The sequence below is a fragment of the Streptomyces sp. NPDC088910 genome, assembly GCF_044749865.1.
Classification (GTDB): Bacteria; Actinomycetota; Actinomycetes; order Streptomycetales; family Streptomycetaceae; genus Actinacidiphila.
Genome location: NZ_JBIVIV010000009.1, coordinates 285,554 through 341,085 on the forward strand (window position 1 = coordinate 285,554; position 55,532 = coordinate 341,085).

Here is a 55,532-nt window from a genome sequence, read left to right on the forward strand (position 1 = left end):
CGGCGTACATCGTGCTCTGCGACTGGACGGGGAGTTGCATGCCGTAGGAGAGCCGCCCTGGCGGCAGCACGCGCGGGACGCCCATGGCCTACGCCCCCGCGCCGGGTCCCGGGACCGGCCCGCTCGAACCGGGCCCGGGCCACAGGCCGTCGGGGGTCAGGCCGAGCAGGTCGATGGCGTTGCCGCGCACGATCCGCTCCACCACGTCCTGGGAGAGGTGGCCCATCTGCGCCTCGCCGACCTCGCGCGACGTGGGCCACGTGGAGTCCGAGTGCGGGTAGTCCGTCTCGTAGAGGACGTTGCCGACGCCGACCGCGTCGAGATTGCGCAGGCCGACCGCGTCGTCGAAGAAGCAGCCGTAGACGTGCGAGGCGAAGGTCTCGGACGGCGGGCGCCGCACCTTGTCGGCGACCCCGCCCCAGCCGCGGTTCTCCTCCCAGACGACGTCGGCGCGCTCCAGGATGTACGGGATCCAGCCGATCTGCCCCTCGGCGTACATGATCTTGAGGTTCGGGAAGCGTTCGAGGGCGCCGGACATCAGCCAGTCGACCATCGAGAAGCAGCAGTTGGCGAAGGTGATGGTGGAGCCGACCGCGGGCGGCGCGTCGGCGGAGGTGGACGGCATCCGGCTGGAGGAGCCGATGTGCATGGCGATGACGGTGCCGGTCTCGTCGCAGGCACGGAAGAAGGGGTCCCAGTAGTCGGTGTGCACCGACGGCAGTCCGAGGTGCGGCGGGATCTCGGAGAAGCAGACCGCGCGTACGCCGCGCGCCGCGTTGCGCCGTACCTCGGCGGCGGCCAACTCGGCGTCCCACAGCGGTATCAGGGTCAGCGGTATCAGCCGCCCGCCCGCCTGCGGGCCGCACCACTCCTCGACCATCCAGTCGTTGTACGCGCGCACGCACAGCAGCCCGAGGTCGTGGTCCTCGGCCTCGGTGAAGGTCTGGCCGCAAAAGCGCGGGAAGGTGGGGAAGCAGAGCGCGGACTGCACATGGTTGACGTCCATGTCGGCCAGCCGCTCGGGCACCGAGTACGAGCCCGGCCGCATCTGCTCGTACGTGATCGCTTCGAGCCTGATCTCGTCGCGCGAGTAGCCGACGGCGGTGTCGAGCCGGGTCAGCGGGCGGCGCAGGCCCTCGTACAGCCACCAGTCGGCGAGCGGTCCCTCGTCCCCCGGCTCGCCCATCGTGGGCGCGAACCGGCCGCCGAGGAAGGTCATTTCCTTCAGGGGCGCGCGCACGATGCGCGGCGCGGTGTCGTGGTGTTTCGACGGGAGCCGGTCCCGCCAGACGTTGCCGGGCTCCACGGTGTGGTCATCCACCGAGATGATCTTCGGGAAGGTCTCCATGGGCACAACGGTAGCGCCGATCTGACGATCCGTCAGCTAACGTGTCGTCACATCGTTGGCGCTACGGGCCTCCGGGGCTCCCCGGCTGCGGCGGACGTCAGTCGGTCACCCGCACCGGCAGCAGAATCCGCCACACCGCGTCCTCCACGCCGTGCACGGCCGCGATCCAGCCGACGTTCTCCTCGTCGGTGCCCAGCCGTACCGCCTGCGCCAACTCCCCCATCACCTCGGTGAGATCGGCGTGCGCCATCGCGGGCTCCAGCCGCCCGCCGACCACGCCGTCGTCGTAGTAGCGGTGGTACGCGGGCGCGCTGCGCAGGACGCCGACCGGCCGCCAGTTCTGCGCCAGCCGCCACACGGGCTCGCCCGCGACGCGGACGCCGTCCGCCTCCATCACCTGGGTACGGGTGCGGTCGACGGCCAGCGCGGACCAGCCGTCGGAGCCGGTCAGCACCAGGTCGGGGTCGCAGCGGCGGACCGCGCGGGAGACCGCGTCGTTGGCGCCCGGTCCCGGCAGCACCAGCGGCACCGCGGCCATCCCCGCGTACAGGCAGCCGAAGAAGGCGCCCGCGAGGTCCGGGCCCTGCGGATAGGCGAGCAGCACGCGCGCGCCGGGAGCCAGCAGGCTGCCGAGCCGGGCGGCCACCGCGCGGGCCCGCCGGTCGAGTTCGGCGAAGCTGCACCCCGCGGTGCCGCTGACGGTCGTCCGCGGATACGGCAGCGCGGGCACGGCCTGCGGGGCGCGCTCGGCGCGGCGGCGCAGCAGTTCGCCGGGCAGCCGTCCGGCGTCCCCGAGCCGCCGCGTGCCGCCGTTGCCGCCGCCCCCGCCGCCGGGCCGCTCGCGGCCCTCGCCGCTCATCGCGGGCCCCGCGGCCGGGGCCGGCATCCGTCGTACGGATCCGGCCGGGCGCACCGGGCGCACCTCGCGTACCGGAGCCCGGAACAGCTCGGAACCGGCGGCCGACGGTAGTTGCCTCGGCCTGACAGGCAGTGACCCGATCGGCCCGTCCGGCTCACCGGCACCTGCCGCATGACTCGTGCACTCAGCACACATGAAACGCCCGCTACCTGTTCTTTCGCAGGACACACACCGGCATGGACCAGTCCCACACAGCACAACCTCCGCGCACGCACAGACGGAACCTCAAATTCCAGCCCAACTTTTGCTGCAAGTCCGGTTCGGGTCCTTGCACGGGGTGACCCCGGCGGCCCGACACGGCAAACTGGCACGGACGGTGCCGAACCCTCGGTCCCGTGCGCCATGCGGACAACTGTTCCGTCCGGCGATGAACGATTGATATACGTGCGGGCGACGGGCCGCGGGGGCGCCCGGCTTCGCGAATAATCGGGTCACGCACCATTCAGCGCCCGGCGGCCGACCACCGCCGGAGGCTGGCACAAGCAGTGCGCCGCTCCAGGCGCGGGTACACAATGAGCAGGTCCACGTTCAGGGGGCAGAGATGGAAAGCAGGACGGAACCGGGCAACAGCCTGCGGTTCGCGGTCCTCGGTCCGGTGCGCGCCTGGCGAGACGACGAGCCGATCGTCACCGGCGCACCACAGCAGCGCGCCTTGCTGGCCGCGCTGCTGCTGCGCGGCGGGCGCACGGCGACCGCGTCGGAACTGCTCGACGCCGTCTGGGGAGAGTCACCGCCCAACACCGCGCTCGCCGCGCTGCGGTCGTACGCCTTCCGGCTGCGCAAGGCGCTCGGCCCCGAGGCCCTGGTCACCGACTCCGGCGGCTACTCGCTGCGGGTCGCCGACGACGCGCTGGACTGCGCCGTCGTGGAGCGGCTGGCCGCCGAGGCCGACAAGCAGCGCGCCGTCGACCCGGTCCGCGCCCGCGAACTGCTGGGCACCGCCCTGGAGATGTGGCACGGCGAGCCACTGGCCGGCCTTCCGGGGCCGCACGCCGAGACGCAGCGCAACCGGCTCGCCGAATGGCACCTCGGCCTGATCGAGACCCGTCTCGAACTGGACCTGGAGCTGGGCGCGCACGCCGAGGCCGTCTCCGAACTCACCGCGGTCTCGGCCGAACACCCGCTGCGCGAGCGGCTGCGCGCCCTGCTGATGCTGGCCCTCTACCGCAGCGGCCGGCAGGCCGAGGCGCTCGGCGTCTACGCCGACACCCGCCGTCTGCTCGCCGAGGAGCTGGGCATCGACCCGTCGGCCGAACTGAAGGACCTGCACCAGAAGATCCTGGAGGCCGACCCCTCGCTCGCCGCCCCGGCCGGTTCCGCCGCCGGACCAGCCGAGATCGTACGGCCCGCGCAACTGCCTGCGACCGTCGCGGACTTCACCGGCCGCCGCAATGTGGTCAGGGAACTGAGCGAGCAACTGGCCCAGGCGTCGCAGGGCAGCGGGGTGATGGCGGTCTCCGCCGTCGCGGGCATCGGCGGCGTCGGCAAGACCACGCTCGCCGTCCATGTCGCCCACGCGGCCCGCGACTCCTTCCCCGACGGGCAGTTGTACGTCGACCTCCAGGGCACCGACCCGCGCCCGGCGGAACCCGAGGCCGTACTCGGCTCGTTCCTGCGCGCGCTCGGCACCCCGGACTCCGCGATCCCCGAGTCGCTGGCCGACCGCGCCGCGCTCTACCGCTCCACCCTCGACGGCCGCCGCGTGCTCGCGCTGCTCGACAACGCCTACGACGCCGCGCAGATCCGCCAGTTGCTGCCGGGCACCCCCGGCTGCGCCGCCCTGGTCACCAGCCGGGTGCGGATGGTCGACCTGGCGGGCGCGCATCTGGTCGACCTCGACGTGATGTCGCCGGAGGAGGCGCTCCAGCTCTTCACCCGGATCGTCGGCGAGGAGCGCGTCACCAGCGAACGCCAGGCCGCCCTCGACGTCGTCGCGGCCTGCGGCTTCCTGCCGCTGGCCATCCGGATCGCCGCGTCCCGGCTGGCCGCCCGCCGCACCTGGACCGTCTCCGTACTCGCCCACAAACTGGCCGACCAGCGGCGCAGGCTGGACGAACTGCGGGCCGGGGACCTCGCGGTGAAGGCCACCTTCGCCCTCGGCTACGGCCACCTGTCGGCGCCGCAGGCCCGCGCCTTCCGGCTGCTCTCGCTCGCCGACGGCCCGGACATCTCGCTGCACGCGGCGGCGGCCACCCTCGACCTGGACCCGTACGAGGCCGAGGAGTTGCTGGAGGCGCTGGTCGACATCAGCCTCATCGAGTCCGCCGCGCCCGCCCGTTACCGCTTCCACGACCTGCTGCGCCTGTACGCCCGCGAGTGCGCGGAGCGCGACGAGACACCGCGGGAGCGCTGCGCGGCGCTGTCGCGGGTGCTGGACTTCTACCTCGCCTCGGCCTCCTGCGCCTACGAGTTGGAGAACCCCGGCGACCGCGTCCTGGACCACCTCGCCCTCACCGCGCACTCCGGCCTGACCTTCGGCGCCCCGGACGAGGCCCTGGAATGGCTCTTCTCCGAGGCGCAGAATCTGCTGGCGGCCGTCCAGCAGGCCGCGGACGGCGGCTGCGAGGGCCCGATGCGCCGCGCCGTCGACCTGCTGCTGGTCGCCCAGGACCTGATGGAGTCCGGTGTCTACGCGCGGCAATACGAGCAGGCGACGCGGACACTGGTGACGACGGCGCACGACTGCGGGGACACGCTGGTGGAGGGGCGCGGGCGGATCTGGCTCGGCCAACTCCTGCGGATGTCGGGCCGGTTCGAGGAGGCCGAGACCGAGGCCAAGCGCGCCCTGGTGCTCGGCCTGGCCGCCGAGGACCCGATGACGTCGAGCTACGCGCCCAATCTGCGCGGCAGCATCGCCCACCAGGGCCAGCGCTTCGAGGCGTGCGCGGAGTACCACACCACCGCCCTTGAGGCTTTCCGCGCCGACGGCAACAAGCACGGCGAGGCGGCGGCGCTCAGCAATCTCTCCCGCGCGCAGATCGAACTGGGCGACATCGCCGCCGCGGTGGCGGCGACCGAACGGGTCGTCGCGATCTACCGCGAGCTGGGCGCCGGCTTCCGGCTCGGCAACGGCCTGTACGCGATGGGCATCGCGCTCACCGCGGAGGGCCGCCTCGACGACGCGTTGAGCTGCCTCACCGAGGCACTGGGCATCTTCCGGGAGGCGCGGCAGCAGTTCTGGGAGGGCATGACGCTCTTCCGGCTCTCCAAGGTTCACCTCGCGGGCGGCAGTTGGCGGCAGGCCGCCGCCCACACCGAGCAGTCGCTCGTCATCCTCCGCGAGGTCGGCGGCGAGTGGCGCACCGCCAACGCCCTGACCGTACTCGGCAGCGCGCTCGACGGCATGGGCCAGCCGGTCCGTGCCCACGCCTGCTGGCACGACGCCCTGGCCGTCTTCACCGCGCTCGGTTCGCCCGAAGCGGCCGATGTACGGCGCCTGTTGGGGGACGAATCATCCCCCTCTGTCGCGGTATAAGCCCAGGTCGATTCGCTCAACGCGCCCGTTTATCAGTTGATTATCGGTGGATGCCACGATTCCATCACTGCACGAGCTGCCCGCTCGGTGGTGTACGGGGGTCGCCACCGGGCGGGCTTTCACGACAGCACGTCCCCAAGCACACAGGGAGAGCACCATGAGCACCGAAGTTCCGAAGCTTCCGAAGACGGACCCGCCGGTCGACCCGGACAACTTCCACACCGACGGCACCGAGCAGACGGCTCCGGACGGGCTCCTCACGCCGAAGAAGCCCGTCGTCAAGCCGGACAACTTCCACACGGACGGCACCACCAAGTAGCTTCCGTACCCCGCTCTGGGGAGGGCGGGGCCGCGGAGGACCCCAAGGGGACCGCAGGGGGACTCACGGGGTTGATCAGGGGAAAACAGCACGGGGCAACAGGGGAACACGGGGGATCGGGGGACCGGGGAACCTCGGTGGGGGCCGAGGGGGACCGGTGAAAGCCGCCCAAGGGGGGGCCGGGTGACTGCGGGGGGTTCCACAGCACGCACCCGGGGGCGCACCAAAGACTGACCGCGGCGCGGAGGGGGCGCCGCGGTCAGTCCGCGTCCGGGTCCGGTGCCGGGCGCAGGTCAGTCCGCTTCCGCGGGCCGGGGCCGCTCGCAAATCAAGCCTCGTCAGGGGCCGGGCCGCGCGCAGGTCAGTCCGCGGCCGTACGCAGCTCGTTCTTCTTGACCTTCCCGCCCGCGTTGCGCGGGAGTTCGGGGACGAAGCGGACGCCGCGCGGGACCTTGTAGTTGGCCATTTCGCGGCGCGACCACGCGATGAGGTCGTCGGCGGTGAGGGTGGAGCCGGGGCGGCGGACGACGTAGGCGCGGCCGACCTCGCCGAGGCGGGGGTCGGGGACACCGATGACGGCGGCGTCGCGGATGTCGGGGTGGCGCAGCAGCAGTTGCTCGATCTCCGCCGGGTAGGCGTTGAAGCCGCCGACGATGTACATGTCCTTGAGGCGGTCGGTGATCCGCAGATTCCCCTCGGGGTCCAGGACGCCGATGTCGCCGGTGTGCAGCCAGCCGTCGGGGTCGACGGCGCGGGCGGTGCCCTCGGGGTCCTCGAAGTAGCAGGACATGACGTGGTAGCCGCGGACCAGGACTTCACCGGGCGCGCCGGGCGCGGCGTCGACCCGTACCTCCGTGTCGGGGATGGCGCGCCCCGAGGTGACGGCGACGGTCGCGGCCGGGTCGCCCCTGCGGCACATGGTGACGGTGCCGGACGCCTCGGTGAGGCCGTACGCGGTCAGGACGGTGGCGATCCGCAGTTCGGCGCGCAGCCGTTCGACGAGTTCCAGCGGGATGACGGCGGCCCCGGTGACGACGAGCCGCAGCGCGGACAGGTCGTGGGCGGCGCGCGCCGGATGGTCGAGCAGCGACTGGTGCAGGGTGGGCGGGCCCGGCAGTACGGAGATCCGCTCGGCGGCGATGTTGGCGAGGACGGTGTCCACGTCGAAGACGGGCTGCGGCACGATCACGGCGCCGCGCATCAGGCAGGCGATCGCGCCCGCCTTGTAGCCGAAGGTGTGGAAGAAGGGGTTGACCACCAAGTAGCGGTCCCCCGCGGTCAGTCCGGCCAGCGCGCTCCAGACGCCGTACACGCGCAGCGTCTGGGCGTGCGTGATGACGGCGCCCTTGGGGTGTCCGGTCGTGCCCGAGGTGAAGATGATGTCGGAGGGGTCGCCGGGCACCACGGCGTCGGCGCGGGCGCGTACGGTCGCGGCGGGTACGTCGGCGCCGGCCGCTACGTAGCCGTGCCAGGACAGGAATCCGGTGGGCGGCGCGTCGTCCCCGAGGACGACGACGTCACGCAGGTGCGGCAGGCCGGGCAACGGTCCCTCGCCGTCGCCCTCTCCCGCGGCGCGGCGCAGCGCGGCCACGTACGACGTGCCGAGGAAGGTGCCGGTGACGAACAGCAGCCTGGCGCGGGTGCGTTGGAGTATCCAGGCCGCTTCGGCGCCTTTGAAGCGGGTGTTGAGCGGGACGAGGACGCCGCCCGCGCTGACCGCGCCGAGCGCGGCGACGATCCAGTTCAGCGAGTTGGGCGCCCAGATCGCGACCCGGTCGCCGGGGCGCAGTCCCGAGGCGACGGCCGCGGCGGCGGCGCTTTCCACGCGGGCGCCGAGTTCGGCGTAGCTGACGCGGGTGCGGCCGTCCACGACGGCCTCGTGCTCGCCGTGGGCGCGGGCGGCGGCGCGCACCAGGCGGGGCAGGGTGCCCCAGCGGAGGTCGGCGCGGGGGTCGTCGGCGGGTGAACCGGCCGTGGATGAACCGTCGTTGGAGGCACCGCCCTCGGATGAGGCGTCGCCGTACGAGGTGTCGCCGTACGAGGTGTCGCGCGGATCGTCGTCCCGCAGGTCCACATCCATGACGTCCTCTCCCGTAGCTGACTACCCGTCAGATTAACGGTAGCCTGACGACCTGTCAGCAGTTCGTCAGTGCATCCGGGGACCCGCGGAGGTGTGTGCCCATGGGCGGCGCTGCCCTGAAAGACGCGACGGCCATCGTCGGGATAGGCCAGACACCGTTCGCCAAGTCGCTCCCGGAGTCGGAGAAGACGCTGGCGTGCCGGGCGGTGCTCGCCGCGCTCGACGACGCGGGCATCGACCCCGGCGAGGTCGACGGCTTCGCCTCGTACACGATGGAGGACACCGACGAGGTCGAGCTGGCCAAGGCGATCGGCGCGGGCGATGTCACCTTCTTCGCCAAGTCCGGTTACGGCGGCGGCGGTTCGTGCGCGACCGTCGCGCACCTCGCGGCGGCCGTCGCCACCGGTCAGGCGTCGGTCGGCGTCGCCTGGCGGTCGCGCAAACGCGGCTCGGGGCCGCGCCCGTGGAGCAGCACCACCGTCCAGCTCCCCACCCCGGCGCAGTGGTCCCGGCCGTACGGTCTGCTCCGCCCGGCCGACGAGATCGGCATGCTCGCCCGCCGCTACATGCACGAATACGGCGCCACCCGCGACCACTTGTTCAATGTGGCGCTCGCCTGCCGCAACCGCGCCAACCAGAATCCGGCCGCCCTGATGTACGAGCGCCCGCTGACCCGCGAGATGTACATGACCGCGCGCTGGATCAGCGAACCGCTCTGCCTGTTCGACAACTGCATGGAGACCGACGGGGCCCTGGCCTGCGTCGTGGTCTCCGCCGAACGCGCCCGCGACTGCCGCCGCAAGCCCGTCTACGTGCACTCCGCCGCGCAGGGCCTGCCCGCCCAGCACCACGGCATGGTCAACTACTGGACCGACGACCCGCTCACCGGACCGTCCTGGACCGCCGCCCGACACCTGTGGAAACAGGCCGACTTCGGCCCGCAGGACGTCGATGTCGCCCAGATATACGACGCCTTCACCCCGCTGATCCCGCTCTCCCTCGAGGGCTACGGCTTCTGCGGACGCGGCGAGGGCGCCGCCTTCACCGAGGGCGGCGCCCTGGAGACTGGTGGACGGCTGCCGATCAACACCGGCGGCGGCGGCCTGTCCGAGGCGTACGTCCACGGCTTCAACCTCATCACCGAGGGCGTCAGGCAACTGCGCGGCACCTCCACCGCCCAAGTCCCCGACGCCGCCACCTGCCTGGTCACGGCGGGCGAGTGCGTCCCCACATCCGCTCTGCTGCTGAGGAGTTGACAGCCGCGATGCTGCTGCCGGTCATCGACGAGGACGGCGCGCCCTTCTGGGAGTACGCGCGCCAGGGCGAGTTGCGCGTCCAGGCGTGCGCCGACTGCGGACGGCTCCGCTTCCCGCCGCGCCCCTGCTGCCCGTACTGCCGGTCCTTCGGGTCCCGCTGGGAGCGGATGAGCGGACGCGGCCGGATCTGGTCGTACGTCGTCGCCCACCCCCCGCTGCTGCCCGATTACGCCGAGCAGGCCCCGTACAACGTGATCGTGGTGGAACTGGCCGAGGAGGCCACCCCCGAGGGCGGCCGGATCCGGCTGGTCGGCAACCTCGTCGCCCGCGCCGACGCGCGCCTCGACTCCGTGGACCCGGCGCGGCTGCGGATCGGCGCCGCCGTGAAGGTGGCCTTCCCCGACCCGGCCGCCACGGACGGCGTCGTCGTACCGCGCTGGCTGCTGGAGCGGCCATGAGCGTCCGGCGCACGGAGGCCGGTGACGGGGTCGCGCTCGTCACCCTCGACCGGCCCGAGCGGCACAACGCCCTGGACGGCGCGACCGTGGACGGGCTGCGCGAGGTGTGGCGCGACCTGCGCTTCAACGACGCGGTACGGGCGGTGGTCCTCACCGGCGCGGGCGACCGGGCGTTCTGCACCGGCGTCGACCGCGGCCTCGACGTACCGCAGCCGTCGTCCCCGTACTGCGTCGACGACCCCCTGCTCACCGCGGGCCCCAAGGCCAACGACCTGTGGAAGCCGGTCGTCGCCGCCGTCAACGGCATGGCCTGCGGCGGCGCCTTCTACCTCCTGGGCGAGGCCGAATTCCTCATCGCCGCCGAAGACGCCACCTTCTTCGACCCGCACACCGCCTACGGCATGGTCAGCGCCTACGAGTCCGTCCTCATGGCGCAGCGCATGCCCTACGGCGAGGCCACGCGCATGTCCCTCATGGGCACCGCCGAACGGGTGAGCGCGCGACGGGCCTACGAGACCGGTCTCGTCTCCGAGGTCGTGCCCGGCCCCGACCTCCTCGCCACCGCCCTGCGCGCCGCCGCCGTCCTCTCCTCTTACCCGACCGAGGCCGTCCAGGGCACCGTGCGCGCCGTGTGGTCGGCCCGGGAGGCGGCCCGCGCGCACGCCACCGCGCTCGCGCCGCACCTCATCGCCCTCGGCAATCTGCCGCCGGAGCGGCAGGCGGAGCTGTTCACCGGGCGCGCCCGGGGGCCCGCCGCCTTCCGGTTGAGGTGAGCGCGGCTCACGTGGCGGGTGCGACGGTCGCGGCGTAGCGTCGGCCCCGAGGGGGCTGAGCGAGCGAAGCGAGGCGACCACGAGATGTTCCGCACCGTCGTCGGGTCGCTTCTCGCCCTCATCGGAGCGGCGGGCGCCGTCTGGAGCCCCTTCCGTGCCTGGTACGGCGGCCGCCACGGCTCCGGCATCCGGGTCGACGACCTCTTCACCGGGGTCGGCGTGACGCCTGACAAGGCGGCCCTCCTCGGCTCCCTCTTCCTCCCCATGGCCTTCGCCGCCCTCCTCACCCTCCTGGGCGTCCTCCTCCGCTCCCGCCTCACCCTCGCCCTCGCCGCCCTCCTCGTCCTCGGCATCACCATCCTCTGGATGGTCCGCCAAGGCCAAGCCTCCGGCTCCCTCACCGCCGGCGGCAACGGCCTCGACTACGGCGTCGCCACCGCCTTCGCCTCCGGCCTCCTGCTCCTCCTCGCCGCCGCCGTCCTCCCCGGCCGCCACCGGCTGCGCCGCGCCACGCCGGTTTTCGAGGAGCCCCGGTACGACGAGCCGACGTACGGCCGGTACGACGAACCCCGCTACGAGGAGGAGGAGACGGGGCGGGGTGCCCCCGCAGAACTGCGTCGACAAGTGGACGACGCCTACGACACGACCAGGCAGACGCAGTTCGAGGAGGTGCCCCGGCCCGGCACCGACGACCTGCCCAGCGGCGCGCAACCCCCGCCCACCAGCCCGCCCGGCGCCTGAGGGCATCAGCCCGCCCGGCGTTTGAGGGCCCACGGGCTCACGCCCGACGCGACGTCGCCCCGGTCCCCTTCGTCGCGTCGAGCGCGTACACGCACCGGTCCTTCGAGCACGCGTACACCACCCCCTCCGACGTCACCGGCGACCCGGTGATCTCCCCGCCGGTCTCAAGCCGCCACCGCAACTGCCCCCCGGCCGCGTCGACCGTGTACAGACAGTGGTCCTTGGACCCGAAGTGCACCCGCCCGGCCGCCACGGCGGGCGAGCCGACGATCTCGTTCTGCGCCGCGAAGCGCCACCGCGGCGCGCCACTGACGGCGTCCAGCGTGTAGAGCGCGCTCCCCGCGCCGAGGTGCAGCGCACCATTGGCGACGATGACGGGTTCCAGCGACTGCCGCGGCTCGGTGGCGACGCGCCAGCGCGCGTGCCCGTCGGCGAGATCGAGGGCGTAGACGGTGCCGAGGTGGTCGGCGACGTACACGCCGCCGCCCGAGACGCCGGGCCCCGGCACGTGCGCGGGCGGCGAGAACATGACGGCGGGGGCGTCGAAATGCCAGCGCTCGGCGCCACTGCGGGCGTCGAGCGCGACGACCCGCGTCCCGGCGGTGAGGTGCACGATGCCGTCCGCGACGACCGGCCGGGTGGGCACGGAGCCCGCGACGCCGGGTTCGCCGACCGGGTACGACCACATCTCGGCGCCGGTGAGGGAGTCGACGGCGTGCAGGTGGCCGCCGCCCTGGTAGTAGACGGCGCGGCCGAGGACGGTGGGCCCGGAGTCCGGGGACTCGAATTCGGTCTGGGCGCCCGACCGCTCCCAGCGCAGTCCGCCGCGCGCCGCGTCCCACGCCTGGATGCCGCCGCCGCGGGTGGCGGTCACGACCGTGCCGGAGTCAGCGCGCAGCGCGTACACCCAGCCGTCGATCGCCGTACGCCAGCGCTCGCCGCCGTCGACCGCGTCGAGCGCGAAGAGGCTGGGGCCGTCGGAGGCGTGGATACGGCCGCCGTCGACGGCCATCGTCCAGGCGACGTCGCGGGTCTTGAACTGGCGGCGCCCGCTGGCCACATCGAGCGCGTGCACCTCGAAGGAGGTGACGTAGAGGAGTCCGCCGGAGACGACGGGGGTGCCCCACACGTCGTTCGACATGCGGAAACGCCACGGCCGCCACTCGCCGGGAGCGGCGGCCTGGGACTGGAGGCCCGACTGGGCGCCGTGCTGGGCCTGCTGCTGTGATTGCTGCTGCTGTGACTGCGGAGCCTGCTGCGCTTGCTGGCCCTGCTGCGCCGGGACGGCAGCGGGGGCCTGGGCCGCGCCGCCGTTCGCCACGGCACCGGCGTTGGCGCCCGCGTTGGCGTTCGCGCGGTGCGCGCCCGCGCGGCGGCGTACCCAGTCCGTACCGGGCGCGGCCCCCGCCTTGTGGTCCGCCGCGTCCGCGACCCGCATCCCGGGACCGATCGGCGCGGAACCGGCGAGCTGTACGGGAACGGCGGAGGCGGGACCGGATGTGGGACCGGAGCCGGGGCCCGCCGCGGGTCCGGCCGCGGGGCCGGATACGGGTACGGGCGCGCGGTGGTTGCCGCGGCCGTCGGGCGCGCCCGCGTGCGCCGGTGCGTTGTTCGGCGGCTGCTGCGGCCGGGGCGGGGAGTTCGGCGGGAGCGGCGGCGCGTTGCCGGGCAGTTGCGGGCCCGCGGCGTGCGCGCCCCGGCTGCCGCCCGCGGCGACGGCGGGCCGACCGCTGCGGCGCTGCTCTATCAACGCGACCGCGCCGGGCGGCAGCCAGGCCGACGCCGTACCCGTGTCGTCGCCGCCGGTGGAGTACAGATGCGGTGCGAGCTGCGCCTGGAGGTCGGCGGGGGTGGGCCGCCGGTCCGCCTCCATCCGCATGCAGGACTCGATGAGCGGGCGCAGCTCGGGCGGCAGGCCGTGGAGATTGGGGCCCTCGCGCAGCAGCATGAAGACGGTCTCGACGGGGTTGGCGCCGTGGAAGGGCGCGTGGCCGGTCGCGGCGAACACCAGGGTGGAGCCGAGCGAGAAGATGTCGCTCGCGCCGCGCACGCTGCGGGAGTCGCGGGCCTGCTCGGGCGACATGTAGGCGGGCGTGCCGACGGCCACGTTCGTCATGGTCAGACGGGTGTTGGAGACGCCGGACGCGATGCCGAAGTCGATGACGCGCGGCCCGTCCTCCACGACGAGTACGTTCGACGGCTTCATGTCGCGGTGCACGAGACCGGCGGCGTGGATCGACTGCAACGCCTCCGCGATTCCGGCGGCCAGCCACCGTACGGCCTGCGCGGGCATCGGGCCCGCCTCGTTGACGATCTCCTCCAGCGACGGGGCCGGGACGTAGGCGGTGGCGAGCCACGGGACGGCGGCGCGGGGGTCGGCGTCGACAACGGCCGCGGTGTAGAAGCCGGAGACCGCGCGGGCGGCCTCCACCTCACGCGTGAAGCGGACCCGGAAGAGCTGGTCCTCGGCCAGTTCGGCGCGCACGGTTTTGATCGCCACGCGGCGGCCGGAAGCCGAGCGGGCGAGATAGACCAGCCCCATGCCGCCGGCGCCGAGCCGCGCCAGCACCTCGAAAGGGCCGATCCGTCTCGGGTCGTGCTGCGTAAGCTGCTCCACCACTGCCCTGCCACCTCCCCGTGCCCGCGTTGCCCGCGCTGTCGCGGCCTTACCCCGTGCTGCGCGCCGTACCGTCGTTCCGTTGTCGCTCTGCCGTCGTGCTGTGGTGCTGTTTGGTGCTGTGGTGCTGTGGTGCTGTGGTGCTGTTGCGCTGTGGTGCTGTGGTCGCTCTGCCGTTGTCGCCGTGCTCGTGCCGTGCTGTCGTGATCGAGCGCTTGCGCCCGCCTGTACTGCTTTGCCCGCTCTGCGCGCTCCGTACCCCGTTCGACCGGCCCAAGCGCCAGGGTACGGGCCTGATTCTTCCTGGGATGGGCGCCGGTTGCGAACCCGGGGCCGCCGCGACACGCCCGGAGAGCGAACTCGTTATCATCCGCCATTCGCACCGTCTCCGGCGCGCGGCGCGCCGAACGAGGCGTCCGGGAGGGAGGCATGGGACGCACGTGGCGCACCGGCGGCGTCCAAGTGCCTTACGGGGCGGGCGAGTCGGGGCAGGCGCCGGTGGACGGGGGGGGCCGCGCGGGTCGGTCGCGGCTTGGTGCCAGGACGGTCCTGGGTCGGTCGCGGCTCGATCCCGGGGCGGTGGGGTTCAGCGCGGCGGGCAGGACGGGGACGGGCCGCCCGGCGCGAAGAGGTCGGCCGCCACGGCGGCGCGATGCCGGGTGGAATCGCCCCACGCGGCGGAGAGCGCCCACACCCGGCGCAGCCAGAGCGAGAGGTCGTACTCGTCGGTATAACCGATCGCACCGTGCACCTGGAGGCACCCGCGCGCCGCTTTCCCCGCCGCCTCGTTCGCGAAGACCTTCGCCATGGCCGCGTCCCGCGCCGCACTGGGCAGCCCGTGGTCGTACGCGTACGCCGCCCGCGCCACCACCGGCCGCGCGAATTCCACGGCCAGCAGGACGTCCGCCAGCCGGTGCTTCACCGCCTGCCGCTCGCCGATCGGCGACCCGAACTGCACGCGGCCCTTGGCGTACTCCACCGTCCGCTCCAGCATCGCCGCCGCCGCGCCCACCAGATCGGCCGCCGCCCCGATCGCCCCAAGCCGCGCCGCCTTCCCGGCCGCCTCCCCCCACTCCCGCGCGAGCACCCGCCCGCCACCTTCCGCCACACGCGCCAGCCCCCGATTCGGGTCGACCCCGGCAACGGGCGTACGCGGCCCGGCCCCCGCCTCCCGCAGCCCACCGTCTTCCGTGACCAGCAGCACGTGATCGGCGTGGGCGGCGTGCGCGACAACGGGCTGACCTGCTGGTTCGGATACGGATACGGATGCGGACGTGGGTACGGACGTGCGTACGGATGCGGACGCGGGTACGGGTCCCGGCGCCGGAACCCGGGCTGGAAGGGACACGGCGACGGTCACCGCGCCCTCCGCCAGCCCGCGCAGCAGATCCGCCCCTTCCGGCAGCCCCCCGAGCAGTTCCGCCGCGACCGCCGCCTCCAGCAACGGCTCGGGCAGGCACGCGCGGCCCGCCTCCTCGGTGAGCGCAACGAGCGCCTGCGCGCCCGGGGGCGGCTCGTCGAGGCGCCGCCCTCCGAGGTGCTGCCTGCCGGAACCGTGGCCGCCGGGACCGTAGCCGTCGGCACCGGGACCGGAACCGAGACCGAGGCCGCCGTACTCCTCCGGGACCAGCAGCCCGGTCGCCCCGATCCCGGCGAGCGCCCGCCAGCGGTCCCGCGAGAACCCGGCGCGCACGTCGGCCGGTGTGCAGCGCGCCGCCAGCAACTCGCGGGCGGTGCGGGCGAAGAGCTGTTCGTCGGGCGTGGGCGCGAGTCTCATCGGCGGGGCTCCCGGGGGAGGCCGAGCAGCCGCTCGGCGATCACATTGCGCTGGATCTCGTTGGTGCCCGCGTAGATGGGTCCGGCGAGCGCGAAGAGGTAGCCGTCCAGCCACGGCCCGCACCGCTCCGCCTCCGCGCCGAGCACGCGCAGCGCGATGTCGTGCAGGTCGAGGTCCAGTTCCGACCAGAAGACCTTGTTCAGCGAGGACTCCGGCCCGCTCTCCTTGCCCTCCCGCATCCGCGTCACCGTCCGGTAGGTGTACAGCCGGTACGCCTCCGCCCGCATCCACACGTCCGCCACCGCGTCCCGGTGCGGCGCCGTCTGTTCCGGGCGCAGACGGCACAGGTCGAGCAACCGGTCGGCCGCCGCCAGGAACCGTCCGGGGCTCCGCAGACTCAGCCCCCGCTCGCTCCCGGTGGTGGACATCGCGATCCGCCACCCCTCCCCCGCCTCCCCCAGGACGTCCCGGTCGGCCACGAACACGTCGTCCAGGAACACCTCCGCGAATCCGGCCTCCCCGTCGAGCTGCCGGATCGGCCGTACCGTCACGCCCGGCGCCGCCAGGTCGACCATGAAGTACGTCAGGCCGTGGTGCCGCCGCGAGTCGGGGTCGCTCCGGAAGAGGCCGAAGAGCCGGTGCGCGTAGGCCGCCCGCGAACTCCACGTCTTCTGCCCGCTCAGCCGCCACCCGCCGCGCGCCTCGTCCCGTACCGCCCGCGCCCGCAGATTCGCCAGGTCGGAACCCGCCTCCGGCTCCGACCAGCCCTGCGCCCACACCTCCTCCCCGCTGGCCATCGGCGGCAGCACCCGCGCCCGCTGCTCCTCCGTACCGAAGGCGAAGACGGTGGGCGCGAACAGGAAGATGCCGTTCTGCCCGACGCGCCCCGGCGCGCCCGCCCGCCAGTACTCCTCCTCGAAGATCAGCCACTCGTCCAGGCCGAGGCCCCTTCCCCCGTACTCCTCCGGCCATCCGACGACCGCCCACCCGGCCTCGTACAGCGTCCGCTCCCACTCCTGGTGCGCGCGGAAACCGTCCGCCGTGTCCATCGACGGCAGCGGCTCACGCGGCACCCGACGGGCGAGCCAGTCCCGTATCTCCCGCCGGAACGCGTCCTGTTGAGCACTGAAGGAAAGGTCCGTCACCGCGCTAGGATAACCGACTATCTGACGGATCGTCAGATCCCGGTACGGCCAGGACGCACCTCATCGCACGCCACCGCGCCCTCACCTCAAGGCACGTCACCTCACATCGCCTCACCTCTCTCATCACCCTCACGTCACCTCTCGTCACCTCCCAGCCCTGCGAGAACGGAGCCCCCGATGCCCGAGGCCTACATCGTCGAAGCGGTACGCACCCCCGTCGGCCGCAAGAACGGCGCGCTCGCCCCCGTCCACCCCGCCGACCTCGGCGCCCATGTGCTGGCCGCCCTGGTCGAACGCGGCGGCTTCGACCCCGGCGCCGTCGAGGACGTCGTCTTCGGCTGCGTGGACGCCATCGGCGGCCAGGCCGGTGACATCGCCCGCACCTGCTGGCTGGCGGCCGGACTGCCCGAGCACGTACCGGGCGTGACCGTCGACCGGCAGTGCGGCTCCTCCCAGCAGGCCGTGCACTTCGCGGCGCAGGCCGTGCTGTCCGGCACCAGCGACCTGGTCGTGGCGGGCGGCGTCCAGAGCATGTCCCGGATACCGATCGGCGCGGCCATGGTGGTGGGCCGCGAGTACGGCTTCACCGATCCGTTCTCCGGGTCCACCGGCTGGCGCGCCCGCTACGGCGACCAGCCCGTCAGCCAGTTCGGCGGGGCCGAGCTCATCGCCCGCGACTGGGACATCAGCCGCGAGGACATGGAGCGCTTCGCCCTGGAGAGCCACCGTCGCGCCCTGCACGCGCTCGACAGCGGCTGGTTCGCCCGCGAAACGGCCGCCCTCCCCGAACTCGCCACCGACGAGGGCCCCCGCCGCGACACCTCGGCGGAGCGGATGGCCGCCCTGCCGTCGATCGTGCCCGGTGGCCGGCTCACCGCGGCCCTGTCTTCACAGATCTCCGACGGCGCCGCCGCGCTGCTCGTCGCGAGCGAACAGGCGGTGCGCGACCACGGCCTGACCCCCCGCGCGCGGATCCACCATCTGTCCGCCCGCGGCTCCGACCCGATCCGCATGCTGACCGGGCCGATCCCCGCGACCGAACACGCCCTGGCCAGGACGGGCATGTCCATCGGCGACTTCGACGCGGTGGAGATCAACGAGGCGTTCGCGTCCGTGGTGCTGGCCTGGCTGAAGGAGACCGGCGCCGACCCCGACGTGGTCAACCCGTGCGGCGGCGCCATCGCCCTCGGCCACCCGCTGGGCGCGACCGGCGCCCGGCTGATGACCACCCTGCTGCACCACCTGGAGCGCACCGGTGGCCGCTACGGCCTCCAGACCATGTGCGAGGGCGGCGGCCAGGCCAACGTCACCGTCATCGAACGGCTCTGATCCGGCTCACGCGCCGGGTATCGAACCGCTCCTCCGCGTCACGTCGATGATCGCGAACCTCGCGCCCTGGTCGTCGGCGACGACGGCCATCCGTCCGAACGGCGAGTCCTCCGGTCCCATGACGACCCGTCCGCCGAGCCGGCCCACGGTGTCGGCGGCGGCGTCGCAGTCCGCGACCACGAAGTAGACCTGGAAGGCGGGCGGCTCGTCCCCGCCGCCGGACGCGCTGTTCATCCGGCCGGCGAGCTGGCCCTCGGGGTCGCCGGGGCGGGACCACACCTTGTAGTCGAAGTGGACGCCGTCACCGACCTGCACGCCGTCGTAGCCGAACACCGTCTCGTAGAAGGCGTCGACCGCCGCCGCGTCCCGCGTGTGGTTCTCGGTCCAGCAGTAGGCACCGGGCACGTTGACCACGTCGAAGCCGGGGTGGCCGCGGAGCTGGAAGGCGCCGAAGAAGGAGCCGCCCGGGTCGACGGCGCCGACCAGCACACCGGTGTCGCCGATCTCGTCGGGGCCGAAGACGACGTGCCCGCCCGCCTCGGTGATCTTGGCCGCGGTCTTCGCGGCGTCCGCGGTGGCCAGGTGTATGCCCCAGGCCGTGGGCATCGACTCGTCCATCTTGCCCATCAGGGCCGCCGCGTTCTTCCCGTCGAGCTTGGCCAGCGTGTAGTGCCCGAACTGCTCGCCCTGGTCCTCGAACGTCCAGCCGAACAGCTCGCCGTAGAAACGCCGCCCGGCCGCGAGGTCGGGAAGCGAGACGTCGGCCCAACAGGGAGCGCCTTCACCGAATGCGGACATGAGCTGGTTCCTCTCGCGAATGTCTGGAATGCCACCGTAACCAGTGATCTTCCCGCCCGCACGAGAGAGAATTCGAACATATGGTCAATTCTTGAGACGGCCCAGGACTTCCTCGGTTTCGGCCATGATCCGGTCCACCAGCTCCGCGCACGAGGGCAGGTCGGCGATCACTCCCGCCACCTGCCCCGAGGCCATGACGCCCAGGTCAGCGCGCCCTTCGACCATCGCGGCGCGGAGCAGCACCGGGGTGTTCGCGGCCATCAGGACCTGCGGCCAGCTCAGCTCGCGGGCGCCGCGCATCGCCCGTCCCTCCCAGAGCATCGCGCGCAGCGGCGTCCCGGACAGCCGGGAGAAGCGGACGGCGTTGCGCAGCGCGCGCGGGAGCCGGACGAGGGGGCCGCCGCGTTCCAGCGAGCGGACGAAGTCGGTGGCGAGGACGCGGTGCGGCACCCCGTCGACCTCGGTGGTGACGAGGGTGCCGGTGACGTCGGCGGCCAGGTAGCGGTCCTGGACGGCGCGCGGCACGGGCGCGTCGGAGGTCAGCAGGAAGCGGGTGCCCATCGCGATGCCGTCGGCGCCGTAGGCGAGGGCCGCGACGAGGCCGCGCCCGTCGAAGAAGCCGCCCGCGCCGACCACGGCCACCCCGCTGCCCCGCAGCGCGTCCACCACCTGCGGCAGCAGCAGCGTGGTCGGCACCCGGCCGGTGTGCCCGCCGCCCTCGCCGCCCTGCACGATCACCGCGTCCGCGCCCCACTCGGCGACCTTCTCCGCGTGCCGCCGCGCCCCGACCGACGGCACCGCGACCATCCCCTCGTCGTGTGCGGCGCGGATCAGCTCCCTGGTCGGCGCCTGGGCGAAGGACGCCACCCGTACGCCCTCGCGGCCCATCAGCGCGATCCGCCGTGCCGCGTCCGGCGCGTCGGCCCTGAGGTTGACCCCGAAGGGCCGTCCGGGGGCCGCCGCCTTGACCTCGGCGACGGCCGCGGTCAGTTCGTCGTACGACAAGGTGGCGGCGGCCAGTACGCCGAGGGCCCCGGCGTTGACCGCGGCGGCGACGAGGCGGGGGCGGGCGACGTATCCCATACCGGTCTGCACGATGGGGTGGCGGATGCCGGTGAGGTCGGTGAGGCGGGTGCTCAGCGGACCGTCGGCGGTCATGCGGGGACCTCGCGGTCGCGGGCGGAGCGCGGGTCGAGGACGTCGCGCAGGACGCGCAGTTCGGCGTCGGTGGGCTGTCGGGTGGTGGGGACGCGGGCCGGGACGGTGAGGCGGAAGCCGGTCGCCGCTACGACCTGCTCCAGGGTGACGCCGGGGTGCAGCGAGGCGAGCCGCATGTGGTGGCCGGGTCCGCCGAAGTCCAGGACGCACAGATTGGTGACGACCGTGCGCAGACCGTGGAAGCGCGCGGCGCGGCCGACGGCGGCGGCGCGGTCGTAGCCGATGCCGCAGACGACGTCGACGCGCTCGACGAAGGCGCGCGGGGCGTGCCGGGGCACCCAGTAGCTGGTGGTGTGGTTGACGGTGTTGCCGGGGGCGCCGCGCGCGCCGAGGAGCTGCCGGGTGGGGCGGGCCCAGGGGCCGATGCAGGAGATGTTGGCGTTGCCGTACGCGTCGATCTGGCTGGGGCCCATCATGACGTGACGCCGCCCGCGCGCGGCCAGGTCGAGGACCGCGCGGTAGGGCAGCCAGCCCTCGACACTGAGCGCGTCGGGTGCCGCCCCGAGGGGGATGTCGCCGGCCAGCAGATAGGCCAGCCCGTCGCTGAGCACCAGGTCGGGGGCGAAGGTGGCGCGGGCGAGGCGGGCGCCGAGGGTGGGCACGACGCCCATGGGGCTGGCCAGGATCTCGCCGTCGCCGCGCCAGGCGTCGGCGCAGGCGGTGACGCAGATCTCGGCCCTGGTGGCGGGGGCGGTCGAGTCGTTCGGGGGCGCGGTCGGGCCGTTCGGGGGCGCGGTCATCGGGCCGCCTCCTCGCGGAAGTTATCCACAGCCTGTTGATAAGACGATTCATCCATATGGCTGAGGAAGCGTTCGGTGAAGGCGGCCCAGGCCGCCGGGTCGGCCGCGGCGGTCGCGTAGGCGCGCTGGAACGGCTCGTCGCGGCCGTATTCGGGCGGGCACTCGGTGAAGTGCGCGCCGCGCGGTGCCTCGATCACGCCGTGGGTGAGGTAGCGGTGCAGGACGAGGGCGTGCACGCACCCCGCCTCCTTGAGCAGGTCCGCGGTGGGCACGACGCGTTCGGCCGACACATAGGCGGCGTCCGCGGCCTGGCAGAACAGGTCGTCGAAGAACTGGTCGGGCCCGGTGAGTGCGGCGCTGCCCGCGGGGTCGGCGAGGTTGGCGTGCACCAGGGCGGCGTCCAGCCGCAGCGGCGGTACGGCGACCACCTCGTCCCCGGTGCCGTAGGGGTCGGGGAGCACCCGCAGCTCGGGCGCGTACCGCAGCACGTCGGCGCCGAGCCCGGCGCGTACCGGCATGAAGGGCAGCCGGAGGGCGGCGGCGCGCAGCCCGGCCAGGAACATGCCCTCGTCCATTTCGAGCGCCTTGACGGTGCCGTTCTCGCGGGCGGCGCGGAAATGCGGCTCCAGGGGGACGGAATCGAGGGTGACGAAGCCGTAGACGACCTTGCGGACCTTGCCCGCCGCGCACAGCAGGCCGACGTCGGGGCCGCCGTAGGAGACCAGGGTGAGGTCGGTGAGCGGGGAGCGGAGGATCGCCCGCACCAGGGCCATCGGTTTGCGGCGCGAGCCCCAGCCGCCGATGCCGACGGTCATGCCGTCGGCGAGGTGCGCTATCGCCTCGTCGGCGGTCATGCGCTTGTCCGTCATCCGGCGCCTCCCTCGGTGAAGGCGTCGCGCAGCCGGTCGCCGACGCCCGCCAGGTTGAGTTCGAAGGTGAAGCCCTGCTCGTAGCGGTAGGAGCGCTTGACGTCGACCGGGTCGATGCCGTTGAGCGACTGTTTCGCGGCCCTGACCACCTGCGGGTCCTTGGCGGCGACCGCGGTGGCGATCTCGATGGCTGCGTCGCGCAGACGATCCCTGGGGGTGAGCGCGAGGACCGTGCCGTAACCGTGCAGCTCGGCGGCCGTGGCGTTCTGCGACGTGTAGACCATGTGCCGCATGCGCTGCTGCGGTACGAGCCTGGCCAGGTGAGTGGCGGCGCCGAGCGCGCCCCTGTCGACCTCGGGCAGGCCGAAGTACGCGTCATGGGAGGCGATGACCAGATCGGCGTTCCCGGCCAGACCGATGCCGCCCCCGAGGCAGAAGCCGTGCACGGCGGCGATCACGGGGACCGGACAGTCGTAGACGGCGGAGAAGGCGGCGGCGCATCCGGCGTTGGCGCCGAGCAGCGCGTCGAATCCGGCGGTGCTCTGCATCTCCTTGAGGTCGACCCCCGCGCAGAATCCGCGGCCCTCCGCGCGCAGGACCACCGCCCGCACCTCGGGGTCCGCGCCCTGCGCGGTGAGCGCGTCGGCGAGTGCGAACCAGCCCTTCACGTCGATCGCGTTGACCGGCGGCGCGTCGATCACCACTTCCGCGACGCCGGTCCCGGGGCGTGCCACCTGTATCGCCATGCGCCGTCCTCCGCCCGCTCGTTGGCCTTTTACGGATGTACGGATCCGGATCCCGACCGATGTCCGGCACAGATCTGACGGATCGTCAGTTCCTCTGGCACGATAGCCCACGTGACGGATGACCTGGAAGGGCGAGTGGCGGTCGTGACCGGCGGCACGCGCGGCATCGGCCGGGGCATCGCCGAGGCGCTGGCGGCGGCCGGCGCTCGGGTGCTGGTGTGCGGGCGCACACCGCCCGCGGACCTGCCGCCCGGTGTCGCCTTCCGGCCCGCGGACGTCCGCGACCCCGAGGCGGTGCGGGCGCTCTTCGCGCACGTCGCCGAGGCGTACGGGCGGCTCGACCTGCTGGTGAACAACGCGGGCGGCTCCCCCGCCGCCGACGCCGCCACCGCCTCGCCGCGCTTCTCGCGGGCGGTCGTCGAGCTGAATCTGCTGGCGCCGCTGTACTGCGCACAGGCCGCGTACGCCCTGATGGCCCGCCAGCCGGACGGCGGCTCCATCGTCAACATCGGCAGCGTCAGCGGCAGCCGCCCCTCGCCGGGAACCGCCGCATATGGCGCCGCCAAAGCGGGCCTGGCCTCTCTCACCCGCTCGCTGGCCGCCGAGTGGGGCCCCGCGATCCGGGTGAACTGCCTGGTCGTGGGCCTGGTGCTGACGGACCGCTCGGCGGCGCACTACGGGGAGGGCGACCCCGCCGTACAGCGCGCGGTGGCCGCCGCCATACCGCTGGGGAGATTCGCGGAACCGGCCGACATCGCCGGTCCCGTCCTCTTTCTGGCCTCCTCGTCAGCACGCTATGTAACCGGTGCTGAGCTGCATGTTCATGGTGGCGGTGAGCTGCCTCCCCATTTGCAGGCGGCCGAATCGCGCGCTGATCACCCGTCGGTAAACTGACGGCATGACAGGACAAGTTCGCACCGTCGACGGCCGTGTTGCCGGTCGCCGCGGGCAGGCGACGCGGCAGAAGCTGCTCGACTGCCTGGGCGAGATGCTCAGCACGTCGCCGTACCGGGACGTCAAGGTCATCGACGTCGCCCGGATGGCGGGCACCTCCCCCGCAACGTTCTACCAGTACTTCCCCGACGTCGAGGGCGCCGTTCTCGAACTCGCCGACGAGATGGCCAAGGAGGGGGCGGGCCTGACCGAATTGGTCGCGGGCCGCTCCTGGGTCGGCAAATCAGGCGCCCAGGCGGCCGAGGAACTCGTCGACGGTTTCCTCTCCTTCTGGCGGAAGCACGACGCCATTTTGCGCGTCGTCGACCTCGGAGCAGCGGAAGGGGACAAGCGGTTCTACAAGATCCGCATGAAGATCCTCAACGCCGTCACCAATTCCCTGACCGACTCCATCAAGGACCTTCAGAGCAAGGGCAAGGTCGACAAGGAGGTCAGCCCGGCGGCCGTCGCCGGATCGCTGGTCGCCATGCTGGCCGCTGTCGCCGCTCACCAGAAGGGCTTCACGAGCTGGGGCGTCAAGCAGGCCGAGCTGAAGCCGAATCTCGCGCTGCTGGTCCACCTCGGTGTGACCGGAAAGAAGCCCGCCAAGTAGCGGACGCGGCACGCACCGCTTTGCGCGTTGACGTTTCGCCGTCCTGCCAGAAAGTCACGCCCTGACGCGGGCGCCGCACAGTCCTCGGGGGAGGTACGCGGCGCCCGCGTCTTCGTGTGGGTGACGGCACGGATTCCCGGCTTCGTGTACACGCTCCCGCGCGCACGCCTCCGTGTTCACGCTCCCGTGCGCGCGACTTCTGCCCGCGTCTTCGTGTGGGTGACGCCACCTATCCGCGTCTTCGTGTGGGTGACCCTTCACCCCCGCCTCACTCGCGCGGCGTCAGCCGGAACACCCGGATCTCGCGCGTCACGCGGGAGGCGTAGACCGCGTAGGGCGGCCAGAAGGCGACCAGCGCCTTCCACGCGGCGGCGCGGTCGTCGCCGGTCAGCAGGTTCGCAGTGACCTGGAGGTCGCGGCCCCGGCCGCTGACCACGGCGTCGGGATGCGCCAGCAGATTGGCCGACCAGGCCGGATGCCCCGGACGGCCGAAGTTGCTGCCCACGAGAACGAGGGTGCCGCCGTCCTCCGGCATGCACGCCAGCGGCGTACGCCGCGGCAGTCCGCTGCGGGCGCCGGTCGCGGTGAGGACGACGCCGGGCAGCAGGCTCGCGCTGACCAGGAACCTTCCGCCGGTCAGCCGGTGGACCGCGCTGTCCATGACCGGCACGACATGCGGCGCGATCTTGGCGAAGGCCCGGGTGGCCGACACCTTCTGCACGGACCTGCCCAGAACGCCGGTCCTGCTGACCACACCGCGCCCGCTGACGGCGCCCTTCACGTCGGCGTCGGCCGCGCCGCTCACGCCGCGCTCCTGACCACCGAGGGCGCGAAGAGCCCCGCCCGGTCCGCGGCGTGCGCGCGCAGGGCGTCGACCGGTCCGAAGAGCAGTTCGTCGGCGGTGGCCCGCTTGAAGTACAGATGCGCGTGGTGCTCCCAGGTGAAGCCGAGGCCGCCGTGCAACTGGATCGCCGCGCCCGCCACCATGCGCAGCGTTTCCAGCGCCTGGGCGAGGGCTACGGGCGCGGCCAGCTCGAATTCGGCGCTCGCCTCGGTGTCGTCCGCCCCGGAGGAGGCCCCGGCCGCCCAGGCGGCGTAATAGGCGGCGGACCGCGCCGCCTGAAGCTGTACGTACAGGTCGGCGAGCCGGTGCTTGACCGCCTGGAAGGAGCCGATCGGGCGCCCGAACTGCTCCCTGACCTTCACGTACTCCACCGTCGAGGTGAGCGCGTGATCGGCGGCGCCCACGGCTTCCGCGGCCAGCGCGGCGGCGGCGAGGCGGCCGGCGTCGGCCAGGGCGGCGGCGGGGGCGCCGCCGAGCGCTTCAGCGGGAGTGTCGCGCAGCTCGACGCGGGCCAGGGGCCGGGTCTCGTCGAGCGCGGTCAGGCGGGTGCGTACGAGCCCCGGTGCGGTGGATTCGACGAGGAAGAGCCGGGTACGGGTGGCCGCGTATCCGCCGGTGTGGGCCGCCACGATCAGCAGGTCCGCGCTGTGCGCGCCGAGCGCGCGGTCCGCCTGCCCGTAGAGCAGGTGCCGTCCTGGCGGCCCGTCGGCCGCCGCGCGAGCCTGGACGCCGCCCGCCCGGCCGCCACCCGCCCAGTCGCCGTCATTGGGCCCGGTGAGGGCCAGAGCTGTGGCCGACGGGCCAGCGGTGACCAGCGCGGCGGTCAGGGTGCCGTCGGCGATCCGCGGCAGCAGGCGAGCCCGCTGCTCCTGGTTGCCGAGGGCCGCGACCAGGGGCGCGGCCAGGACGGAGGTGCCGAGCAGCGGGGACGGCAGCAGCGCCCGGCCGGTCTCCTCGCAGGCGAGGACCAGTTCGGTGGGGCCGCAGCCGACGCCGCCGACCGCTGCGGGCAGCGCGAGCCCCGGCAGGCCGAGCGTCTGCGCGAGATGGCGCCACAGCGCCTCGTCGTGCCCCGCCGCCGTGGCGACCGCGGCCCGCACATCGTCGGGACCACAGCGTTTGTGCAGCAGGTCCCGCAATGTGCGCCGGATTTCGGCCTGCTCGTCGGTGAACGCGGCGTCCATCGGCCGCTCCTCCCTGCCGCGACTGCGATCTGACGGGCCGTCATTTTAGGTGCCCCCCGCCACGATGCCCAGGCCCGTGCACCGCCGATACGCGAGCCGGCACCAAGGCCGCACCTGGTGGCGGGCGCCACACCAGCGCCCGGGCGGATACGCCAACCCGCGGCACCCCACGGCCGCCACCCGTGCGCGGCCCCACAAGAGCGCCCGCCTGGGACCGTGAAACCGACCCACCCCGGACCCCGCGCACCGACGCACACGCCCCGGCGGGGCATCATGTCCCGCATGACCAGCAGCAGCCAGCCTCCGGGGGCGCCGCGGCGCAGCGCCCTCCGCCGCTTCCTCTCCCCCGGCCCCGACTCCTCGACGACCCAGCTCAGGGCATACGCGTGGACGTGGGCGATCTTGCTGGTGGTGTGGATCAGCGCGCAGTTCTGGGCGCATCCGGACGGGCTGCGCAGGGCGCTGTACATCCTGCTGTCGCTGGTCTCGATCACACAGGCGCTGAGCGCGCTCGCACTGCTGAGCAAGCGGTCGGACAGGCGGCGCTGAACCCGTACCGGCACCGTATCGCCGCCACCCGAATCTGATGTACCGTCAGATTCATGGCTCAACGCCCCCGTGGACAACGTGCTGTGGCGGTCGTCGGTGTCGCCCTGTCGGACTGCGGACGGGTGGACGACGCCACCGCGTACGCGCTGCACGCGCAGGCGGCCAGGCGCGCGCTCGCCGACTCCGGTCTCGACCGGGCCGTGGTGGACGGCCTGGCCTCCGCCGGGCTCGGCACGCTGGCGCCGGTCGAGGTGGCCGAGTATCTGGGGCTGCGGCCGACCTGGGTGGACTCCACGGCCGTGGGCGGCTCGACGTGGGAGGTGATGGCCGCGCACGCGGCGGACGCCATAGCCGCGGGCCACGCCAACGCCGTGCTGCTCGTCTACGGCTCCACCGCCCGCGCCGATCTCAAGGCGGGCCGCCGTACCGCCAATCTGTCCTTCGGCGCGGGCGGCCCGCTCCAGTTCGAGGTCCCCTACGGCCACACGCTGATCTCCAAGTACGCGATGGCCGCGCGGCGCCATATGCACGAGTACGGCACCACCTTGGAGCAGCTCGCCGAAGTCGCCGTCCAGGCGCGGTCGAACGCGGCCCGCAATCCCGACGCCATGTACCGCGCGCCCATCACCGTGGACGAGGTGCTGTCGGGGCCGATGATCGCGGACCCGTTCACCAAGCTGCACTGCTGCCTGCGCTCCGACGGCGGCGGCGCCGTATTGCTGGCGGCCGAGGAATATGTGACGGATTGCGCCAAGCCGCCGGTATGGGTGCTGGGCAGCGGCACGTCGGTGTCGCACACATCGATGGCCCAGTGGCCGGACTTCACCGTCTCCCCCGCCGCGGCCTCGGGACGGCTGGCCTTCGAGCGCGCGGGGGTGACGCCCGCGGAGATCGACCTGGCGGAGATCTACGACGCCTTCACCTATATGACGCTGGTAACGCTGGAGGATCTGGGGTTCTGCGCCAAGGGCGAGGGCGGCGCCTTTGTGGCGGACGGGCGGCTGACGGTGGACGGCGCGCTGCCGGTGAACACCGACGGCGGCGGCCTGTCCGCCTGCCACCCCGGTATGCGCGGTCTTTTCCTGCTGGTCGAGGCCGTACGGCAGTTGCGCGGCGATGCGGGTGAGCGGCAAGTGCGCAAGCCAGGCGGGCGGCTGCCGGAGCTGGCCGTCGCCTCGGGGACGGGCGGCTGGTTCTGCTCCTCCGGCACGATGGTGCTCGGCCGGGGCTGAGGCCGGGCAATCCGCACCGGTCAGCGCCGGTGTCCCGGCCGTACGCGGCCGGGTGCGCCCGATACCCTTCCCGCGTGCTGCGACGTCTCCTGCTGCCCGCCGTGTGCACCGCCGCGCTGGTCCTGGTGTCGGTGCTGCTGCCTGGTGCCGGACGCCCGCGTACGGCGCCGCACTGGACGAACAGGGCCGCCGCGCGCTTCTGGACCCCCGAGCGGATGGCCGACTCCATGCCGTCGTCGGTCCGGCAGCTCGGCCCGGCAGCGGAACCGGGCACCGTGCCGGGACCGTTCACCCGCTCCGAGACCGCGACGCACTTCGGGGGCGTCCCGACCGTCGGCATGCTCTTCTCGGTCGACGGCGACATGACCGCGCACTTCTGCACCGCGAGCGTCGTGCACAGCCCCGGCCGCGACCTGATCCTGACCGCCGCGCACTGCCGGCCGGGCGCGAACATCGGCTTCGTACCGCAGTTCCGCGCGGGTGCGGCCCGGCAGCCGTACGGGATCTGGGCCGTCTCGCAGGTCTTCACCGACGCGCGCTGGGCACCCGCGGACGACGCCGAATCCGCCTACGACTTCGCCTTCGCCCGGGTCGCGCCGGACGCGGACGGGCGGCGGATCGAGGAGGTGACGGGCGGCAACCGCCTGATCCGTACACCGGGCTTCCACAACCGCGTCACCGTCATCGGCTACCCGCGCACCTCCGACGACCCGTCCGACGAGGCGATCACCTGCACGACGACCACCTCGCGGCTCGAAGGGCTGCGCCAATTGCAGCTGGTGTGCGCGGGTTACTTCGCCGGCACCTCCGGCAGCCCGTGGCTGCTCGACTACAACACCCGCACCCAGAGCGGCAGCGTCATCGGTCTGATCGGCGGCGAGGACGAGGGCGGGCTGTCCGACCGGATCTCGTACAGCCCGTTCTTCGACGACGCGATCCAGGCACTGTACCGGAAGGCGGTACGGGCCCGGTCGCATACGCCGCACATGGTGACGGCCAAGCGCTGACGTCCGCCTCACGCGGGCGGCAGGGGCTCAGGCCGGGCGGAAGACGGGGATCGCGGGCTCGTCCTCGGGCGGGGTTCCCGCGTCCGCGCCACGGCGGAAATCCACCCTCAGCGGCATGCCGATCCGTAATCTCTGCGCCGCGCAGTCGATGACTTCCGTCATCATGCGCGGCCCTTCGGCGAGATCGACGACGGCCGCCGCGTAGGGGAGCCGGTCGCGGAACGGCGGCAGGTCGTTGAGGTGGACGACCGACCAGGTGTAGAGGGTGGCGAGGCCGGAGGCGGTCTCCCAGACCACGTCCTCGCTCCAGCAGTGCGGGCAGAATTCGCGCGGGTAGTGGTGCGCGGCGCCGCATCCGTCGGCCCGGCAGCGCCGGATGAGCAGCCGCCCCTCGGCCGCCGCGTCCCAATAGGTCCGGGTGAAGGCGTCGGTCCGCGGCAGGTCGAACCGCGCCGCGCCGCTCACCGGAACAGCCCGAAGGCGTCGTCCAGCGACCATGTCTGCCAGCTCACGGCGAAGAACGCCACGACCGAGATCAGCGCCATCATCGCGTTCTGTCCCTGCTCGGCCCAGTCGTGGATCACCAGGACGAGGTAGAGCAGGTTCAGCAGCAGGCCGCCGACGAGGGCGACGGGGGTGAGCAGGCCGGTGATCAGCCCGAGCCCGAGGGCGAGTTCGGCGTAGACGACGACGTACGCCATCAGGCGAGGCCGCGGGGCGACGACCGCCGCGAAGCCGGTGCGCACGAAGGGCCAGCGGTGCCGCTCGGCCACGTCGGCGGCCCAGGCGATGCCCGTACCGCGCGCGAACCACGCCTTCTTGTCCTTGTGCCGCCAACTCTCCAGCCACCACAGCCCCAGCCCTATGCGCAGTACGGCCAGCCATTCCGGGCCGCTGAGCCAGATCGCGCGCATGCCGGACCTCCTCCAAATCTGACGGTACGTCAGTTCAGCGGACGGCGGGCGGTATGCGCAAGAGGCCGGACCGAACCTCGCCGACCGATCCGTTCCGGGCTACGCTCACACGCGCGCGAGCAGTTACCTTCCGGTACCGCCGCAACTCGTTTCTCGTACGACTTTCAGGCCCCGGGAGTTCTCCATGTCCCACCCCAGCAACGCCGGTTCGGGCACACCCGCGAGCAGCGCGACCGCCGAGCCGGACGCCATCGTCATCGGCGCGGGACCCGGCGGCCTGGCCGCCGCTGCCGCGCTCAGAGCGCGAGGGGTGCGCCCCCTGGTACTGGAGCGCTCGGAGCACCTCGGCGCCTCCTGGCGCGCCCACTACGACCGGCTGCGCCTGCACACCACGCGCCGGCTGTCCGCGCTCCCCGGTCTGCAGATCCCGCGCGCGTACGGCCGTTGGGTCGCCCGCGACGACGTGGTGCGCTACCTGGAGCAGTACGCCGAGCACCACGACCTGGACATCACCACCGGCATAGCGGTGGAGCGCGTCGACCGCGCGGCGTCGGGCGCGGGCTGGGAGCTGCCCGCCAACGGCGGCCGGGTGCTCACCTCCCCCGTGGTCGTCGTCGCCACCGGCCACAACCACGCGCCGCACATACCGGACTGGGAGGGCCGCGACACCTTCCCCGGCGAACTCCTGCACTCCGCCGCCTACCGCAACGCCGCCCCCTACGCCGGGCGCGACGTGCTCGTCGTCGGCGTCGGCAACAGCGGCGCCGAGATCGCCGTCGACCTCGTCGAAGGCGGCGCCGCCCGGGTACGGCTCGCCGTCCGCACCCCGCCGCACATCATGCGCCGGTCCACGGCGGGCTGGCCCGCGCAGGCCAGCGGCATCCTGTGCCGACGGCTGCCGACCCGCGTCGTCGACCGCGTCGCCCCGTACATCGAGCGGGCCAGCGTGCCCGACCTGTCGGCGTACGGCCTGCCCCGCCCGGAGACCGGCCTGTACGCGCGCGTGCTCGACGGCTCCATCCCCGTGCAGGACGTGGGCCTGATCGAGGCCGTACGCGCCCGGCGGGTCGAACCCGTCGCCGCCGTCGAGCGCTTCGACGGGGACAAGGTGCACCTGGCCGACGGCTCGCAGATCAGCCCCGAGGTCGTCATCGCCGCCACCGGGTACCGGCGCGGCCTCGAACCGCTCGTCGGCCACCTCGGCGTACTCGACGGGCGCGGGCGCCCGGTCGCGCACGGCGCCCGCTCGCCCAAGGGCGCCCCCGGTCTGTACTTCACCGGCTTCACCAACCCCATCAGCGGCATGTTCCGCGAAATGGCCATCGACGCCCGCCGGATCGCCCGGAAGGTGTCCCACACCCGCTGACCCGTACGCGCCCGCTTCGTACGTACCGCCGCGGCACCCGGGCGTGCGCGCGCTGCCGCACGCCCGCTCCCACATCCCCCTCTCTCCATAGGCAGGCCGCCGACCCGCTCGGGACGCCGGAACCCCGCGTCCCCGCGAGCGAACCGGACGCCGCGCGTCCGCACCCCGCACAGGGCCGCACATTTCTTTTCCGTGACCCGACTGTTCCTGACAGGTCGTCAGTTCAGTAATCTGACTATGCGTCAGTTCTGTAGACCCAGCAGCAGGAGGGGGCGAGACCGATGCTCGGATCCACGTTCAGCACCCGCAGTCCCGGCCCGGGGCCCGTCGCGCGCGGCGGGTCGGACACCGATGTCGGCGGCCGTCCGCTGCACGCCCCCGTACCCGACCTCGACAGGTTCTTCCGGCCACGGACGGTGGCGGTGGTCGGCGCGTCCGACACCGAGGGGCGGCCCAACACCGGCATCACGCGACAGCTCCTGACCTGGTCGCAGCGGGTCGGCGCCCAGTTGCTGCCGGTCAACCCCGGCCGGGAGACCGTCTTCGGCCTGCCCTGCCACGCCTCGGTGGCCGATCTCCCGGAGGACGTGGACCTGGCGGTGCTGCTGGTCGCCGACCCGCTGCCGGTGATCGAGCAACTGGGCGAGGCGAAGGTCTCCTTCGCCGTGGCCTTCGCCTCCGGCTTCGCCGAGACCGGCGCCGAGGGCGCGGCGGCCCAGACCCGGCTGGCCGAGGTCGTCGCCCGCTCCGGCCTGCGGCTGCTCGGGCCGAACACCAACCTCAACGCCTTCGAGGAGTTCCGCGAGGACCTCACGGGACCCGCCATCGCGCTGATCACCCAGTCCGGCCACCAGGGCCGCCCCCTGCACTCCCTCCAGCAACTCGGCATCCGGCTCAGCCACTGGGCGCCCACCGGCAACGAAGCGGACCTGGAGACCGCCGACTTCATCTCCTACTTCGCCGGGCAGCCCGAGGTCGGCGCCATCGCGGCGTATGTGGAAGGGCTCAAGGACGGCAGGTCGTTCTGCCTCGCCGCCGACCGCGCCGCCCGGCGCAAGGTGCCGGTGGTGATGGTCAAGGTGGGCCGCACCGACGCCGGGGCCAGGACCGCCGCCTCGCACACCGGCAAGCTCACCGGGACCGATTCCGTGATCGACGCCGCCCTGCGGCAGTTCGGCGTGATCCGCGTCGACGGGCTCGACGAACTCCAGGACACCGCGGCCCTGCTGGCCCGCGCCCGGCCGCCCGCCGCGGACGGGGTCGTCGTCTACTCCATATCCGGCGGCACCGGCGCGCACTTCGCCGACCTGGCCACTTCGGCCGGGCTGCGGCTGCCCGCGCTGTCGGAGGCCAAGCGCACCGAACTCCACCAGTGGATCCCGGACTACCTGAACGTCGCCAACCCCGTCGACAACGGCGGCCACCCGGTGGGCGACTGGCGCGGCCGGAAGATCATCGACGCGATCCTGGCCGATCCGGCCGTCGGCGTACTGATCTGTCCCATCACCGGCCCCTTCCCGCCGATGAGCGACAAGCTGGCCCGCGACCTGGCGGACGCGGCCGAGGAGACGGACAAGCTGATCTGCGTGGTCTGGGGCTCCCCGGTCGGCACCGAGGACGCCTACCGCACCACCCTGCTCGGCTCCTCCCGGCTGGCGACCTTCCGCACCTTCGGCAACTGCGTCACCGCCGTGAAGTCCTACCTCGACCACCACCGTTTCACCGCCGCCTACCGCTCGCCCTTCGACGAAGCGCCGCGCACACCGTCGTCCTCGGCGCGCAAGGCGCGCGGCCTGCTGCGCGCGGGCCACCAGCTCAGCGAGCACGCGGCCAAGCAACTGCTGCGGGCGTACGGGATCCGGGTGCCGCGCGAGCAGTTGGTGACCAGCGCGGCGGGCGCCGTCCGGGCCGCGGGCCTGGTCGGCTACCCGGTGGTGATGAAGGCTTCCGCGGCGCAGCTCGGGCACAAGACGGAGCTGGGCCTGGTCAGGCTCGGCCTCACCTCGGCCAGCCAGGTCAGGGACGCCTACCGCGAACTCACCGACACGGCCCGCGCCGCCGACATCGATCTGGACGGCATCCTGGTCTGCCAACTCGTCGAGCGCGGCGTGGAGATGGTGGTCGGCGTCTCGCCCGACCCGCTCTTCGGCCCGACCGTCACCGTGGGACTCGGCGGAATCCTGGTCGAGGTCCTCGCCGACACCGCCGTACGCGTACCGCCCTTCGGGCCGGACACCGCGCGCGGCATGCTGGACGACCTGCGGGGCCGCAGGATCCTCGACGGGGTCAGGGGGGCGCCGCCCGCCGACACCGACGCGCTCGTCGACGTGGTCATGCGCGTGCAGCGAATGGCCATGGAACTGGGCGACTCGCTCGCCGAACTCGACATCAACCCGCTGATGGTGCTGCCGCGCGGGCAGGGCGCGGTCGCGCTCGACGCACTGGCCGTCTGCTACTGACCGCGCCGACCCGTACGCCGACGATTCACCCCTCACCGCTCCGTGCCGGAACGGTCCGCGCCGGAAGGGCGCACGCCGACACGGCCCGCTCCCGGACGCCGCGCGCCCCCATGCCCAGCACTCGAACACCCCGTGCCCGCGTGCCCCGTGCCCGCGTGCCCCGTGCCCGCATACCCCGTGCCCGCTCTTCTCGCTCCGACCGAGGATTCCCATGGCCGACTCCCCCTCCACCGACTCCGACAACACCGCCGCCGACTCCGCTGAGTCACCGGACGATTCCGCTGAGTCAGTTGTACGTCACGCCACTGACAACGGGGTCTCGTGGATCACGCTCGACCGCCCGCACGCCATGAACGCCCTGACCTGGGACCAGCGCGAACGCCTGATCGGCCTGCTCGAAGCGGCCTCGGCGGAACCGGACGTGCGGGCCGTCGTACTGACCGCGACCGGCCGGGCGTTCTGCGCGGGCGCGGATCTGAGCGGAGGCGCGAGCGCACCGGCCGAGCGGGTGCCGGGCGATGTGGCGCGGACGATCAGGCGCGGCGCGCAGCGGCTGATCGCGGCCGTGCTCGACTGCGAGAAGCCGGTCGTCGCGGCGGTCAACGGCACCGCCGCCGGGATCGGCGCCCACCTCGCCCTCGCCTGCGACCTCGTCCTCGCCTCGGAACGGGCCACGTTCATCGAGGTGTTCGTCCGGCGCGGCCTGGCCCCCGACGGCGGGGGCGCGTATCTGCTGCCGCGGCTGATCGGCCCGCAGCGCGCGAAGGAACTGCTCTTCTTCGGCGACGCGCTGCCCGCCGCCGAGGCGGAACGCCTCGGCCTGGTGAACCGCGTCGTACCGGCCGCCGAGTTGGACAAGACCGCGCGCGCCTGGGCGGACCGCCTGGCCGCCGGGCCCACGCGGGCGACGGCGCTGGCCAAACAGCTCGTCAACGCCTCCCTCGACACCGACCGCGCCACCGCGTTCGCCGCCGAGGCGGCGGCGCAGGAGATCGTCATGACCACCGCCGACGCGCTGGAGGGCGTCCGCAGCTTCACCGAACGGCGGCAGCCGCACTTCCGGGGCCGGTGACCCGATTCCCGACGTCCGCCACTTGCCACCCGCCACCGGCCACCGGCCACCGGCCGACGAGCACGCCCCCGCCGAGAAACCCGGTTCCCGCCGATCGACAGCGCCCCGACCTCACCCCGACCTCACCCCGACCTCACCTCGGCCTCACCTCACCCTTCCTATCTGACGGTCCGTCAGATTCAATGGAGGGGTGATGGGACACGCGGGAATGGCGGAGACCGCCGTGCGGTATCTGAGGTCGGTCGGGGCGGCGACGGCCGCGGCGCCGAGCGCCGGAGGTCCGGCGGCGGCGCCCACGGCGCTGCCGGGCGCCGCACCACTGGCCGGGGCGCGTGCCGCGCTGCGGGCGGTGGGCCCGGACGAGCGGGCACCGGTGGACCAGGGTGAATTCCGCGGGGTGCTCGGCCGTTTCGCGACCGGCGTGACACTGGTGACGGCGGCCTGCCCCGACGGGCCGGCCGGCTTCGCCTGCCAGTCGTTCGTGTCGCTATCGCTGGAGCCGCCGCTGGTGGCGTTCATGGTCGGGCGTACGTCAACGACCTGGCCGCGCATCGCCCGTGCGGGCGTTTTCTGCGCCAACGTACTGACGGCGGGGCAGTCCCCGCTGTGCAGGCAGTTCGCGGTGAGTGGCTCGGACAAGTTCGCGGGCGTGGACTGGACGCCCGCGCCCGTTTCGGGGTCGCCCCGGATCGGCGGCGCGTCCGCGTGGATCGACTGCGCGATCCACGCGGTGCACACCGGGGGCGACCACCTCGTGGTGGTGGGCCGGGTGGTCGCGCTGGGCGCGACGGACGGCGACGACAACCCGGACGCCCCGGCCGGCCCCGAGAACCCTTCCGGACCTTTGCTGTTCTACCGGGGCGGATTCGGAACTTTCGCTCCTTTCGGCCCGTTCACCCCGTAACCGCCAACGCCGGTACCGCGGCGACCGGTCGGCGGCGGATGACGAGGGACATCAGCGCGGCCACCGCGCACAGGGCACCGGAGGAGTACCAGACGACGTCGTACGAGCCGAACGCGTCACGCGCGACACCTCCCAGATAGGCGACGAGGGCGGCGCCGATCTGGTGGGAGGCGAGGACCCAGCCGAAGACGATCGCGCTGTTCTCGCCGTAGTGCTCGCGGCACAGGGCGATGGTCGGCGGGACGGTGGCGACCCAGTCGAGGCCGTAGAAGACGATGAACAGCACCATCGGCGGATGGACGCTGTCCGCGAGCAGGATGGGGAGGAACATCAGGGAGAGTCCGCGCAGGCCGTAGTAGATCGCGAGCAGGCGGCGCGGTGATACGCGGTCGGTGAACCAGCCGGAGGCCACCGTGCCCGCGATGTCGAAGACGCCGATCACGGCCAGCAGGGAGGCGGCGGCGGTGACGGGCATGCCGTGGTCGTGGGCGGCGGGCACGAAGTGGGTCTTGACCAGGCCGTTGGTGGACGCGCCGCAGATCGCGAAGGTGCCCGCGAGCAGCCAGAACGGTCCGGTACGTGCCGCGTCGCGCAGGGCCCGCAGCGCCCGGCCCGCGGCGCCCGCGACCGGTGCGGGCTTGGGGGTGAACTCGGCGGCGCCGTAGGCCGCGAGGCCCACGTCGGCGGGGTGGTCGCGCAGCAGGAACCAGACGAAGGGGACGACGGCGAGCGCGGCGCAGGCCACCACCGCGGCGGCCGGGCGCCAGCCGTGGTGTTCGGTGATCCAGGACAGCACGGGCAGGAAGACCAGTTGTCCGGCCGCGCCGCCCGCGGTGAGGATGCCGGTGACCAGGCCGCGGCGGGCGACGAACCACCGGTTGGTGACGGTGGCGGCGAAGGCCAGCGCCATCGAGCCGCTGCCGAGGCCGACGAGCACGCCCCAGCACAGCACGAGTTGCCACACCTGCGTCATGTAGACGGTCAGTCCCGCGCCGAGCGCGATGGTGACCAGCGCGCACGCCACCACGCGCCGGATGCCGAAGCGGTCCATCAGCGCGGCGGCGAAGGGCGCGGTGAGCCCGTACAGCGCGAGGTTCACCGAGACCGCGAAGCCGATCATGCCGCGCGACCAGCCGAATTCGGTGTGCAGCGGGTCGATCAGCAGTCCGGGGAGCGAGGCGAAGGCGGCGGCGCCGACGAGGGTCACGAAGGTGACGACGGCGACGGCCCAGGCGCGGTGCGGTCGTACGCGGGCGCCGGGGCGGGGACCGAGGTCAGGAGCGACGCCGGATACGGCACCAGGCGCGACACCGACACCGACACCGGGCATGACACCGGGTACGGCACCCGGCACGACACCGGGCGCGGCGGCCTCGCCAGGCGTGGCGGCCGGCCCTGGTGCGGCGGTCACAGTGTCAGGGACCTGACCGGCGGAGTGCGATGTCTGCGTCACTCGAACAGTCTCCGGAGATCGGTACCACCGGACGAGTGGCCCGATGGCCATGATGTGAAAGGATCGAGCCATGGCCGTTTTCCAGCACCCCGACCGGCACAAGGTCGCCGTCTTCGCGCTCGACGGCGTGATCCCGTTCGAACTGGGCATCCCGCTGCGGATCTTCGGCGCCGCACAGGGCGTCGAGGACGGCAGGAAGCTGTACGAGGTCGTGACGTGCAGCGTCGCCCCCGGCAGCGTCCGTACCGACGCCGATTTCAGCGTCGTCGTCGAGCACGGGCTCGAAGCGCTGGCCGAGGCGGACACGGTGGTCGTGCCCGCCTCGCACGAGTTGGGGACCGTCTACACCGAGGGGGTGCTGACGCCCGCGCTGGCCGCCGCCTTCCGCCGGATGCGGACCGGCACCCGTACGGTCTCGATCTGCACCGGCTCCTTCCTGCTCGCCGCCGCGGGCCTGCTCGACGGCCGCCCCGCGACCACCCACTGGAGCAGCGCGGACCACTTCCAGCGGCTCTTCCCGCAGGTCAAGGTGGACCCCGATGTCCTCTACGTGGACGACGGCGACGTCCTGACCTCGGCCGGGGTCGCCGCGGGCATCGACTTGTGCCTGCACATCGTGCGCCGCGACTTCGGTACGGCGGTGGCGAACGGGGTCGCGCGCCGCACCGTCGTCCCGCCGCACCGGGAGGGCGGCCAGGCGCAGTACATCCGCAGGCCGCTGCCGGAGCCGCAGTTGGCCAGTACGGAGCGGGCGCGCTCCTGGGCGCTGGACCGGCTGCACGCGCCGCTCACGCTGCGGCAGCTCGCCGAGCGCGAGTCGATGAGCGTACGCACCTTCACCCGGCGGTTCCGCGAGGAGGTGGGGATGAGCCCGGGACAGTGGCTGACGCAGCAGCGCGTCGAACACGCCCGCCACCTGCTGGAGTCCACCGATCTCGGGGTCGACCAGATCGCCGAGCAGGCGGGTTTCGGCACGTCGGCGTCGATGCGTCAGCACCTCCAGGCCGCGCTCGGCGTGTCACCGACGGCGTACCGCCGCACGTTCCACAGCGCGGCCGGACGGTAGGCCCCGAGGGTCAGGAAGGCGCGGAGGGCCCGTAGGACTCTGACGGCCGGGAGAGAGGGCTCAGAAGGTGAGCACGCCGCGCGCCACCCGCCCGTGCGCGGCGTCGTCCACCGCCTTGGCGAAGTCCTCCACCGGGTAGGTCTCGGTGACGAGTTCGTCCAGCAGCAGCCGCCCCTGCCGGTAGAGGTCGGTGTAGAGGACGATGTCGCGCTGCGGGCGCGAGGAACCGTATCGGCAGCCGAGGATCGCCTTGTCCAGGAACATCGAGGAGACGCGGAACGACGCCTCGGCGTCGGCGGGCGGCACTCCGAGCAGCAGCGCCTGGCCGTGCCGGTCGAGCAGGTCGATCGCCTGCCGGATCAGGGCGGTGCGGCCCACGCACTCGAAGACGTGGTCGGCGCCGTGCGGCAGCAGGTCGCGTACGGAAGCGACGTCGGCGACGAAGTCCGTGGCGCCGAACCGCCGGGCCAGCGCTTCCTTGGCCGGGTTGTTGTCGACGGCGACGATGCGGGAGGCGCCCGCGATCCGCGCGCCCTGGAGGACGTTGAGGCCGATGCCGCCGGTGCCGATGACGACGACGCTCTCACCGAGGCCGACGCGCGCCCGGTTCAGGACGGCGCCGACGCCGGTCAGCACGCCGCAGCCGATCAGGGCGGCCGAGGTGAGCGGGATCTCCGGTGCGATTTTCACCGCCTGGACGGCCTTGACCACGGTCAGCTCCGCGAAGGCGGAATTCGAGGCGAAGTTGAAGAGCGGCTTCCCCTGCCGGGTGAAGGGCTTTCCCGGGCGGCCGATGGCCTGACGGCACATCGTGGGGCGGCCACGGTCGCACTCGGGGCACGTCCCGCAGTTGGCCAGCGTCGAGAGCGACACATGGTCGCCGACCACCACGTGGGTCACCCCCGCGCCGACCGCCTCGACCACTCCCGCGCCCTCGTGGCCGAGCACGACCGGCACCGGGAACGGGATCGTCCCGTCGATCACCGACAGGTCGCTGTGGCACAGCCCGGCCGCCGCGATCCGTACCCGCACCTCACCGGGCCCCGGCGCGCGGACCTCCAGGTCGTCCACGACCTGCGCCTGCTTGCCGTCGAAGACGACGCCCCGCACACGTACCCGGACGTCACCATAAGTGCTGTCCAGCGCGGCGCCCCCCTTGGTGCCGTCCGCGTGCGCGTCACCATTAGTGCTGCCTACCGTGCCGCCGTGCCCGCTCATGTGCGCCCCCTCAAGGGTGTCAAGGGTGTTGGGACGAGACGGAGACCACCTCGCCCGTCAGATAGGAGCTGTAGCCGCTGGCCAGGAAGACGATCGCGTTGGCGACCTCCCAGGGCCGCGCGGCCCGCCCGAACGCCTCGCGCGCGGTCAGTTCCGCCAGCAATTCGTCACTGGTGACCTTCGCGAGGTTGGCGTGCATCGCCAGCGACGGCGCGACCGCGTTGACCCGTACGCCGAACTCGGCCGCCTCCACGGCCGCGCACCTGGTCAGCGCCATCACGCCCGCCTTGGCCGCCGCGTAGTGCGCCTGTCCGGCCTGGGCGCGCCAGCCCAGCACGGACGCGTTGTTGACGATCACCCCTGTGCCGCGTTCCCGCATGTGGCGCAGGGCGGCGCGGGTGCAGCGGAAGGTGCCGTTCAAGGTGACGTCGAGGACGGTCGACCACTGCGCGTCCGTCATGTCGACGAGCGCGGCGGTGCCGCCGAGGCCCGCGTTGTTGACCAAGACGTCCAGACCGCCGAACCGCTCGGTGACGGCCGCGAAGAGCCGCCGCACATCGTCCTCGACGGTGACGTCGCACGGCACGGCCAGCGGCGCCTGGCCGGTCAGCTTCTCCAACTCCGCGGCCGCCTCGGCCAGCCGCCGCTCGTGCCGGTCGCTGATCGCCACGACCGCGCCCTCCTCGGCGCAGCGCCGCGCGGTCGCGAAGCCGATGCCGCTGCCCGCGGCGGCCGTGACCAGGACCGTACGGCCGCGCAGGAGGCCGTGCGCGGGCTCGTAGGGCGGCTCGCGCCCAGGGCCGTGCGGCGGGTGCGGGGTGTGCGGGGTGTGCTGGGGGTGCGGGGCGTGCCGGGGGTGCGGGGCGTGCCGGGGAGACGCGCTCACCCTGATGGCCTCTTCCTCCTCGGACGCGCTCACCCTTTCGGCTCCCTCGGCAGCCCCAGCGCCCGCTCCGCGATGATCGTGCGCTGCACCTCGTCCGAGCCGCCGTAGATGGTGTCGGCGCGGGAGAAGAGGAACAGGTGCTGGGCGGCGTCGAGTTCGTACGGCGCGGCCGGTGTCCAGTCGCGCGGACCGGTGGCGGCGGACGGGCCGCGTACGGTCATCGCCAGCTCGCCGAGCCGCTGGTGCCAGGCCGACCAGAGGAGTTTGGCCGCGCTGGGCGCGGCGAGGTCGGCGGTGCCGAGGGTGCGCAGCGCGTTCCAGCGCATCGTCCGCAACTCCGCCCACAGCCGTATCAGCCGCTGCCTGATGATCGGATCGGTGTCGGCCCCTGTGCGCCGCGCCGCCTCCGTGACCTCCGCCAACTCCCGCCCGAAGCCGATCTGCTGGACCAGTGTGGACACGCCGCGCTCGTGGCCGAGGAGCGCCATGGCGACCTGCCAGCCGCCGCCTTCCGCGCCGACGACCCCGACGGCGCGGGCGCCGTCGAAGAACACCTCGTTGAAGTCGGCCGCGCCGGACATCTGCCGGATCGGGCGCACGTCGATCCCCGGCTGATCCATCGGCAGCAGCAGGAAGCTCAGGCCATGATGGCGGCGCGAGCCGGGCTCGGTGCGCGCGAGCAGAAAGCACCAGTCGGCGTCACGCGCCAGTGACGTCCAGATCTTCTGCCCCGACACCCGGTACGAGCCGTCCGCCGGATCGCGTACGGCCGCCGTCCGCACACCCGCCAGGTCGGAGCCCGCGCCCGGCTCGCTGTACCCCTGGCACCACAGCTCCTCCCCGCGCGCGATCGGCGGCAGGAAGCGCTCGCACTGCTCGGGTGTGCCGTGCGCCTCCAGGGTGGGCGCCAGCAGCTTCTCGCCGATGTGTCCTGTCCTTACGGGGGCGCCCGCGCGGGCGTACTCCTCGCCCCACGCGACCTGTTGGGCGAGCGTCGCGCGCCGGTTGCCGCCGTACGTTCCGGACCAGCCGAGGCCGATCCAGCCCGCCGCGCCGAGGGTACGTTCCCAGGCCCGGCGGTCGGGCGCGGCGCGCATGTCGGTGGCGGCCGGAGTGTCGGCGAGGGCGTTGGCGGGGGCGTTGGCGGCGAGCCACTGGCGGGCCTCCGCGCGGAAGGCGTCGACCTCGGGTCCGAAGGTGAAGTCCATGGCGCTCCCTAGGCGTTGGGGCGGTCCTTGGCCGCGGCGGCCCTGCGCATGGCGTCGAGCTGTTCCAGCATGGGCATGGGGTCGGTGCCGATGGTCGCCGGGATGACGTCGGCCAGCCGTTCCGGCGTCCAGGGCCCGTCCTGCGACCAGGCGGAACGTATCTCCCTGGGCTGCGCCCACAGCGCGATCTTGGGGCCCGCGACCGTGTAGACCTGCCCGGTGGTGTCGGCGGCGCGGTCGGAGAGCAGGTAGACGACGAGCGCGGCGACGTCCTCCGGCTCACCGATCTCCTTCAGCTCCATGGGCACGCCCGCCGACATCCGGGTACGGGCCACGGGGGCCACGCAGTTGGCGGTGACGCCGTATTTGTTCAGGCCGAGGGCGGCGCTGCGGACGAGCGAGATGATGCCGCCCTTGGCGGCGGAGTAGTTGGCCTGCGAGACGCTGCCCTGGTGGTTGCCGCTGGTGAAGCCGATCAGCGTGCCGTGGCCCTGGCGGCGCATGACCGCGCTGGCGGCCCTGAAGACGGTGAAGGTGCCCTTGAGGTGGGTGGCGATGACGGGGTCCCACTCGTCCTCCGCCATGTTGAAGAGCATGCGTTCGCGCAGGATGCCGGCGACGCAGACGACGCCGTCGAGCCGTCCCCAGCGGTCCGTCGCGGCCGACACGATCCTTTCGCCCGCCGCCATCGTGGACACGTCGTCGGCCACGGCGACCGCCTCGCCGCCCGCCGCCTCGATCTCCTTCACCACCGACTCGGCCACCTCGCCTGCCGGTTGGCCCGCGCCGTCCATGGCGACGCCGTAGTCGTTGACGACGACTTTCGATCCCTGCGCGGCGCAGGCGATGGCGACCGCGCGTCCGATGCCGCGCCCGGCGCCGGTGACGGCCACGACTTTTCCGGCCAGGAAGTTGCCCACGTCCCGCCCCTTCTCATCGTTTCTGACGGACCGTTAGATTTGACGGGTCGTTAGATATTACGAGTGCGGACCCCGTCCAGCACAAGACCCGTACACGACCGCGTACGCGACCCCTCACACGATCTGGAGATTCCGGTGGCCCTCCCCGACGCGTTCCTCGACATCGCCCGCCGGGTCAACAACTGGGGCCGCTGGGGCGCCGACGACGAGATCGGCACCCTCAACCTGATCACCGACGAGGTGGTGCGCGCCGCCGCCGCGACCGTACGCGGTGGCCGCCGCGTGCCGCTCGCGCTGCCGCTGCGGCAGGACGGCGTACAGACCGGGCTGATCCCCGGCCGGGTCAATCCGCTGCGCACGATGGTCGCGCTCAACCAGGAGATCTTCGGGCCCGGCACCATCGCGACCAGCGACGACGTGGTGACCCTCGGCCTTCAGGCCGGGACGCACTGGGACGGCCTCCCCCACGTCTCGCACTCGGGCCTGATCTACAACGGGCGCCGGGCCGACTCGGTGACCGCGCACGCGGGCGCCGCCTTCAGCGGCATCGAGAAGGTGACCTCCGTGGTGTCGCGCGGCGTGCTGCTGGACGTGGCGCGCGCGCTCGGCGTCGACCGGCTGCCCGGCGACCACGCCGTGACCCCGGAAGACCTCTGCGCGGCGGAGGAGTTGGCGGGCACGGCGGTACGGGCCGGGGATGTGGTGCTGGTGCGGACCGGCCAGATGCGGGCGTATCTCGGCGGCGACAAGGAGGCGTACGCGTATCCGTCGCCCGGCCTGTCGATCCGCACACCGGAGTGGTTCCACGCGCGGGATGTGGCGGCGGTCGCCAACGACACGCTGACCTTCGAGATCTTCCCGCCGGAGGTCGAGAATCTGTGGCTGGCGGTGCACGGGCTCGACCTGGTCGAGATGGGCATGCTCCAGGGCCAGAACTGGAATCTGGAGGGCCTGTCGGCGGCCTGCGCCGAGGAGGGGCGTTACGCGTTCTGGCTCGATGCCACGCCGGAGCCCTTCGTGGGCGGGGCGGGCGCGCCGGTGGCTCCGGTGGCGGTGCTGTGAGCGGTGCGGTGGCCCTGACCCTGGTCCTGGTCCCTGGGATGGCACGGAGCAGGCGGGGGTGCTGGTGCTGGTGCTGGTGCTGGTCCTACGAGTCGGGCGCGCGGTGCGGTGTCTGTACGGCGGGGCGTGCGGTCCGACGCCCCCGCGTCCTAGGTGAGGACCGTGGCCTGACGGCGGTCGACCTCGCACCAGATCTGCTTGCCCGCGCCTTCCGGCTGCCAGCCCCAGCGGTCGGCGAGGCCGTCGACCAGCTCCAGGCCGCGACCGCCGGTCTCGTCGCGGTGCGCGTGCCGGGGGGCGGGCGGGGCCTCGCTGCTGTCGGACACCTCGACCCGCACCGGAGAGGCGGGCGCCGAGGGGAACAGCATCCGCAGGACGGCGGGGCAGCCGGTGTGCACCACCGCGTTCGTCACCAGCTCGGAGATGAGCAGGATCAGCGTCTCCGCGACCGGCTCGTCGGCTCCTATACCCGAACCCACGAGCCGGGAGCGCGCCCAGCGACGCGCCCGCCCCACCTCCGCGGGGTCCACACCGACCTCAAGCTGCACCTGAAGCACCTGCACCGCTCACACCATCCGAACCGGCGGACACAACGCCTCGCTTCTGCCCGAGATCACCGTGCGTGACCCCGGCACAACACAGCATGATTGACCTACAGTCACGCCAACAAGCGCTTCGGGCATATTCCAGCGCAACGGAGTACGTGTGCTGCATACTGTGCGGCACTTCCGACGGGGATTCGAACGCCCAGCCGTGACGCCCGTCCGACTCAGCCGGACGGCGCCTCTGGGCAGCCTGGAACCAACACGCACCCGATGGAGCGTACCCGAGGTGTTCGCCGACTCCACTGCGTGGCAAGTCACGCATCGGACACAACACCGTGCGGACACTCCGTAATCGGAGGGTCAGCGAACGGCCACGGTGTGTGCGCAGCGTCATCACAGCAGCCATTCGGCGAGCATGTCCTCGTCAGCCGCCGGCTCCTGGCCGCACACGGAGGGTATCCAGGAGCGCTTGATGTGCAGCTGCACATCCGCCTCCCAGGTGAAGCCCATGCCGCCGAAGACCTGCAGGCAGTCGCGTGCGTTACGGGTCGCCGCCTCGTCGGCGAGCAGGCGCGCGGCGGCGGTCTCGTACGGGTCGGCGGTGACGGCCGCCGCGTAGAGCGCGGTACGGGCCAGCTCGGCGCGGACCAGCATCTCGGCGCAGAGGTGCTTGACCGCCTGGAAGGAGCCGATCGGTCGTCCGAACTGCTCGCGCTCCCGGGCGTGTTGCACTGCCATACGCACCATCCGCCCCGCGCTCCCCACCCGTTGCGCGGCCTCCAGCACGGCCGCCTCACGCCGTAACGCGACGGCTCGCACGGGCACTGTCCTGCTCACCGTTATTTCCGATATGTCCGCCATGGTGAGCAGATGCAGCGGGGTCAGCGGGTCCACCGACCGCAGCGGCTCGGCGCGCCGCCGTACGGCGGACGCCTCGGCGACCGTGACTGCGGCCTCGGCCTCAGACGTATCGGTGCCAGTGCCGGTGCCGGTGCCGGTGTCGGTGAGGACGAGGACGGCGTCTGCCGCGTCGAGGTGGGCGACGGAGTGCGGGCCCGCTCCCCTCGCGTCGAGCAGGGTGACCACGGCCTCGCCGGTCGCGGCCCCCGGTACCACTCCCGCCGCGAGGTGGGTGGCGGTCAGCGGGCCGGGCACCAGCGCGCCGCCCGCCTCCTCGAAGAGCAGCGCGGCCTCCGGCAGCCCGAGCCCGACGCCGCCGTCCGCCTCGGGCAGGCGCAGCCCGAAGAAGCCGGTCTCGCCGAGGGCTCGCCAGATGTCCCGTGGCGGGATGGCGGTACCGCCTTCCGCCTCGGCCGCGTCCACGGCGGCGCGCAGGGCGGTCCGGTCGAAGCGGGCGGCCAGCAGGTCCCGCAACGCGCCGACCAGGGCGCGCTGGTCGGCGGTCAGCCGGAAGTCCATGGCGGTGCGCTCCTCTCCGGTAACCCTCTCGGCTCCTTGGGCAGGCCGAGGACGCGTTCGGCGACGATGTTGCGCTGGATCTGCGAGGTGCCCGCGGCGATCGTGTAGGACAGCGAGCTGAGGCGTTCGGCCGTCCACGGGTGGTCGGCGTCGGGGGCGAGGGGGCCGAGGACGGTGGCGGCGGTGTCGTAGAGGAGTTGCCTCGCCTGCGAGTAGCGGAGCTTGAAGACGGAGGCGCCGGTGCCGGGAACGGCGCTTCCGCCGGTGCGCAGGGCGTGCTGGGAGGCGCTGACGTTCCACTGGGTGAGGCGCCACAGGACGGAGAATTCGGCGGCGAGCCGGCCGAGCGCGCGGCGGACGGCGGGGTCGTCCCATGTGCCGTTGGCGCGGGCCGCGCGGGCGACCTCGCCGAGGGTGCGGCGACAGGCGACGACTTCGCCGACGAACGCGGTGCCACGCTCGAAGGACAGCGTCACCATGGTGACCCGCCAGCCGTCGTCCTGCGCCCCCAATCGGTTGCCGACCGGCACCCGTACCTCGTCCAGGAACATCTCCGCGAATTCCGTCGATCCGGCGAGTGTCCGCAGCGGCCGTACCCGTACTCCCGGCGCGTCCATCGGCATCGCCAGCCAGCTGATGCCGTGGTGCTTGGGCGTGCCGTCGGCGCGCGGGGTGGTGCGCACCAACAGCTCGCACCAGTCGGCGACTTCGGCGTGCGAGGTCCAGATCTTGGAGCCGGTGACGACGTACGCGTCGCCGTCGCGGACCGCGCGGGTGCGCAGGGACGCGAGGTCGGAACCGGCGTCCGGCTCGCTGAACCCCTGGCACCACACCTCCTCGCCCCGCAGGATCGGCGGCAGCCAGCGGCGGCGCTGCCGCTCGGTGCCCTCTGCCGCGATGGTGGGCCCGGCGTGCAGCAGCCCGACGAAATTCGCGCCCACGTACGGCGCTCCGGCCCGCTCGGTCTCCTCCAGGTAGATCAGGTGCTGGGTGGGGGTGGCGCCGCGGCCCCCGGCGTCCTTGGGCCAGTGCAGTCCCGCGTATCCGGCGTCGTACAGCAGCCGCTGCCAGCCCGTGTCGTACGCGCGCCGTCCCGGCCAGTCGCGGGGGTCGGGCGGTGGAGGCAGGGTGGGCAGCACTTTGCCGAGCCAGGCGCGCAGTCGGGCGCGGAACTCCTCTTCCTCGTCGGTGTATGCGAGGTCCACGGTCCGCTCACCCCGTTCCGTAGACGGGTTCCGGCGGGGTCGCCTCGGCGAGCAACGCGCGGACCACGGGACCGAGTTCGACCGGCCGCCAACGGCGTCCCACGTCGGTCCGCGGGCCGTGCCGCCAGCCGTCGGCGACCGATACGGCGCCGCCCTCGACCTCGAAGACCCGCCCGGTGACCTCGCGTGCCTCGGGTCCCGCGAGCCAGACGACCAGCGGGGAGACGTTGGCCGAGTGGTAGACGTCGAAGCCGGTGGCGGGCCGGGCGACCAGGTCCGGCATCGCCTGCTCGGTCATCCGCGTCCTGGCGGCGGGCGCGATGGCGTTGACGGTGACGCCGTAGCGCGCCAGCTCCACCGCCGCGACCTGGGTGAGCGCGGTGATCGCGGCTTTGGCGGCGGCGTAGTTGGCCTGGCCGACGCTGCCGAGCAGCCCCGCGCCCGAGGTCGTGTTGATCACGCTCGCGTTCACTTCCTCACCCGCCCTGCTCCGCTCCCGCCAGTGCGCCGCCGCGTGCCGCAGCGTCGCGAAGTGCCCCTTGAGATGGACCTGTACGACCGTGTCCCACTCCTCCTCCGTCATCGAGACCAGCATTCGGTCCCGCAGCACCCCCGCGTTGTTGACCAGCACGTCCAGCCGGCCCCAGTGCTCCACCGCCGCGTCCACCAGCGACCGCGCGCCCGCCCACTCACCGACCGACCGCTCGTGCGCGACCGCCTCACCGCCCGCCGCCCGGATCTCGGCCACCACCTCGGCGGCCGACTCCACGTCGTTGACGACGACCCGGGCGCCCTCGGCGGCGAAGGCCAGCGCGTGCTCTCTGCCGATCCCGCGCGCGGCCCCGGTGACGGCGACCACCAGGCCGTGGGCGATCCCGGCACCGCCGGCGGCTTCGCCAACCGCCTCACCGGTCAAGGTCGAGGCCCAGCATCCGGATGGCGTTGCCGCGCAGCAGCTTGTACGTGACCTCGTCCGACAGCCCCGCCATGTGGTCGGCGGCTACCTGCTTGGTATGGGGCCAGGTCGAGTCGACGTGCGGGTAGTCGGTCTCGAACATCGCGTTGTCCTCACCGATGGTGTCCAGCGAGGCGACACCGTGCATGTCGCGGAAAAAGCAGCAGTAGATCTGCCTGCGGTAGTACGTGGACGGCGGCTCCGGTATCAGGTCCTTGACCCCGCCCCAGGCCCGGTGCTCGCGCCACACGTCGTCGGCCCGCTCCAGCGCGTAGGGCACCCACCCCATCTGGCCCTCGCTGTAGGCCAGCGTCAGGCGCGGGAACTTCACCAGCACCCCGGAGAACAGGAAGTCCATCATCGACGCCATCGCGTTGTTGAAGCTCAGACTCGCCTGCACCGCCGGAGGCGCGTCCGGTGACGCGGCGGGCATCTGCGACGACGACCCGATGTGCATGTTCACCACCGTGCCGGTCTCCTCGCAGGCAGCGAAGAACGGGTCCCAGTAGCCGGAGTGGATCGACGGCAGCCCCAGATACGTCGGGATCTCGCTGAAGGTGACCGCCCGCACCCCCCGCGCGGCGTTGCGGCGGATCTCCGCCACCGCCAACTCCACGTCCCACAAAGGGATCAGGCACAGCGGGATCAGCCGGCCCCCGCTGTCACCGCACCACTCCTCCACCATCCAGTCGTTGTAGGCCCGCACACACGCCAGGGCCACCTCCTTGTCGTGCGCCTCCGCGAACGTCTGCCCGCAAAACCGGGGGAAGGTGGGGAAGCAGAGGGATGCCTCGACGTGATTGAGGTCCATGTCCTTCAGCCGCTCGACCGGGTCCCAGCACCCGCGCCGCATCTGCTCCCTGGTGATCCCGTCGAGCGTCATCTCGTCCCGCGAGAACCCCACCGCCGCGATGATCCGCTTGTACGGGAAGAACTCGCCCTCGTACTGCCACCAGTCGGTGAGCTGACCCTCGGGATCGGTGGTGAACCGGTACTTCCCACCGATGTAGGCCAGTTCGCCGATCCCCGCCGTCAGCGGCTGCGGTCCCCGCTCGCGGAACTTCTCCGGCAGCCAGGTCGAGAAGAGATGCGCGGGCTCGATGACATGGTCGTCGACGCTGATGATCCTGGGCAGTTCCATCGGCCACTCCCTCACTGCATCCGGATGACGCTTCCGATCGCCGATCTGACGAGGCATCTGATCTGATGGATCGTCAGATCTACCGTATCGACCCACCTCTGGACCGACAAGCGGCGGCGACTTACCCTTCTGAAAAACCTGACGCTTCGTCAGCTACGGTGCGGGGAGGCGATCGGCATGGATCCGACCATCGCGACACTCAGCGACTCCCGGACCCTGTGGGAGCTACTGGACCGCCGCGCCGCCCTCAGCCCCGACGCCCCCGTGCTGTTCGACACCGAGGACCGCCGCGTCACCTTCGGCGAACTGCGCGCACGGGCGCTGCGCGTGGCCGCCGGCCTGTACGGACTCGGGGTGCGGCCCGGCAGCCGCTTCGCCTGGCAACTGCCCACCCGCGTCGAGACCGTCGTCCTCTCCCTGGCCCTGGCCCGGCTCGGGGCGGTGCAGATCCCGGTCATCCCCATCTACCGCGACCGCGAGGTCGGTTACGCCCTCAGCCGCACACGGGCCGAGTTCTTCGCCGTACCCGGCACCTGGCGCGGCTTCGACTACACCGCCATGGCCGACCGCCTCGATCTCGCCGACCGCCCGTCCGTCCTGGTCGCTTACGACTCCCTTCCCGAAGGCGATCCCGGCACCCTGCCCCCGCCGCCGTCCGACGGGACCACCGTCCGCTGGATCTACTGGACCTCGGGCACCACCTCGGACCCCAAGGGTGTGCTGCACTGCGACCGCGGTCTGATCGCGGGCGGTTCCTGTCTCGCCCACGCACTGGAGATGCGAGCCGAGGACATCGGTTCCATCGCCTTCCCCTTCGCTCACATCGGTGGACCCGACTATCTGGTGATGCTGCTGCTGTACGGCTTTCCGGCCCTACTCCTCGAACAGTTCGCCCTCCCCGCCTCTCTGGACGCCTACCGGTCCCACGGCGTCACCATGGCCGGCGGCTCCACCGCCTTCTACTCGCTCTTCCTCACCGAGCAGCGCAAGCGGCCCGGCCGCACACTCATCCCCACCCTGCGGTTGCTCTCCGGAGGGGGCGCCCCCAAGCCGCCGGAGCTCTACCACGAGATCGTCCGGGAACTCGGCTGCGATCTCGCCCACGGTTACGGCATGACCGAGGCACCGATGATCACCATGGGCTCCCCCCGTGACACCGTCGACCAAAGGGCCACCACCGAGGGCCGCCCGCCCGCCGCGATGGAGATCCGGATCGCCGACGACGGCGAGGTGCTGCTGCGCGGTGAGGCCGTGTGCCTCGGCTACACCGATCCCGCCTTGACCGCCGAAGCCTTCGACACCCAGGGCTACTTCCACACCGGTGACCTCGGCCGCCTCACCGAGACCGGTCATCTCGTCCTGACCGGGCGCCTGAAGGACGTCATCATCCGCAAGGGCGAGAACATCTCCGCCAAGGAGATCGAGGAACTCCTCTACCAGCACCCGGCGGTGGGCGATGTCGCCGTCATCGGCCTGCCGGATCCCGACCGTGGTGAACGCGTCTGCGCCGTGGTCGAACAGCCGCCGGGCGCCGATCCCCTCACCCTGGCCACCATTACCGACCACCTGCGCCGCTCGGGGCTCGCCGTCCACAAACTCCCCGAGCAACTGGAGATCGTGGACGCCCTGCCCCGCAACGAGACCCTGCGCAAGGTCCTCAAGTTCAAGCTCCGCGAGCGCTTCGCCGACACTCACGAGCGGCCGAACTGAGCGGACCGGCCGGCCAGGCCCCGACCGGCGGCGCGCGTCCCGCGCTCCTTCCTCCCCGCACCGCCCGTCACTCCTTGATTCCGGCGAAGAGATCGGTCTCCGGAAGCTTGGCCGGGATGTAGGAGCGGGCGAGAACGTAGTCCTCGGTGGGCCACAGGGCCCGTTCGAGGTCCCGAGGGTGGGAGAAGAAGGGGTTGTCCGGAGCGGCCTGGCTGGCGTGCGCGCGAAAGGCGCGGTCGCGGGTGGCGAAGTGGTCCTCGCAGCGGATCCGGGTCGTCGGGTGCAGCTCGACCGCCCAGTCGGGCCACTCGTCCAGCACCTGGCCCATCGAGGAGGAGAGCCCTCGGGCCGTCATGCCGTGGTGCAGGGTCTCGAACCAGGCGCGCGAGAAGGCCACTTGGTAGTACAGCTTCAGCGGTTGCCAGACCGGACCCGCCAGCGGGAAGCGTGCCGAGTCCCCCGCCGCGTCGAACGCCTCGGCGGCGACGCGATGGGTCTGGACATGGTCCGGATGCGGATAGCCGCCGGATTCGTCGTAGGTGACGAGGACATGGGGCCGGAACTCCCGGACCACCGCGACCAGCCGCTCGGCCGCGACCAGCGGATCCTCGCGGGCGAAGCAGCCCTCCGGCAGCGCCTCGCCCTGCCCGGGCAGTCCCGAGTCGGAGAAACCGAGGAACCGTTGGCGCACCCCGAGGACGGCCGCCGCGGCGGCCATCTCCCGTCGTCGCACCTCCGGCAGCCGGGCCCTGACCTCCGGTGTGTCCAGCAGCGGGTTGAGCACGTCACCGCGCTCCCCGCCCGTGCAGGTCACGACCAGGACATCGACCCCATGGGCCGCGTAGTGCGCGAGCGTGGCGGCGCCCTTGCTGGACTCGTCGTCGGGGTGGGCGTGGACGGCCATCAGTCGGAGTGTCATCACGGTCTCCTCTTCCTCAATTTCTTGTATTGGACCTAAAGTTAGGACGGACCCACTCAGCCCGTCAAGACTTTTTTTAGGTCCGACCTACTAAAGTGGGAACCATGGCCCAGCTCCGCGAGTTCAAGAAGCAACAGACCCGGCAGACCATCACCCACGCCGCCACCGCCCTTTTCGTCGAGCGGGGCTTCGAGGGGACGACGATCGCCGACGTCGCCGAGGCGGCCGGGGTCTCGAAGATGACCGTCACGAACTACTTCCCGCGGAAGGAGGACCTGTTCTTCGACATGCACGAAGAGGTGATCACCGGCCCCGCCCGCGCCTTCGCCGCCCGCCCCGTCGGCGAGTCCGCACTGGACGCGGTGCGCCGGGACTACCTCGAAGCGGTCGAGCGGCACGACGCGCTGCTCGGCTGGACCCAGCCCGGATTCACGCGGCTGATCGACGAGAGTCCGGTGCTGCGCGCCCGCCTCCGCGAGATGTACGACCACCAGGAGCAGGCACTGTCCGTCACGCTCGCCGAGGCCGTGGGCGACGAGCCGGATGCCTTCGAGCCGCGGCATGCCGCCGCCCAACTCAGCACGGTGCTGAGGCTGTTGTTCGGTGAGGCGCAGCGCCGGGTGCGACAGGGCACGACCGAAAGGGAGTTGTTCGACGCGCTGGGACGGATTGCGCGGGAGGCGTTCACGCGACTGGAGCCGTCATTGGGCGCGTACGCGGTGCGGGAGTCCCCGCACGAGTGATGACGGACGGGAAGGAAAGGGGAAAGGAGAGGAATGGTGAAGGCGAGCGAAGTCGAGCGAGATTGGCCGAAAGGGGCCGCCGGCAGAGGCCGGTTCAGGCCGAGAGGGGCCTGGCGGTGTCGTCCGTCGCGGCTTCCAGATCCGGATAGACCTCGAAGAGCCGTCGTACGCCGAGGGCGGCCAGCACCCGGTTGACGTGCGCGCCGCCGCCGTAGCCCTCGGTGGGCGCCGTCACCGTGGGAACGTCCTCGGGCAGCACGATGCGCAGGCGACCCGCGCAGGACCGCATCAGCCGCCGGGCACCGATCAGGACACCGACTCCGCTGGAATCGCAGAAGCGCACGTCAACGAGGTCGAGTACCACCCGGCGCCGCCCTGCGGCAACCGCGTCGTGAACCTTCTGCCGGACCGCGGGAGACGAGATCAGGTCCATCTCACCCGCGACCGTCACCACCACCCAGCCGTCTCGCTCGGCCTGGGTCACCAGCACCGGTTCCCACCTCGCCTCGCCGTCGACTTCAGGAACATCATCACCATGACCCTATGCCCGTTCTCCGTCGTAACTCTGCAATGTTCCGGTCACACCCGGATAACAGACCGCCAAAATCGATCACAGTCAGCAGCAGGTTGGTGCAAAGCGACGCACGTCGCAGGAGGTGCCCGTTACATTCGACCTGAGCGCATTCGGGCACGCTGAACACACTCGGCTACGGTCGGTGGCCGGGCAAGGGGCGACAGGGCAGGCGACGAGGCAAGGGGGCGGCAGATGGCGACACCCGCACCACCGCGCTGGGACCGCAAGATGCAGCAGCGGCTGGCGCGCGGTGAGGAAGCCGCACTCGGCGAGCTGTACGACCGGTACGCCTCACTTGTGCACGGCCTGGCCTATCGCGTGATGGACGACGACGACGCGGCCGACCTCATCACCCGCGAGGTGTTCGGCTACATCTGGGAAAATCCGGACGCCTACGACCCGAAGCACGGCTCGCTGCGGTCGTGGATCGCGACACTCACCCAGCGGCAGGCCGTGCACCGGCTGCGACAGCAGTCGAACCGGGGCCGTTCCACGCCGGACGAGGTGGAAGCCCGGGTACGCGAGGCCAACACGGCGGCCCGCGCCGACTTCATCGTCACCTCGATGCCCGCGCCGCTGCGCGCCGCCCTCGAACTGGCCTACCGGGAAAGGGTCGACTACCGCACCGCGGCGGCCGGGCTCGGGGTGAGCGAGGACGAGGCGCGCCGTCGGCTCCGGCTCGGGCTGCAACTGCTGTCCACGGCCATGGAACCGGGCGAGCAGGGCGACGACCACCCGCTGGATCCCCGGGGACAGCGAGGGCGACGATGAGCGGTCCCGCGTTCCACAACGGCGACGGCCCGCACGGCGGGGACGACGGCGAGCCGCGCGTCCCGTACCAGCGCGAGCAGCCCGAGACGCGGGAGACCGCGCACCGGCAGCCGCCCGCGGAGTCGCACCAGCCGATGCCCCAACTGCCGCACTACGACCACCGCACCCTCAAGTCGCTGCTCGGCGCGTGGGCGTTGTCGGTGTGCTCGCAGGACGAGGCGCTGGCGGTCGAAGTGCATCTGACGGACTGCGCCACCTGTGCGGATGAGGCGCTGCGACTGCGGGACGCGGTGGGTCTGCTGCACCAGGAGGATTCGCTCGACCTCGATCCGCTGCTGCGGGCACGGGTGTTGGAAGGCTGCCTCGGCCGTCGGCCGGCGCGTATCCCGGTGCCCGAGTGGGCCGGACCGTTCGACGCGGAGGCCGCCCGGCTGGACGCGCTGCTGCGCGACCTCGGCGACGGCTACTGGAAGGCACCGGTCGAGCTGAAGTGGCACGACGGCGAGCAGCGGTCGACGGAGTTCACGGTCGCGCAGGTCATCGGTCATCTCACCGCCGTGGACAGCCTGATCGCCAGGTCGCTCGGGCTGCCGCCGGACGGCGGCGACCCGTCGGCGGACCCGCCGCGTTCCGGGCTCGGCGGCCTGGGCCTGGGCATCGGAATGGGCATCGCCTCCCGCGCCCGGCTGCGCAACGCCCGCACTATGGGCGACTTCCCGCTCACCCCGGTCGAGCGCACCGCCGCGCACTGGGCGACGCACAGCATGCTGCCCGGAGCGACCGTGCGCTCCCTGTGGCGCGAGCAGAGCCACAGCCTGGTGCGTACGGTCTCCTTCGCGGGCGGCGGCGCGGGCGGGCTCGATGTCGACTACGGCTCGTTCGCGCTGCCGCTGGAAGACGCCTTCCTGGACCGGGCCTTCGAGTGCTGGATCCACGCGTCGGACATCGCCGAGGCCGTGGACTATCCGTACGATCCCCCGGCGCCGCGCAATCTCAACCGCATCATCGACCTCGCCGCGCGGCTGCTGCCCGAGGCGCTGGCGGACCGGCGCAGGGCCGGTCTGACCACCTCGCCGACGCATCTGGTGACGGCCGGTACGCCGGGCCGTTCGCTGCTGCTCGAAGTCGAGGGCAAGGGCGGCGGCCAGTGGTATCTGCCGCTGGACTCGCCCGGCGCCGTCGCGTCGCCGGAGGAGATGGTCGCCCATGTGGCGATGGACTGCGTCGAGTTCTGCCAGTTGGCGGCGGGTCACATCGAGCCGGAGCGGATCGCGGTCGGCCAGATCGGCGACCGCGACGTCATCCGTGACGTGCTCTTCGCCACGGCGTCCCTGTCCCGCCTCTGAGACGGACGCCTCTGCCCTGACGAGGGCCGGCCGAAGAGCCCGGTCGGACAGAGAGCTCAAGCGAAGAGCTGAGACAGAAGACTCAAGCAGAGAGCTTCCGCTCAGGCGAAGACGACCGTGCGGTGGCCGTTGAGCAGCACCCGGTGCTCGCTGTGCCACTTCACCGCGCGGGCCAGCGCCTGGCACTCCACATCGCGCCCGATGGCGACGAGCTGTTCCGGCGTGACCTCGTGGCCGACCCGCTCGACCTCCTGCTCGATGATCGGCCCCTCGTCGAGGTCGGCCGTCACATAGTGCGCGGTGGCGCCGATGAGCTTCACACCGCGGGCGTGCGCCTGGTGGTAGGGCTTGGCGCCCTTGAAGCTCGGCAGGAAGGAGTGGTGGATGTTGATGATCTGACCGGACAGCTCACGGCACAGGTTGTCGGAGATCACCTGCATGTAGCGCGCGAGCACGACGAGTTCGACGCCCTCCTTGCGCACGATCTCCAGCAGCCGCGCCTCGGCCTCGGCCTTGGTGTCCCTGGTGACCGGCACATGGTGGAAGGGAACGCCGTAGGAACCCACAAGTTCCTGGAAGTCGGTGTGGTTGGAGACCACGGCGGCGATCTCGACCGGCAGCGCGCCGATGCTGGTGCGGAAGAGCAGGTCGTTGAGGCAGTGCCCGAACTTGCTGACCATGAGCACGACCCGCATGCGCTCGTCTG

At 72.5% G+C, this 55,532-nt stretch carries 51 protein-coding genes (2 of these 51 running past the window's edge); 22 read left to right on the plus strand and 29 right to left on the minus strand.

Annotated features, from left to right (window positions below):
* The 3 genes from ACIP4Z_RS22210 to ACIP4Z_RS22220 all read right to left on the minus strand — a co-directional run.
* On the minus strand, window positions 1-85 hold the 5' portion of the coding sequence (locus ACIP4Z_RS22210; RefSeq protein ID WP_401310571.1) for an LLM class F420-dependent oxidoreductase. It extends 872 nt beyond the left edge of the window; 85 of the gene's 957 nt are visible here — the first part of the coding sequence; its start codon is at window positions 83-85; its stop codon lies beyond the left edge, outside the window.
* A gap of 3 nt (window positions 86-88) precedes the next feature.
* Window positions 89-1,348 (minus strand): amidohydrolase family protein, encoded by a 1,260-nt coding sequence (locus ACIP4Z_RS22215; RefSeq protein WP_401310574.1) that lies wholly within the window; start codon window positions 1,346-1,348, stop codon window positions 89-91.
* 97 nt (window positions 1,349-1,445) lie between these two features.
* Window positions 1,446-2,207 (minus strand): AMP-binding protein, encoded by a 762-nt coding sequence (locus ACIP4Z_RS22220; RefSeq protein ID WP_355337678.1) that lies wholly within the window; start codon window positions 2,205-2,207, stop codon window positions 1,446-1,448.
* Between the two features lie 601 nt (window positions 2,208-2,808).
* Between ACIP4Z_RS22220 and ACIP4Z_RS22225 the strand changes: the two genes are divergently transcribed.
* Both ACIP4Z_RS22225 and ACIP4Z_RS22230 read left to right on the plus strand, forming a co-directional pair.
* Window positions 2,809-5,742, plus strand: coding sequence for a BTAD domain-containing putative transcriptional regulator (locus ACIP4Z_RS22225; protein WP_355337675.1), 2,934 nt, complete (start codon window positions 2,809-2,811; stop codon window positions 5,740-5,742).
* 157 nt (window positions 5,743-5,899) lie between these two features.
* On the plus strand, window positions 5,900-6,061 hold the full coding sequence (locus ACIP4Z_RS22230) for a hypothetical protein (protein WP_355337672.1): 162 nt from the start codon (window positions 5,900-5,902) through the stop codon (window positions 6,059-6,061).
* A gap of 361 nt (window positions 6,062-6,422) precedes the next feature.
* On the opposite strand, the gene ACIP4Z_RS22235 is transcribed toward ACIP4Z_RS22230, so the two are convergent.
* On the minus strand, window positions 6,423-8,141 hold the full coding sequence (locus ACIP4Z_RS22235; RefSeq protein ID WP_401310579.1) for a FadD3 family acyl-CoA ligase: 1,719 nt from the start codon (window positions 8,139-8,141) through the stop codon (window positions 6,423-6,425).
* Window positions 8,142-8,242: 101 nt separating this feature from the next.
* Between ACIP4Z_RS22235 and ACIP4Z_RS22240 the strand changes: the two genes are divergently transcribed.
* From ACIP4Z_RS22240 to ACIP4Z_RS22255, 4 genes are all read left to right on the plus strand, one after another.
* Entirely contained in the window at window positions 8,243-9,397 is a 1,155-nt protein-coding gene (locus tag ACIP4Z_RS22240; RefSeq protein WP_188283764.1) for a lipid-transfer protein, read from the plus strand.
* A gap of 8 nt (window positions 9,398-9,405) precedes the next feature.
* The gene (locus tag ACIP4Z_RS22245) at window positions 9,406-9,855 is read left to right on the plus strand and encodes a Zn-ribbon domain-containing OB-fold protein (RefSeq protein ID WP_401310583.1); all 450 of its coding nucleotides are present in this window, start codon (window positions 9,406-9,408) and stop codon (window positions 9,853-9,855) included.
* Window positions 9,852-10,628, plus strand: a complete 777-nt coding sequence (locus tag ACIP4Z_RS22250; RefSeq protein ID WP_401310586.1) for an enoyl-CoA hydratase/isomerase family protein — start codon at window positions 9,852-9,854, stop codon at window positions 10,626-10,628. The genes ACIP4Z_RS22245 and ACIP4Z_RS22250 overlap by 4 nt, the downstream gene beginning before the upstream one ends.
* Window positions 10,629-10,712: 84 nt before the next feature.
* Window positions 10,713-11,369, plus strand: coding sequence for a hypothetical protein (locus ACIP4Z_RS22255; RefSeq protein ID WP_401310588.1), 657 nt, complete (start codon window positions 10,713-10,715; stop codon window positions 11,367-11,369).
* Window positions 11,370-11,406: 37 nt separating this feature from the next.
* On the opposite strand, the gene ACIP4Z_RS22260 is transcribed toward ACIP4Z_RS22255, so the two are convergent.
* From ACIP4Z_RS22260 to ACIP4Z_RS22270, 3 genes are all read right to left on the minus strand, one after another.
* Window positions 11,407-13,989 carry a serine/threonine-protein kinase gene (locus ACIP4Z_RS22260; RefSeq protein ID WP_401310591.1) on the minus strand — a complete coding sequence of 861 codons (2,583 nt, stop codon included), beginning with the start codon at window positions 13,987-13,989 and terminating at the stop codon, window positions 11,407-11,409.
* Window positions 13,990-14,572: 583 nt separating this feature from the next.
* The gene (locus ACIP4Z_RS22265) at window positions 14,573-15,763 is read right to left on the minus strand and encodes an acyl-CoA dehydrogenase family protein (RefSeq protein WP_401310594.1); all 1,191 of its coding nucleotides are present in this window, start codon (window positions 15,761-15,763) and stop codon (window positions 14,573-14,575) included.
* Window positions 15,760-16,908: an acyl-CoA dehydrogenase family protein gene (locus tag ACIP4Z_RS22270; RefSeq protein ID WP_401310597.1), complete on the minus strand. Its 1,149-nt coding sequence runs from the start codon at window positions 16,906-16,908 to the stop codon at window positions 15,760-15,762. Before ACIP4Z_RS22270 ends, ACIP4Z_RS22265 begins: the two co-directional genes overlap by 4 nt.
* Window positions 16,909-17,085: 177 nt before the next feature.
* Here ACIP4Z_RS22270 and ACIP4Z_RS22275 point away from each other — a divergent pair, with 177 nt between their 5' ends.
* Window positions 17,086-18,237 (plus strand): acetyl-CoA C-acetyltransferase, encoded by a 1,152-nt coding sequence (locus ACIP4Z_RS22275; RefSeq protein ID WP_401310600.1) that lies wholly within the window; start codon window positions 17,086-17,088, stop codon window positions 18,235-18,237.
* Window positions 18,238-18,243: 6 nt separating this feature from the next.
* Here ACIP4Z_RS22275 and ACIP4Z_RS22280 read toward each other — a convergent pair whose 3' ends face one another.
* The 5 genes from ACIP4Z_RS22280 to ACIP4Z_RS22300 all read right to left on the minus strand — a co-directional run bounded on the left by ACIP4Z_RS22280 (window position 18,244) and on the right by ACIP4Z_RS22300 (window position 22,608).
* On the minus strand, window positions 18,244-19,035 hold the full coding sequence (locus ACIP4Z_RS22280; protein WP_355337642.1) for a VOC family protein: 792 nt from the start codon (window positions 19,033-19,035) through the stop codon (window positions 18,244-18,246).
* 84 nt (window positions 19,036-19,119) lie between these two features.
* The gene (locus ACIP4Z_RS22285) at window positions 19,120-20,193 is read right to left on the minus strand and encodes an NAD(P)H-dependent flavin oxidoreductase (protein ID WP_401310604.1); all 1,074 of its coding nucleotides are present in this window, start codon (window positions 20,191-20,193) and stop codon (window positions 19,120-19,122) included.
* On the minus strand, window positions 20,190-20,993 hold the full coding sequence (locus ACIP4Z_RS22290; RefSeq protein ID WP_401310607.1) for a CoA-transferase subunit beta: 804 nt from the start codon (window positions 20,991-20,993) through the stop codon (window positions 20,190-20,192). The genes ACIP4Z_RS22285 and ACIP4Z_RS22290 overlap by 4 nt, the downstream gene beginning before the upstream one ends.
* On the minus strand, window positions 20,990-21,862 hold the full coding sequence (locus ACIP4Z_RS22295; protein WP_401310610.1) for a CoA transferase subunit A: 873 nt from the start codon (window positions 21,860-21,862) through the stop codon (window positions 20,990-20,992). Before ACIP4Z_RS22295 ends, ACIP4Z_RS22290 begins: the two co-directional genes overlap by 4 nt.
* A complete protein-coding gene (locus tag ACIP4Z_RS22300; protein WP_401310613.1) occupies window positions 21,859-22,608 on the minus strand; it encodes an enoyl-CoA hydratase family protein in 750 nt (249 codons plus the stop codon). The genes ACIP4Z_RS22295 and ACIP4Z_RS22300 overlap by 4 nt, the downstream gene beginning before the upstream one ends.
* A 111-nt stretch (window positions 22,609-22,719) precedes the next feature.
* Here ACIP4Z_RS22300 and ACIP4Z_RS22305 point away from each other — a divergent pair, with 111 nt between their 5' ends.
* Window positions 22,720-23,502 (plus strand): SDR family oxidoreductase, encoded by a 783-nt coding sequence (locus ACIP4Z_RS22305; protein WP_401310616.1) that lies wholly within the window; start codon window positions 22,720-22,722, stop codon window positions 23,500-23,502.
* A gap of 4 nt (window positions 23,503-23,506) precedes the next feature.
* Window positions 23,507-24,154, plus strand: a complete 648-nt coding sequence (locus ACIP4Z_RS22310; RefSeq protein WP_355337624.1) for a TetR/AcrR family transcriptional regulator — start codon at window positions 23,507-23,509, stop codon at window positions 24,152-24,154.
* A gap of 268 nt (window positions 24,155-24,422) precedes the next feature.
* Here ACIP4Z_RS22310 and ACIP4Z_RS22315 read toward each other — a convergent pair whose 3' ends face one another.
* Together ACIP4Z_RS22315 and ACIP4Z_RS22320 are read right to left on the minus strand one after the other, a co-directional pair.
* Window positions 24,423-24,908: a nitroreductase family deazaflavin-dependent oxidoreductase gene (locus ACIP4Z_RS22315; protein WP_401310724.1), complete on the minus strand. Its 486-nt coding sequence runs from the start codon at window positions 24,906-24,908 to the stop codon at window positions 24,423-24,425.
* Between the two features lie 47 nt (window positions 24,909-24,955).
* The gene (locus tag ACIP4Z_RS22320) at window positions 24,956-26,182 is read right to left on the minus strand and encodes an acyl-CoA dehydrogenase family protein (RefSeq protein ID WP_401310621.1); all 1,227 of its coding nucleotides are present in this window, start codon (window positions 26,180-26,182) and stop codon (window positions 24,956-24,958) included.
* A 282-nt stretch (window positions 26,183-26,464) separates the two neighbouring features.
* On the opposite strand from ACIP4Z_RS22320, the gene ACIP4Z_RS22325 reads away from it, so the two are divergent.
* The 3 genes from ACIP4Z_RS22325 (at window position 26,465) to ACIP4Z_RS22335 (ending at window position 28,970) form a co-directional block, all read left to right on the plus strand.
* Window positions 26,465-26,731 (plus strand): hypothetical protein, encoded by a 267-nt coding sequence (locus ACIP4Z_RS22325; RefSeq protein ID WP_355337618.1) that lies wholly within the window; start codon window positions 26,465-26,467, stop codon window positions 26,729-26,731.
* A 53-nt stretch (window positions 26,732-26,784) separates the two neighbouring features.
* Window positions 26,785-27,963, plus strand: coding sequence for an acetyl-CoA acetyltransferase (locus ACIP4Z_RS22330; RefSeq protein WP_401310624.1), 1,179 nt, complete (start codon window positions 26,785-26,787; stop codon window positions 27,961-27,963).
* Between the two features lie 74 nt (window positions 27,964-28,037).
* Window positions 28,038-28,970: a trypsin-like serine peptidase gene (locus tag ACIP4Z_RS22335; RefSeq protein WP_401310627.1), complete on the plus strand. Its 933-nt coding sequence runs from the start codon at window positions 28,038-28,040 to the stop codon at window positions 28,968-28,970.
* Window positions 28,971-28,997: 27 nt separating this feature from the next.
* Here the strand turns inward: ACIP4Z_RS22335 and ACIP4Z_RS22340 are convergent, their stop codons facing one another.
* Complete coding sequence (locus tag ACIP4Z_RS22340; RefSeq protein ID WP_401310630.1) at window positions 28,998-29,468, minus strand: Zn-ribbon domain-containing OB-fold protein; 471 nt, start codon at window positions 29,466-29,468, stop codon at window positions 28,998-29,000.
* A complete protein-coding gene (locus ACIP4Z_RS22345; protein WP_401310633.1) occupies window positions 29,432-29,884 on the minus strand; it encodes a DoxX family protein in 453 nt (150 codons plus the stop codon). Before ACIP4Z_RS22345 ends, ACIP4Z_RS22340 begins: the two co-directional genes overlap by 37 nt.
* Before the next feature lie 184 nt (window positions 29,885-30,068).
* Between ACIP4Z_RS22345 and ACIP4Z_RS22350 the strand changes: the two genes are divergently transcribed.
* The 4 genes from ACIP4Z_RS22350 to ACIP4Z_RS22365 all read left to right on the plus strand — a co-directional run bounded on the left by ACIP4Z_RS22350 (window position 30,069) and on the right by ACIP4Z_RS22365 (window position 35,685).
* Window positions 30,069-31,250: a flavin-containing monooxygenase gene (locus ACIP4Z_RS22350; RefSeq protein ID WP_401310636.1), complete on the plus strand. Its 1,182-nt coding sequence runs from the start codon at window positions 30,069-30,071 to the stop codon at window positions 31,248-31,250.
* Between the two features lie 281 nt (window positions 31,251-31,531).
* Window positions 31,532-33,709 carry an acetate--CoA ligase family protein gene (locus ACIP4Z_RS22355; RefSeq protein ID WP_401310639.1) on the plus strand — a complete coding sequence of 726 codons (2,178 nt, stop codon included), beginning with the start codon at window positions 31,532-31,534 and terminating at the stop codon, window positions 33,707-33,709.
* A gap of 211 nt (window positions 33,710-33,920) precedes the next feature.
* On the plus strand, window positions 33,921-34,781 hold the full coding sequence (locus ACIP4Z_RS22360; protein WP_355337597.1) for an enoyl-CoA hydratase-related protein: 861 nt from the start codon (window positions 33,921-33,923) through the stop codon (window positions 34,779-34,781).
* A gap of 193 nt (window positions 34,782-34,974) precedes the next feature.
* Window positions 34,975-35,685 carry a flavin reductase family protein gene (locus tag ACIP4Z_RS22365; protein WP_401310642.1) on the plus strand — a complete coding sequence of 237 codons (711 nt, stop codon included), beginning with the start codon at window positions 34,975-34,977 and terminating at the stop codon, window positions 35,683-35,685.
* On the opposite strand, the gene ACIP4Z_RS22370 is transcribed toward ACIP4Z_RS22365, so the two are convergent.
* Window positions 35,675-37,015 (minus strand): MFS transporter, encoded by a 1,341-nt coding sequence (locus ACIP4Z_RS22370; RefSeq protein ID WP_401310727.1) that lies wholly within the window; start codon window positions 37,013-37,015, stop codon window positions 35,675-35,677. The two genes, ACIP4Z_RS22365 and ACIP4Z_RS22370, sit on opposite strands and share 11 nt — an antisense overlap.
* 193 nt (window positions 37,016-37,208) lie before the next feature.
* Between ACIP4Z_RS22370 and ACIP4Z_RS22375 the strand changes: the two genes are divergently transcribed.
* Complete coding sequence (locus ACIP4Z_RS22375; RefSeq protein WP_401310645.1) at window positions 37,209-38,204, plus strand: GlxA family transcriptional regulator; 996 nt, start codon at window positions 37,209-37,211, stop codon at window positions 38,202-38,204.
* Window positions 38,205-38,264: 60 nt separating this feature from the next.
* On the opposite strand, the gene ACIP4Z_RS22380 is transcribed toward ACIP4Z_RS22375, so the two are convergent.
* From ACIP4Z_RS22380 to ACIP4Z_RS22395, 4 genes are all read right to left on the minus strand, one after another.
* Window positions 38,265-39,314 carry a Zn-dependent alcohol dehydrogenase gene (locus ACIP4Z_RS22380; protein ID WP_401310730.1) on the minus strand — a complete coding sequence of 350 codons (1,050 nt, stop codon included), beginning with the start codon at window positions 39,312-39,314 and terminating at the stop codon, window positions 38,265-38,267.
* Window positions 39,315-39,441: 127 nt separating this feature from the next.
* The gene (locus tag ACIP4Z_RS22385) at window positions 39,442-40,341 is read right to left on the minus strand and encodes an SDR family oxidoreductase (RefSeq protein WP_401310648.1); all 900 of its coding nucleotides are present in this window, start codon (window positions 40,339-40,341) and stop codon (window positions 39,442-39,444) included.
* Window positions 40,338-41,516 (minus strand): acyl-CoA dehydrogenase family protein, encoded by a 1,179-nt coding sequence (locus ACIP4Z_RS22390; RefSeq protein ID WP_401310649.1) that lies wholly within the window; start codon window positions 41,514-41,516, stop codon window positions 40,338-40,340. The genes ACIP4Z_RS22385 and ACIP4Z_RS22390 overlap by 4 nt, the downstream gene beginning before the upstream one ends.
* 8 nt (window positions 41,517-41,524) lie before the next feature.
* Complete coding sequence (locus ACIP4Z_RS22395) at window positions 41,525-42,436, minus strand: SDR family oxidoreductase (RefSeq protein ID WP_401310651.1); 912 nt, start codon at window positions 42,434-42,436, stop codon at window positions 41,525-41,527.
* Between the two features lie 135 nt (window positions 42,437-42,571).
* Here ACIP4Z_RS22395 and ACIP4Z_RS22400 point away from each other — a divergent pair, with 135 nt between their 5' ends.
* A complete protein-coding gene (locus ACIP4Z_RS22400) occupies window positions 42,572-43,498 on the plus strand; it encodes a cyclase family protein (RefSeq protein WP_401310654.1) in 927 nt (308 codons plus the stop codon).
* Between the two features lie 149 nt (window positions 43,499-43,647).
* Here ACIP4Z_RS22400 and ACIP4Z_RS22405 read toward each other — a convergent pair whose 3' ends face one another.
* From ACIP4Z_RS22405 to ACIP4Z_RS22425, 5 genes are all read right to left on the minus strand, one after another.
* Window positions 43,648-44,061 (minus strand): ATP-binding protein, encoded by a 414-nt coding sequence (locus tag ACIP4Z_RS22405; RefSeq protein ID WP_355337579.1) that lies wholly within the window; start codon window positions 44,059-44,061, stop codon window positions 43,648-43,650.
* A 375-nt stretch (window positions 44,062-44,436) separates the two neighbouring features.
* Window positions 44,437-45,462, minus strand: a complete 1,026-nt coding sequence (locus ACIP4Z_RS22410) for an acyl-CoA dehydrogenase family protein (protein WP_401310658.1) — start codon at window positions 45,460-45,462, stop codon at window positions 44,437-44,439.
* On the minus strand, window positions 45,447-46,667 hold the full coding sequence (locus tag ACIP4Z_RS22415; RefSeq protein ID WP_401310661.1) for an acyl-CoA dehydrogenase family protein: 1,221 nt from the start codon (window positions 46,665-46,667) through the stop codon (window positions 45,447-45,449). The genes ACIP4Z_RS22410 and ACIP4Z_RS22415 overlap by 16 nt, the downstream gene beginning before the upstream one ends.
* 7 nt (window positions 46,668-46,674) lie before the next feature.
* Complete coding sequence (locus ACIP4Z_RS22420) at window positions 46,675-47,583, minus strand: SDR family oxidoreductase (RefSeq protein ID WP_401310664.1); 909 nt, start codon at window positions 47,581-47,583, stop codon at window positions 46,675-46,677.
* On the minus strand, window positions 47,573-48,763 hold the full coding sequence (locus ACIP4Z_RS22425; protein ID WP_401310667.1) for an amidohydrolase family protein: 1,191 nt from the start codon (window positions 48,761-48,763) through the stop codon (window positions 47,573-47,575). Before ACIP4Z_RS22425 ends, ACIP4Z_RS22420 begins: the two co-directional genes overlap by 11 nt.
* A gap of 177 nt (window positions 48,764-48,940) precedes the next feature.
* Here ACIP4Z_RS22425 and ACIP4Z_RS22430 point away from each other — a divergent pair, with 177 nt between their 5' ends.
* Window positions 48,941-50,473, plus strand: a complete 1,533-nt coding sequence (locus tag ACIP4Z_RS22430) for a class I adenylate-forming enzyme family protein (RefSeq protein WP_401310670.1) — start codon at window positions 48,941-48,943, stop codon at window positions 50,471-50,473.
* Window positions 50,474-50,540: 67 nt separating this feature from the next.
* On the opposite strand, the gene mca is transcribed toward ACIP4Z_RS22430, so the two are convergent.
* Window positions 50,541-51,392, minus strand: a complete 852-nt coding sequence (gene mca / locus ACIP4Z_RS22435) for a mycothiol conjugate amidase Mca (RefSeq protein WP_355337561.1) — start codon at window positions 51,390-51,392, stop codon at window positions 50,541-50,543.
* Window positions 51,393-51,496: 104 nt separating this feature from the next.
* On the opposite strand from mca, the gene ACIP4Z_RS22440 reads away from it, so the two are divergent.
* Window positions 51,497-52,135: a TetR family transcriptional regulator gene (locus ACIP4Z_RS22440; RefSeq protein ID WP_355337558.1), complete on the plus strand. Its 639-nt coding sequence runs from the start codon at window positions 51,497-51,499 to the stop codon at window positions 52,133-52,135.
* Window positions 52,136-52,229: 94 nt separating this feature from the next.
* Here ACIP4Z_RS22440 and ACIP4Z_RS22445 read toward each other — a convergent pair whose 3' ends face one another.
* Window positions 52,230-52,619 (minus strand): anti-sigma factor antagonist, encoded by a 390-nt coding sequence (locus tag ACIP4Z_RS22445; RefSeq protein ID WP_391043574.1) that lies wholly within the window; start codon window positions 52,617-52,619, stop codon window positions 52,230-52,232.
* A 282-nt stretch (window positions 52,620-52,901) separates the two neighbouring features.
* On the opposite strand from ACIP4Z_RS22445, the gene ACIP4Z_RS22450 reads away from it, so the two are divergent.
* Both ACIP4Z_RS22450 and ACIP4Z_RS22455 read left to right on the plus strand, forming a co-directional pair.
* Window positions 52,902-53,480, plus strand: coding sequence for a sigma-70 family RNA polymerase sigma factor (locus tag ACIP4Z_RS22450; protein WP_355337555.1), 579 nt, complete (start codon window positions 52,902-52,904; stop codon window positions 53,478-53,480).
* A complete protein-coding gene (locus ACIP4Z_RS22455; RefSeq protein ID WP_355337552.1) occupies window positions 53,477-54,826 on the plus strand; it encodes a maleylpyruvate isomerase N-terminal domain-containing protein in 1,350 nt (449 codons plus the stop codon). Before ACIP4Z_RS22450 ends, ACIP4Z_RS22455 begins: the two co-directional genes overlap by 4 nt.
* 101 nt (window positions 54,827-54,927) lie before the next feature.
* On the opposite strand, the gene purU is transcribed toward ACIP4Z_RS22455, so the two are convergent.
* Window positions 54,928-55,532 carry the 3' portion of a formyltetrahydrofolate deformylase gene (purU, locus tag ACIP4Z_RS22460; RefSeq protein WP_188279924.1) on the minus strand. The gene runs 271 nt beyond the window's last position, so only the last 605 of its 876 coding nucleotides appear in the window; its start codon lies off the right edge, out of view; its stop codon occupies window positions 54,928-54,930.

What these genes read in the sequence shown, in the direction of transcription:
- ACIP4Z_RS22265 (WP_401310594.1), bottom strand. Translation starts at nt 15,763, where the DNA reads ATGAGACTCGCGCCCACGCCCGACGAACAGCTCTTCGCCCGCACCGCC.
- ACIP4Z_RS22330 (WP_401310624.1), top strand. Translation starts at nt 26,785, where the DNA reads ATGGCTCAACGCCCCCGTGGACAACGTGCTGTGGCGGTCGTCGGTGTC.
- ACIP4Z_RS22425 (WP_401310667.1), bottom strand. Translation starts at nt 48,763, where the DNA reads ATGGAACTGCCCAGGATCATCAGCGTCGACGACCATGTCATCGAGCCC.
- ACIP4Z_RS22220 (WP_355337678.1), bottom strand. Translation starts at nt 2,207, where the DNA reads ATGAGCGGCGAGGGCCGCGAGCGGCCCGGCGGCGGGGGCGGCGGCAAC.
- ACIP4Z_RS22290 (WP_401310607.1), bottom strand. Translation starts at nt 20,993, where the DNA reads ATGACCGCGCCCCCGAACGGCCCGACCGCGCCCCCGAACGACTCGACC.
- ACIP4Z_RS22360 (WP_355337597.1), top strand. Translation starts at nt 33,921, where the DNA reads ATGGCCGACTCCCCCTCCACCGACTCCGACAACACCGCCGCCGACTCC.
- ACIP4Z_RS22230 (WP_355337672.1), top strand. Translation starts at nt 5,900, where the DNA reads ATGAGCACCGAAGTTCCGAAGCTTCCGAAGACGGACCCGCCGGTCGAC.
- ACIP4Z_RS22410 (WP_401310658.1), bottom strand. Translation starts at nt 45,462, where the DNA reads ATGGACTTCCGGCTGACCGCCGACCAGCGCGCCCTGGTCGGCGCGTTG.
- ACIP4Z_RS22365 (WP_401310642.1), top strand. Translation starts at nt 34,975, where the DNA reads ATGGGACACGCGGGAATGGCGGAGACCGCCGTGCGGTATCTGAGGTCG.
- ACIP4Z_RS22370 (WP_401310727.1), bottom strand. Translation starts at nt 37,015, where the DNA reads ATGCCCGGTGTCGGTGTCGGTGTCGCGCCTGGTGCCGTATCCGGCGTC.
- ACIP4Z_RS22295 (WP_401310610.1), bottom strand. Translation starts at nt 21,862, where the DNA reads ATGACGGACAAGCGCATGACCGCCGACGAGGCGATAGCGCACCTCGCC.
- ACIP4Z_RS22345 (WP_401310633.1), bottom strand. Translation starts at nt 29,884, where the DNA reads ATGCGCGCGATCTGGCTCAGCGGCCCGGAATGGCTGGCCGTACTGCGC.
- ACIP4Z_RS22280 (WP_355337642.1), bottom strand. Translation starts at nt 19,035, where the DNA reads ATGTCCGCATTCGGTGAAGGCGCTCCCTGTTGGGCCGACGTCTCGCTT.
- ACIP4Z_RS22235 (WP_401310579.1), bottom strand. Translation starts at nt 8,141, where the DNA reads ATGGATGTGGACCTGCGGGACGACGATCCGCGCGACACCTCGTACGGC.
- ACIP4Z_RS22215 (WP_401310574.1), bottom strand. Translation starts at nt 1,348, where the DNA reads ATGGAGACCTTCCCGAAGATCATCTCGGTGGATGACCACACCGTGGAG.
- mca (WP_355337561.1), bottom strand. Translation starts at nt 51,392, where the DNA reads ATGACACTCCGACTGATGGCCGTCCACGCCCACCCCGACGACGAGTCC.
- ACIP4Z_RS22250 (WP_401310586.1), top strand. Translation starts at nt 9,852, where the DNA reads ATGAGCGTCCGGCGCACGGAGGCCGGTGACGGGGTCGCGCTCGTCACC.
- ACIP4Z_RS22240 (WP_188283764.1), top strand. Translation starts at nt 8,243, where the DNA reads ATGGGCGGCGCTGCCCTGAAAGACGCGACGGCCATCGTCGGGATAGGC.
- ACIP4Z_RS22450 (WP_355337555.1), top strand. Translation starts at nt 52,902, where the DNA reads ATGGCGACACCCGCACCACCGCGCTGGGACCGCAAGATGCAGCAGCGG.
- ACIP4Z_RS22390 (WP_401310649.1), bottom strand. Translation starts at nt 41,516, where the DNA reads ATGGACTTCACCTTCGGACCCGAGGTCGACGCCTTCCGCGCGGAGGCC.
- ACIP4Z_RS22285 (WP_401310604.1), bottom strand. Translation starts at nt 20,193, where the DNA reads ATGACCGCCGACGGTCCGCTGAGCACCCGCCTCACCGACCTCACCGGC.
- ACIP4Z_RS22440 (WP_355337558.1), top strand. Translation starts at nt 51,497, where the DNA reads ATGGCCCAGCTCCGCGAGTTCAAGAAGCAACAGACCCGGCAGACCATC.
- ACIP4Z_RS22340 (WP_401310630.1), bottom strand. Translation starts at nt 29,468, where the DNA reads ATGGTCGCTGGACGACGCCTTCGGGCTGTTCCGGTGAGCGGCGCGGCG.
- ACIP4Z_RS22245 (WP_401310583.1), top strand. Translation starts at nt 9,406, where the DNA reads ATGCTGCTGCCGGTCATCGACGAGGACGGCGCGCCCTTCTGGGAGTAC.
- ACIP4Z_RS22375 (WP_401310645.1), top strand. Translation starts at nt 37,209, where the DNA reads ATGGCCGTTTTCCAGCACCCCGACCGGCACAAGGTCGCCGTCTTCGCG.
- ACIP4Z_RS22310 (WP_355337624.1), top strand. Translation starts at nt 23,507, where the DNA reads ATGACAGGACAAGTTCGCACCGTCGACGGCCGTGTTGCCGGTCGCCGC.
- ACIP4Z_RS22355 (WP_401310639.1), top strand. Translation starts at nt 31,532, where the DNA reads ATGCTCGGATCCACGTTCAGCACCCGCAGTCCCGGCCCGGGGCCCGTC.
- ACIP4Z_RS22325 (WP_355337618.1), top strand. Translation starts at nt 26,465, where the DNA reads ATGACCAGCAGCAGCCAGCCTCCGGGGGCGCCGCGGCGCAGCGCCCTC.
- ACIP4Z_RS22275 (WP_401310600.1), top strand. Translation starts at nt 17,086, where the DNA reads ATGCCCGAGGCCTACATCGTCGAAGCGGTACGCACCCCCGTCGGCCGC.
- ACIP4Z_RS22300 (WP_401310613.1), bottom strand. Translation starts at nt 22,608, where the DNA reads ATGGCGATACAGGTGGCACGCCCCGGGACCGGCGTCGCGGAAGTGGTG.
- ACIP4Z_RS22350 (WP_401310636.1), top strand. Translation starts at nt 30,069, where the DNA reads ATGTCCCACCCCAGCAACGCCGGTTCGGGCACACCCGCGAGCAGCGCG.
- ACIP4Z_RS22255 (WP_401310588.1), top strand. Translation starts at nt 10,713, where the DNA reads ATGTTCCGCACCGTCGTCGGGTCGCTTCTCGCCCTCATCGGAGCGGCG.
- ACIP4Z_RS22455 (WP_355337552.1), top strand. Translation starts at nt 53,477, where the DNA reads ATGAGCGGTCCCGCGTTCCACAACGGCGACGGCCCGCACGGCGGGGAC.
- ACIP4Z_RS22430 (WP_401310670.1), top strand. Translation starts at nt 48,941, where the DNA reads ATGGATCCGACCATCGCGACACTCAGCGACTCCCGGACCCTGTGGGAG.
- ACIP4Z_RS22320 (WP_401310621.1), bottom strand. Translation starts at nt 26,182, where the DNA reads ATGGACGCCGCGTTCACCGACGAGCAGGCCGAAATCCGGCGCACATTG.
- ACIP4Z_RS22225 (WP_355337675.1), top strand. Translation starts at nt 2,809, where the DNA reads ATGGAAAGCAGGACGGAACCGGGCAACAGCCTGCGGTTCGCGGTCCTC.